Consider the following 48495-nt stretch of genomic DNA (forward strand, 5'->3'; position numbering starts at 1 on the left):
GGACGTATGCCATCGTGCTTTTCCTGGTGTCGAAGCTGGTGAACAGCCAGGCCGCGGCCCTGACGGCCGTGGCGCCGATGGGGTTGATGCTGGGCATCGATCCGAAAATGCTGATCGCCTTCTTTCCGGCGTCATACGGCTATTTTGTCCTGCCGACCTACCCCAGCGATTTAGCCTGCATCGGCTTTGACCGCTCGGGGACGACCCGCATCGGCAAGTTCATTATTAACCATAGCTTTATTCTGCCAGGGTTAATTGGTGTAAGCTGCGCCTGCGCGGCGAGCTACCTGCTGGTGCAAACCTTCTTTTAACCGCATCAACGGGCGACACGCGCGGTCGCCCGTGCGCAGGTTTAATGAGACTCGCCCTGCGGCGTGAAGCGCAGCTCTATGAGCGCGATGGCTTTCTGGATCGCGCGAAGCGTAACCGGATCGGCAGCGGCAGGATGGCTGGCAAAATCGATATTTTTTAGCTGCGTGGACATCTTCTCGCGCACTTCAACCGGCGCAATAACGTCCAGAACATCAAGAATTTGCTTGATAACCAGCTGACAGGCGACAACGTCAGATACCAGTTCCTGATCGGCGCTCAGGTTTTGTGACATGGGGCTTTCTCCTTATTCAAAGGCCGCCATAGTATCAAAACGTGGCCCCTGACATCTTCCCTTCATCGCCGCAAGACATAAAAAAACCCGCCGAAGCAGGTTTTTCTGTCAGAACATGGCGCCTGGCGGCACGTCTTTAAAGGTGCGGCAGTAGTTGGCCCACATACTTTTCAGGATTTTGCGCAGTTTCATTGTGATGCTCCATTAACGTGTTATACAACGCTGTCGTCAATGTGCCTATAATATGACCACGGTCACAAAAATCAACATTTTTGTGATGTACATCACAATTCAACTCTCAAAAAGATCGTTAACCCACGATACCGCGAACAAAATCTTCGATCGCCTTATCCTGGCAATTTTCGAAGAAGCACTGCTGGAAACGCGGGCCGGAAACAGCGGTCTTTACCAGCTCAGGATCGATGGCGCGCAGCGAGTCCAGATAGTTATCTTTCACTACGGCCGCTTTCACCTGGTTCAGAATACCGGCGTTACGCACCTGCGGCTCTTTACGCTCTGGCGGATAACCCTCCCCTTTGCGGCCGGTGAATGCTTTTTCAAAGATAAAGCGAACGTTCAGCTCCGCCCCCCAGCCAAAACCTTTGGCAAACGGCAGCGAAAGCGCATTGCCGTTGTTGATTTGCGCAAAGAGGAAAGCGTCTGCGGGATCGATGCAGTAGCCGCAAATCACGCCAGGGTGGATGTTTAACGACATCAGCGCCCCCTGCCCGGTGCCGCATCCGGTGACCACGAAATCTACCGCTTTCGCATTCAGCAAAATACTCGCCATAATGCCCAGGTGGATGTAGGTCAGGTGATGATCGTTTTCGTCGCTCATACCGACGTTATATACCGGAAACCCTTTTTCATCAGCTACCGTTTTCAGCTCTTTCAGTATCACCGCGTTTTTGGCCGCCTGGCTGTTTTCCATCATCAGTGCAATTTTCATTATCTCTCTCTCCGGGATGCGCTGCGGGCGAACCCGCTATGGATACCTTTTCATAATTTACCCTACTATCAAACAAACGCACTTTCAAAGTAAATGAAATGTGGTTTTAAAAAAACAAATGCGCGCTCACAGATCTGTGACAAAAGCGCCTCACGTCGTCCGTTGCAAAGAGAGAAGAGAGATTGTCCGGCTATTCGGGGGATTGCGGCGGGCATCTGCGGGTACGATAACGTATTTCCATCCACTCAGAGCGAACCATGAAAAGAGTCATCGTAGCCGGCGCTATCCTGCTGCTCGCAGGGTGCAGCGTTAACCGTCAGGCGGAAATCAGCAGCCTCGATGCCCCGAACGGCATTGTCCGCCTCGACTACGGCCAGGCAGTGCTGCAAAACGCCTGGTCAGACGAATATGTTAATAACGGTACCGCGGTAAAAGCCTGCCAGAACATGGGGTATGCCACCGCCTCTGCCTACGGGCAGCCCGTCAAAACCTGTACCCTGACAAGCGGCTCTTTGTGCCTGAACGAGAGCGTGACCATTCAGTATAAATGCATGGGGTATGCCGTTAACCCTAAGTCAAATAACCCCTGGTATTAATCAAAGCTGCCAGCGCGTGCTGGCGCTTTATTTAACTAAGAACAAAAATAATTCGCATTAATAAATATAAATATCGCCAATGCGTTTTATTCCCATTCGTATTTTGAACTAATAAATATTTAATTTTACTTTTTGCAAATAATTAAATAACAAATTATAGTGTCGCTCATTATGAACCCGTAATAATAATCCGGAGCGCCACCATGCTGAAAACTGAAATGATCGACAAGCTCAATGCGCAAATGAACCTTGAGCTCTATTCATCCCTTCTCTACCAGCAGATGAGCGCCTGGTGCAGCTATCACAGCTTCGAAGGTGCGGCAGCGTTTCTACGTCGTCACGCTCAGGAAGAGATGACCCACATGCAGCGCCTGTTCGATTATCTGACCGATACGGGTAGCCTGCCGCGCATCGAGAACGTGGCATCGCCTTTTGCCGAGTACAATTCTCTCGACGAACTGTTCCGCGCCACCTATGAGCACGAACAGCTGATCACTCAGAAAATTAACGAACTGGTTCATGCGGCAATGATCGGCCAGGATTATCCAACCTTTAATTTCCTGCAGTGGTACGTCGCTGAACAGCACGAAGAAGAGAAGCTGTTTAAATCGGTGCTGGATAAATTATCGCTGGTGGGTAAATCTGGCGAAGGACTTTACTTTATTGATAAAGAACTTTCGACTCTCGATACGCAGAATTAATATCAGCGCGGTGCCGGTTTCCGGCGCCGCGTTAATTTACATACACCCCGCGCAGCTGGTGCAGCGCCAGTCGTGAGGATTCACGGCCTGGTAAAAATTGCGGTAATTCGCCGTCTCCAGCGGAATACCCGCCTCGAAAAACAGGTCGGTTAGCCAGTCGACGTTCTCAATAATCCACTCATCTTCCTGTAGTCCCTGGGCGAACGCCTCATCCTCGGGATCGATAATCGAATAAATTGCCCACGTGCCCATGTCTTTTTCGCGTCGGGACTCCGGCAGCGTCAGGGGCTGATTCTGCCAGCTGATAATCCAGTGACCGTGGCATAACAGATTGCCTCCCCGGCTCCATGCCGCGGTAAATGGATTCTCCCCCGCCATAAAAACCCTCACTTTATTTTATTATTTGTACAAGGTGTTTACGTTACGCCTGAATTTCGCGCCGTAATATTGCCCTTATGAAGTAGGCATCACCCCATAAAGGATCGGAGGGTTAGCCGGGTGTAAAATAATCATTACACGACTTGTAACGGTGATTTGACGAATTACCGCTTTTCCCTTACTCTGCGCCGCAGAATTTGTCGCGATTCACCATCGTTGTAGAGGAAAGCGTGAAAAACAGAACCCTGGGAAGTATTTTTATCGTCGCCGGAACGACGATTGGCGCAGGAATGCTGGCAATGCCCCTGGCCGCAGCAGGCGTGGGATTTGGAATGACCCTGCTGCTGCTTGGCACGCTCTGGGCATTAATGTGCTACACCGCACTGCTGCTGCTTGAGGTATACCAGCATGTCCCCGCCGATACCGGACTGGGTTCGCTTGCGGCGCGCTACCTGGGACGCTACGGCCAGTGGATCACCGGCTTTAGCATGATGTTCCTGATGTATGCCCTGACCGCCGCCTATATTAGCGGTGCCGGAGAGCTCATCGCCTCCAGCGTCAATGACTGGTTTGGCTCAGACATTACCCCTGCCACGGGAGCCATCTTCTTTGCGCTCATCGGCGGCGGCGTGGTCTGCGTGGGAACCTCGCTGGTCGATCTGTTTAACCGCTTTCTCTTCAGCGCTAAAATTCTGTTTCTGGTTGTCATGCTGGTGCTGCTGGCGCCGCACGTGCACAAGGTGAACCTCCTGACGCTGCCGCTGGAAAAAGGTCTGGCGCTTTCCGCTATCCCGGTTATTTTCACCTCGTTTGGCTTCCACGGCAGCGTGCCAAGCATCGTCAGCTATATGAACGGTGATATTCGCAAACTGCGCCGCGTCTTTGTCATCGGCAGCGCCATTCCGCTGATCGCCTACATTTTCTGGCAGCTGGTGACGCTGGGCAGCATTGACTCTTCAACCTTCGTCGGGCTGATGGCGCAGCACGCTGGCCTGAACGGTTTTCTGCTGTCCCTGCGCGAGGTGGTCACCTCGCCGCACGTGGAGCTGGCGGTGCACCTGTTTGCCGACCTGGCGCTGGCAACCTCCTTCCTGGGCGTGGCGCTCGGCCTGTTTGATTACCTTGCCGACCTGTTCCAGCGCCGCAATACCGCCGTCGGGCGGTTGCAGACCGGCGCCATTACCTTCCTGCCGCCGCTGGCCTTTGCGCTGTTTTACCCGCGCGGGTTTGTGATGGCGCTGGGCTACGCGGGAGTGGCGCTCTCTGTCCTGGCCCTGCTGCTCCCTTCCCTGCTGGCGTGGAAAAGCCGTCAGCAGCATCCTCAACAAGGATACCGCGTGGCAGGCGGGAAACCGCTGTTGTGCGTTGTGTTTAGCTGCGGGGTGATGATTATTCTGGTGCAGGTGTTGATTGCAGCGGGGATGCTGCCGGAAGTGGGTTAAATATAAAAGGGGCTATCATCAGCCCCTTTTTTATCAGTGCAGGCAGCAGCTCTTAAACTTCTTCCCGCTGCCGCAAGGACATGGATCGTTACGCCCCACCTTCGTGCCGTTCACGACAGGCTTCTTCGCTTCCGGCTGCTGCGGATTCTCCACCCAGTAGTTGTATAAGCGCAGGGCCGCAGGCTGGATGCGCTCGATGCTGGCGATATACTCCTCTTCGGACAGTTCATCCAGCTTCTCGCTGTTCTCTTCCGTTCCGTGCAGGGCAATCACCTCGAGGTCGGCCTTCAGGGATTCCGGCAAGGCTGACCAGTCCGTCAGCGCCACGCCGCGCATGTAGCCATAGCACCACTCTTCGACCACGGTGTAACTCTCCCCGTCAACGTTGTTATAGCCGAACATCGGCTCAAACTGATCCGGGTACTCGCTCAGGCGCTCGGCAATGTCGTTCATATGCTTAAAGCAGAGATCGATAAAACGGTTCATCTCACGATCGTTTTTCCAGCGCGGAATGTATTTCTCCCCGCCCCACACCGCCACCAGCCAGGCATCTGGCTCAACGACAACAGGGCCGGAAAGCACTGCGGTAAGCATGCCGTCCAGCTCGGACACGTCAATCACGGACGCATCGTCATGACCGTAAGACATTAACGTCTCTTCCAGCCACGCCATTTCGCTTTCATTTAATGGACCTTCCGTCATCGCGGACACTCCTGATAAAAAGGAAAGGATCCTACCACAGATCGCACGCCTGCCCTGGCTGAAGTTTAGGTCTTTATTGCTGCAAAAGCGTGCAAATCGTGACCGTTGCACAACTTATGGGCTTTATTGTTAACGATGTGTGATCTCCGCTGTAATTTCTTCTGCTGCCCCAGGGCGGGATAACGCGGCACTCTATACTCAAAGATGTCATATCCCCGTCAAGGGGTTAACCATTCTGGCAACGTTTTTGCTTGCTGTTCTTCGCGCGACGCTGCGCATGGAAACCTCGCCGTATCACGCAGGATGCCGTTCGTTTAGTGCATTTTGTTCTTGCTCGTGTTTTTGGATTGGCTGCGCCCTGGGCGTTCAGGCTTACGCCGTGGTGCAAAAACCTCTTTGCTAAGGAACATAATAATGTCGCTGAAATTTATCAGAACTCCCCTTTCTCTTGTGTTGGCCGGTTGCCTGGTGACGGCGTTTTCCGCCCGGGCAGATATCGTGATTGGCGTGGCCGGGCCGTTCACCGGACCGAATGCCACCTATGGCGATCAGTACTGGCACGGCGCTACGCAGGCTGCAGAAGACATTAATGCTGCAGGCGGGATTAACGGTGAGAAGATCAAACTGGTTCAGGGGGATGATGCCTGCGAGCCTAAGCAGGCCGTGGCCGTCGCCAACCGCTTAGTCGACCAGGATAAGGTCAATGCCGTGGTCGGCCATTTCTGCTCCTCCTCCACCATGCCCGCTTCCGAGGTGTATAGCGACGCCGGCATCATCGCGATTACCCCCGGCTCGACCAATCCGCTGATCACCGAGCGCGGCATGAGCGACATGTTCCGCATGTGCGGCCGCGACGACCAGCAGGGCCAGGTGGCCAGCGACTTCATCATCGACAAGCTGAAAGCCAAACGCGTGGTCATCATTCACGATAAAGACACCTATGGACAGGGGCTGGCAGACGCTACCAAAGCGGCGCTGGCGAAACGCGGGGTCAAGGATGTGATGTATGAGGGGTTATCCCGCGGTGAAAAAGATTTTAACGCGCTGGTGACGAAGATCGGTGCCCAAAAACCGGACGTGGTGTTCTTCGGCGGCTGTCACCCGGAAGCCGGCCCGCTGGTTCGCCAGATGCGTGAACAGGGCGTGCAGGCGAAATTCTTCTCCGGCGACTGCATTGTCAACGAAGAGATGGTGACTGCGGCGGGCGGCCCGCAATACACCAACGGCATTTATATGACCTTCGGTAAAGATCCGCGCCTGATCCCGGACGGTAAAGCAGTTATCGAGAAATTCCGCGCCGGTAAATTCGAGCCGGAAGGTTACACCCTCTACTCCTATGCTTCCGTGCAGGCCATTGCCGCGGCCTTCAAGGCCACCGGCGGCAAGGACTCTGCCAAAGCCAGCGAGTGGCTAAAGGCCAATTCCGTCGACACGGTGATGGGCAAAAAAGCCTGGGACAACAAAGGCGATCTGAAAGTGTCTGACTACGTGGTTTACCAGTGGGACGACAAGGGAAAATATAAGGAAGTCGAGTAACGGGACGGAGTCACGCTCAACGTCGGCGGGCCTGCCCGTCGGCGCGTAATAAACATCAGGCTGTGCGTCTCGCGCAGCCTATAAAACGAGCGCGCTAAAATGAGTACATTCTTCCTGCAACAGTTAATCAATGGCTTAACGCTGGGCTCCGTCTACGGCCTGATCGCCATCGGCTACACCATGGTGTACGGCATTATCGGCATGATCAATTTCGCCCACGGCGAAGTGTATATGATTTCCGCCTATCTCTGCGCCATTGGCCTGGCGCTGCTCTCTTTCTTCGGGCTTGAGTCATTCCCCCTGCTTATTCTGGGTACGATGGTGTTCACCATCGCGGTAACCGGCGTGTACGGCTGGACTATCGAGCGTATCGCCTACAAGCCGCTGCGCAACTCCACGCGACTGGCGCCGCTTATCTCCGCCATCGGGATGTCGCTTATCCTGCAAAACTATGCCCAACTGAGCCAGGGCCCGCGCCAGCAAGGGGTGCCGACCATGCTCGACGGCGTGATTCGCCTGCATTTTGGCGACGGGTTCGTGCAGATAACCTACACCAAAGTGTTTATTCTGGTCGCCTCGTTTGCCGGCATGCTGATCCTTACCTGGATAATCAACCACACCCGGCTGGGGCGGATGTGCCGCGCGGTACAGCAGGATCGGAAGATGGCCTCCATTCTGGGCATTAACACCGACCGGATTATTTCGCTGGTTTTTGTTATCGGCGCGGCGATGGCAGGCCTGGCGGGCGTGCTCATCACCATGAATTACGGCACCTTTGATTTCTACGTCGGGTTTGTGATTGGCATTAAGGCCTTTACTGCGGCAGTGCTCGGCGGCATCGGATCCCTCCCCGGCGCCATGCTGGGTGGCCTTATCCTCGGCGTCGCGGAAGCCCAGTTCTCCGGCATGGTGAACTCGGACTATAAAGATGTCTTCTCGTTTGGCCTGCTGGTCATGATCCTGATTTTCCGTCCCCAGGGACTGCTTGGGCGCCCGATTGTGGCCAAAGTGTGAGGGAGAGAATGATGACATCGCACGGTTTTTCTCTTAAACGCTGCATTCTCGACGCGATTTTTTCCGGGCTGATTGCGCTGATTATCTTCGGCCCCATTGCGGGCGTGGTGCTGGACGGGTACAGCTTTAACTTCGCCGGACAGCGGCTGGCCTGGATAGTTGGCATTGTGATGCTGGGGCGTTTTCTGTTGAGCGCCTTTTTAGGTACCGCCGCGGGAGCCCGCTTTCAGGCTCGCTTTGAGGCCGATAGCGCGGGCGTGTATGTCCGGCCTCCGGAATACAAAAGCCGCATGCGCTGGATTATTCCTCTGGTGATTGCTTTTGCGGTTTGCTTTCCGTTTGTCGCCACTAAATATGTGCTGACCGTCGCTATTCTCGGGCTGATCTACGTGCTTCTTGGCCTGGGGCTGAACATCGTCGTGGGGCTGGCCGGCCTGCTGGACCTGGGGTACGTTGCGTTCTACGCGATCGGGGCGTACGGTCTGGCGCTGGGATACCAGTATCTCGGCTTAGGCTTCTGGAGCATGCTGCCGCTGGCGGCGATCATGGCCGCCGCCGCAGGCGCCCTGCTCGGTTTCCCTGTGCTGCGCATGCACGGTGACTATCTGGCCATCGTCACCCTCGGATTCGGGGAGATCATTCGCCTGGTACTGAACAACTGGCTGACCTTCACCGGCGGCCCCAATGGCGTCTCGGCCCCTCCTCCCACCTTTTTCGGTCTGGAGTTTGGACGACGCGCGAAAGAAGGTGGCGTGCCCTTCCACGAATTTTTCCACCTGACCTACAACCCGAACATGAAGTTCATCTTTATCTATACGGTGCTGTTTCTGGTGGTAATGCTGGTGCTCTACATCAAGCACCGCCTGACACGAATGCCGATTGGCCGCGCGTGGGAAGCCCTGCGGGAAGACGAAATTGCCTGTCGCTCAATGGGGTTAAATCATGTGCTGGTTAAGCTCTCAGCCTTTACGCTGGGCGCGTCGACCGCGGGGATTGCCGGGGTATTCTTCGCGACCTACCAGGGGTTCGTGAACCCGACCTCATTCACGTTCTTTGAATCGGCCCTGATCCTCGCCATCGTCGTGCTGGGGGGTATGGGCTCGACGCTGGGCGTGGTGCTGGCTGCCTTTGTGCTTACGGTCACGCCGGAGCTGCTGCGCAGTTTTGCCGAGTACCGCGTCCTGCTGTTTGGCATGCTGATGGTGGTGATGATGATCTGGCGTCCGCGCGGTTTGATCCGCATTAACCGCAGCGGGTTTGCCGTGCGTAAGGGCGTGGCGCCATGAACGAAACGATATTGCGCGTTGAACATCTGATGATGCACTTCGGCGGGATTAAGGCGCTAAACGACGTCAACCTGGACGTGCAGCGCGGCTCCATTACCGCCCTCATCGGGCCAAACGGGGCGGGAAAAACAACCGTGTTTAACTGCCTGACGGGCTTCTATAAGGCCTCCGGCGGCAGCATTTTATTTAATACCCGCACAAACACGACCAACGTTATTCAGGTCCTCGGACAAAAATTCCAGCCGGGCGACTGGATTAACCCGGCGCAACTCGGGCAGCGCCTGTTCTACAAAATGTTTGGCGGAACGCACCTGGTGAACCGCGCCGGGCTGGCGCGCACCTTCCAGAACATTCGTCTTTTTCGCGAGATGTCGGTCGTAGAAAACCTGCTGGTCGCGCAGCATATGCGCGTCAACCGTAATCTTCTCGCCGGGATTTTAAACACGCCGGCATACCGGCAGGCGGAGAGCGACGCCCTGGACAGGGCCTTCTACTGGCTGGAAGTGGTGGACCTGGTGGAGTTCGCCAATCGCCTGGCGGGAGAGATGTCGTACGGCCAGCAGCGGCGTCTGGAGATCGCGCGGGCAATGTGTACCGGGCCCGAGATGATCTGCCTGGATGAACCCGCCGCCGGGCTTAACCCGGTCGAAACGCATAAGCTCAGCAGCATTATTCGCTTTCTGCGGGATCGGCATGACATCACGGTATTACTGATTGAGCATGATATGGGGATGGTGATGGAGATTTCGGACGACATTATCGTGCTCGACCACGGCGATGTGATTGCCAGAGGAAAACCCGAGCAGATCCAGCATGATGAAAAGGTCATTGCCGCCTACCTGGGCACGGATGAAAGCGAGGTGAAGCTATGAGCGAACCGCTGCTGGCATTTCGCGAGGTGGACGTGTTCTACGGCGTGATTCAGGCGTTGAAACAAGTTTCGCTGGAGGTCCATAAAGGTGAAACCGTGGCGCTGATTGGCGCAAACGGCGCGGGGAAATCGACATTGCTGATGTCCATCTTTGGCCAGCCCCGTATCCGCAACGGGCAGATCCTTTTCAGTGGTGAAGATATCAGCCATAAATCCACCCACTACGTCGCCTCCGGCGGCATTGCGCAGGCGCCTGAAGGCCGGCACGTTTTCCCGGATATGACCGTTGAAGAGAATCTGCTGATGGGGACCATCCCCATCGGTAACCGGTATGCGGCTGAAGATATGCAAACCATGTTCGAGCTGTTCCCTCGCCTCAAGGAGCGGCGCAAGCAACGTGCGATGACCATGTCCGGCGGGGAACAGCAGATGCTGGCTATCGCCCGGGCGCTGATGAGCCGTCCGAAGCTGCTGCTGCTGGATGAACCGAGCCTGGGCTTAGCGCCGATCGTGGTGAAGCAGATCTTCCAGACGCTGCGCGAGCTGGCCCGCAACGGCATGACCATCTTTCTGGTGGAGCAGAATGCGCATCACGCGTTGAAGCTTTCCGATCGCGGGTATGTGATGGTTAACGGGCAGATCCGGCTGAGCGGCAGCGGCGAGGAGCTGCTGGGCAATCAGGAGGTGAGGAAGGCTTATCTGGGCGGGGTGTAACTGGCGGATTCCAGGCACAAAAAAACCACCTTTCGGTGGTTTCACGACACTGCTTATTGCTTTGATTATTCTTTGTTTCCCATGGTACCCGGAGTGGGACTTGAACCCACACAGCGCGAACGCCGAGGGATTTTAAATCCCTTGTGTCTACCGATTCCACCATCCGGGCTCGGGAAGAAAGTGGAGGCGCGTTCCGGAGTCGAACCGGACTAGACGGATTTGCAATCCGCTACATAACCGCTTTGCTAACGCGCCGTAAAACTTTTCAAACTGACACCCGCTGCTGCGCATGTCTTTAATCTGGAGCGGGAAACGAGACTCGAACTCGCGACCCCGACCTTGGCAAGGTCGTGCTCTACCAACTGAGCTATTCCCGCATGTCATCAAACTTACTGCTAACTGCTTGATTTCACTATCGTCCGGCTTGCTGTGCCGCCGTTCGATGCGTTGCATTCTACTGATATGACGTTATGAGTCAACGTTATTTTTTGCTTCCCCGGATCGTTTGCTGAAAATTACGGCGAAACGATCACTGTTCAAGCAAATCCCCGCGCGCAGCGTTCAAATATTGCAGCATTGACCACAGCGTCAGCACCGCCGCTATCCACAGAAGACCGATCCCCGCCCACTCTACCCAGGCGTTCGGGCGCCAGAGCATCCAGACCAGCGAGGCCATCTGCGCGGTTGTTTTCACTTTACCAATCCAGGACACCGCCACGCTGCTGCGTTTCCCCAGCTCAGCCATCCACTCGCGCAGCGCAGAGATGATGATCTCACGGCCGATCATGGTTGCGGCGGGCAGCGTCACCCACCAGGTATGATAGTGCTCAGCCACCAGCACCATCGCGATAGCGACCATGACTTTATCAGCTACCGGATCGAGAAACGCGCCGAAACGGGTGCTTTGATTCCAGCGGCGCGCCAGATAGCCATCAAACCAGTCAGTTACCGCTGCGATAAGGAAGATCAATGCGCAGGCAAACGGTGCCCAGACAACCGGCAGATAAAATGCCAGCACAAAGAATGGAATGAGTACAACACGAAAGAGAGTGAGCAACGTAGGGATATTATATTGCATAGTGACGGTAACTATTTGTTGTCAGTAAAATTTAGCTCTATGTTGCTACAGAGCCCTCAATGTTTCAACGAGTAGTAGATCTTTTCTGCCAGCCCTTGCGAAATACCCGGCACTTTTGCAATTTCCTCCATGCTGGCGTTGAGTAATCCTTGCAATCCGCCCATATATTTCAGCAGCATCTGGCGGCGTTTTGGCCCCACGCCCTCAATGGTCTCAAGCGTGCTTGTGTTTTTGACCTTCGCCCGTTTTTTGCGGTGCCCGCTGATGGCATGGTCGTGCGACTCATCGCGAATATGCTGGATAACGTGCAGCGCCGGGGAGTCCGGTGGCAGGCTGAAGCCCTCGCCTTCCGGTTCGAAGAACAACGTCTCCAGACCGGCCTTACGATCGGCCCCTTTTGCCACGCCTAACAAAAGCGGATGGTTTTTGTCCCACTCAACGTCAAGCGACTCGAATACCGCTTTCGCCTGACCAAGCTGCCCTTTCCCGCCGTCGATAAGAATGACGTCAGGGATCTTGCTTTCTTCAATGGCCTTACCGTAGCGACGGCGGAGCACCTGATTCATGGCCGCATAGTCGTCACCCGGCGTGATGCCGGTGATGTTATATCGGCGATACTCGGCGCGCAGCGGGCCGTTGGCGTCAAACACCACACAGGACGCCACCGTCTGCTCACCCATCGTATGGCTGATATCGAAACATTCCATTCGCTTCACTTCCGGCAACTTCAGGAGCGTCGCCAGCGCGGTTAAACGCTGGCTGACCGTGGATTGCTGGGACAGTTTCGTGCTGAGCGCCGTCGCCGCGTTGGTTCGCGCCAGCTTCAGATAGCGCGCACGATCGCCGCGCGGTTTGGTTTGAACATTGACCCGACGGCCCGCCAGTTCGGAAAGCGAATCGGCCAGCAGGGTTTTATCGTCAAGATTAAAATCAAGCAAGATCTCGGAGGGCAACGTGCGCATCTGGCTGCCCTGCAGATAGAACTGGCCGACAAACGTTTCCACCACTTCTCCCAGCTCAGTGCCGCCAGGCACTTTCGGGAAATAGCTGCGGCTGCCGAGCACTTTTCCCTGGCGAATGAACAGCACATGCACGCAGGCCATGCCGGCATCGAAGGCCACGCCGATAACGTCGAGATCGTCACCGGTATTCGAGACAAACTGTTTCTCAGTGACTCTGCGCACCGCCTGGATTTGGTCGCGGATCCGTGCAGCCTCTTCAAACTCAAGCGCGGCGCTGGCTTTTTCCATTCGCGCAATCAGCTGGGTTAAGACCTGATCGTCTTTGCCGGCTAAGAACAGGCGTACATATTCTACCTGCTGCGCATACTCGTCTTCACTGACCAGCCCGGCAACGCAGGGGCCAAGGCAGCGACCAATCTGGTACTGCAGACACGGGCGCGAGCGGTTGCGGTAGACGCTGTTTTCACACTGGCGGATCGGGAAGATTTTTTGCAGCAGCGCCAGCGTTTCCCTCACGGCATAGCCATTCGGGAAGGGGCCGAAATATTCACCCTTCGCATGTTTTGCGCCGCGGTGCATCGCGAGGCGCGGATGGGTATCGCCACTCAGAAAGATAAACGGATAGGACTTGTCGTCCCGCAGCAGCACGTTATAGCGCGGCTGGTAGAGCTTAATATAGTTGTGCTCAAGCAGCAGCGCTTCCGTCTCGGTATGCGTCACGGTGACATCAATATTCTGAATAAGTGAGACCAGCGCTTCGGTCTTACGGGAGGCAAGGTTGCTGCGGAAATAGCTGGAAAGACGTTTTTTAAGATCTTTGGCCTTCCCCACATAGATAACCGTACCGCCAGCGTCATACATCCGATAGACGCCTGGCTGGCTGGTTACGGTTTTCAGAAATGCTTTTGAATCGAATACATCACTCACTGACTTAACAACGTCTCCGCGTTACATAAACCGTGCCGGATGGCCAGATGAGTCAGTTCAACATCACCATGGATGTTCAGTTTACTGAACATTCGATAACGATAGCTGTTGACCGTTTTCGGGCTGAGATTCAGCTGTTCTGAGATCTCATTCACTTTCTGACCCTTGGTGATCATCAGCATAATCTGCAATTCACGCTCAGACAAACTGGCAAACGGCGATTCCGTTTTCTCGGGTTCGATCTGGCTCAGCGCCATCTGCTGCGCAATGTCAGAGGCAATGTAACGCTGCCCGGCAAAAACAGAACGGATAGCATTGACGACTTCCTGCGGAGCGGCACCTTTGCTCAGGTAACCAGCTGCACCCGCCTGCATCACCTTCGCGGGCAGTGGGTTTTCAGTATGCACGGTCAGCATGATGACTTTCGTATCAACAAAGGTACGCGCGATTTTGCGTGTTGCCTCAAGACCACCGATACCGGGCATGTTCATATCCATCAGCACCACATCGGCCGAGTTTGTGCGGCACCATTTTACGGCATCTTCCCCACAGCACGCCTCACCGGCAACTTTAATACCTTTAATATCTTCAAGAATGCGTCGTATCCCTGCGCGCACCAGTTCGTGGTCATCAACAAGAAGGACGTTGATCAAAGGAAATATCTCCAGAATAGGGATAACGCTACTGAGTGATAATTTGGCTTATATTAACGGTTTTCATCACAAGATTAAAACGATAAAAAATCGGCCATTCGATTTTGGTCTCGTTTTTGGAAATTAGCCTGTACAGTCCATGGAAAGAGAGCCTTGCCATCAGAGCTTTTCCGGCTTTTTTTAAGCATCTGTATTCAAAAAGTTACAAAAAGCTTGCATGTTTTTCTCGCGGAAAAACTGTCCTCAAATTTTTGTAACAATAATTAACTGCAAGTAAACCAGGCGCAAACAATTAAAAACCGTACCAGAGCATCAGTTTACCGTCTGGCTGCGTTTACGCAAATAAACACCGACGTAAAAGTACGAAAAACAACCGCTGCATTTTTTGCTGCAGCTTGTGGTATACTCCGCCGCCTTGACTTTCGTCGTCGCGCTTTAGCGCCGTTTAATAATGAGGAAAATAAATGAGCACACCTGAATTTGCCACTGCGGAGAATAACCAGGAACTGGCACAGGAAGTAAACTGCCTGAAAGCGCTGCTAACACTGATGCTGCAGGCGATGGGCCAGGCTGACGCTGGTCGTGTGATCATTAAAATGGAAAAACAAATCGCGCAGATGGAAGACCAGGCGGAATCGGCCGTATTTGCTAACACCGTTAAGCAAATCAAACAAGCGTACCGCCAGTAACAAAAAACGGCTGGATGCAGTGCATTCAGCCGTCCACTCGTCTGTCACGCAGAACGTACTCTCTAATCAGATCAATCCCGTAGCCGCCGCGTAACAGGCAATCTGCGTCTTGTTTGGCGCATTAAATTTTTTCTGCATATTCTTCTGATGGAAGTTAACCGTATTCTCTGAAATAGAGAGAATGATCGCTATTTCCGCAGACGTCTTCCCTTCCGCAGTCCATTTCAGAATTTCTCGTTCGCGTTTGCTGAATTTCATCTCAGGCGGCATAACCATCTCATCTTCAAAACGCAACAGCGCGGTTAATGCCATTTGCACCAGCATCTGAAGCCGCAGCTCTATTTCCTCGTCGGCAAATGGCCCTTCCTGCGCGCTAGTACGAGAAACAGAGAGGAAGCCGAGCGCATGATTAGGCAGCATCAGACACTGCGTTATTCCCGAACGTAAGCCGAAGTCCTGCGCGCTGCTCCATAATTCCTGAGCATCCGCGAATAATGCGTCCGTCCAGGGTAAATGCCCCTGAATGAAATTCTCCGGCTTAAGCACCGGATCGATGGTGAAATAGTTCGCAGATTGATATTGCGCCAACCACTGCTGCGGATAAGTGGCATACACAGAAATTTTAGGTCGCGTAAACGGCACGGGATGGCGCACACAGAGTGCGTAATAATCGAATTCCAGCGCCTGAGTTTGTCGCTGAAGCTCCTGATATACCTCGGCGGCACAGGTCAATTCCTGAAACCGGAGGGAGCAATCCCGTCGCCAGGTGAAAAAGTCTGAATCCTTCATACTTACTAAAAGAAGCCTCTGAAAAGATAATCATTATTATGGTGAATATAAACTAACACATAAAACTTATTTCTAACTACAAAATATCGGCAATAGTGCAACTGCGCTATAGATAAGGGCTATTCTGGCCGGGCGGAATAAAAGAACATCGTTTAAGGGGTAGAGCGAGAATAATTTGCTCCAGAGAAAGTTTCTGGAGCAAATCAGTGCAGAAATGCTACTGCATGAGGAATTTTTCCAGGAACTGACGGGTTCGCGGCTGCTGAGGATTAGCAAATAAGCTTTTCGCCGGTCCCTGCTCCACAATTCGCCCCTGGTCCATAAAGATGGCCCTGTCCGCCACATCGCGCGCAAAGCTCATCTCATGCGTCACGATGACCATGGTGCGTTTTTCCTGCGCCAGCTGGCGGATGGTGTTCAGCACCTCACCCACCAGCTCGGGATCGAGCGCGGAGGTCGGTTCATCAAAGAGGATCACATCAGGCCGCATCGCCAGCGCCCGCGCTATCGCCACGCGCTGCTGTTGCCCCCCCGACAGGCGGCGCGGATAGCTGGTTTCTTTACCTGCCAGCCCGACTTTGGCGAGCAATTCGCGCGCGCGAGCCGTCGCTTCTTCTTTTGGCTCACCTTTTACTATGACCGGTCCTTCAATAATATTCTCCAGCACCGTGCGGTGCGGGAAAAGGTTGAAGCTCTGGAACACAAAGCCAACATGCTGACGCAGGCGGCGAATCAACCCTTTCTGCTGGCTGATGGATTTACCGGTATCAATCGTTATCTCCCCAACCCGAATGGTGCCCCCTTCCGGCTGTTCAAGCAGGTTGATACTGCGCAGCAGCGTAGTTTTACCCGATCCGCTCGGGCCAATAATCGCCACTACTTCGCCCTGCTCAACTTCCAGGTCGATCCCGTGGAGCACCGTTTGCCCGTGGAATTTTTTCACCAGGTTTTTAACGTCGATAGCACTCATTTTGGATCACGCTCCTGGCGGTTAAGCTGGTTTTCAAAATAGTTTTGCAGCGCGGACAACACCGTCGCCATCACCCAGTAGATCAGCGAGGCGGCCAGATACATGGTGAAAACTTCAAGGGTGCGTGAGGTAATGAGCTGCGCCTGACGGAACAGCTCCGGCACCTGAATGGTTGCTGCGAGTGAGGTGTCTTTCACCAGGCTGATGAAGCTGTTGCTCAGCGGCGGAAGCGCTACCCGTGCAGCCTGCGGCAGAATCGCGCGACGCAGCGTCTGCCACGGCGTCATTCCAATACTGGCCGCCGCTTCCCACTGGCCTTTATCAATTGACGAGATCGCCGCGCGGAGGGTTTCGGAGGTATAGGCCGCCGTATTGAGCGACAGCCCAATCATCGCCGCCGGGATCGGATCCAGCTCGATCCCGAACTGCGGTAAACCGTAGTAGATCATAAAGAGCTGGGCGATGAGCGGCGTACCGCGAAACACGGAGATATAAAAGCGCGCCAGCCAGCGTACCGGCAGGATGGGCGACATGCGCATTAAGGCCAGAATAAAACCCAGCACCAGCCCGAAGAACATCCCGCCGATACTGAGCTGTAACGTAAATACCGCACCTTTCAGCAGGAACGGCAGCGAATCAATAACCAGTTGAATACTTTCTTGCATTATTATTTTTCGACCTGATTTTTAGACATGAGGATGATAAGCAAACAGCGCGGGCGCCCCGCCGGTGTGCACAAATAAAATCGGCCCTTCATCCTTAAAGCGTTTCTGCGCAATGCCATCGATAAGCCCGGCCATCGCTTTGCCCGTGTAGACCGGATCGAGCAGTATACCCTCAAGGCGCGCCAGCAGCTTAACTGCTTCCATCCCCTCTTCGTTAGGCGTCCCGTAACCCGGTGCAAAATAGTCATCCCAAAGCCGGATCTCGGCCCTGGCCTTCAGCTCCAGCTGCTCTGCCACCGCCTGTTGCAGAGTCACTACTTTTGGCTTCTGGTCCGCGACGCTGCGGGACACCGTCACGCCAATCAGCTCGACCTCCGGCAGCAGCTGTTCCAGCCCCACCGCCAGCCCGGCATGCGTGCCCGCGCTTCCGGACGCGACGACCACCGACGAGAGGCTAACGGCGCCCTCGCACTGCTGTGCAATTTCCAGCGCGCTTTCCACATACCCCAGCGCGCCCAGCGCATTCGAACCACCGACGGGAATAACGTAGGGACGGAAACCCTGCGCTTCCAGACGCGTGGCAAGTTCGTCAAGCTGCGAGGTCGGGCCGGTCAACGCATCCACCATCTCCACCTGCACGTTAAACAGATCCAGCAGCAGACGGTTACCGTTGGTCAGATAGTTTTCCGCCCGCGTACCTATCGGGTTTTCCAGCAGGGCCACGCAGTGAAGCCCGAGCTTTGCCGCCACGGCCGCCGTCTGACGAACGTGGTTAGACTGAATGGCCCCGGCGGTGATCAGCGTGTCCGCCCCTTCGCGCAGCGCGTCAGCCGCCAGAAACTCCAGCTTGCGCAGCTTATTGCCGCCCATCGCCATCGGCGTCACGTCATCGCGCTTAATAAAAATATCGCGTCCCAGATAATCAGAAAGTCGCGGCAGGTACTCCAGCGGCGTCGGCGCACCGATAAACTCCAGACGGGGAAAGCGCGTTAAATTCTGTAGTGACATGGAATCTCCGGTAACTCAGACAAAATGTGATATTTTTCATTATGCACGCAGACGCGTAAGAAATAAAAAAGGCGCTTTTAAAAGCGCCTTTTTTTCACGTCACCGACTTATTTGGTGACGTCTGCCCCGAACCACTTCTCAGACAGCGCCTTCAGGCTGCCGTCTTTCTGCATGTCAGCAATCGCGGAATCAATGGCTTTCACCAGATCCTCATTGCCTTTACGAACGGCCACGCCGGATTCCTGACGAGAGAACGCATCACCCGCTACCGCGAGGGTATTGTTGGTTTTCTTCACCAGATCCAAAGCGGCCAGACGGTCAACCAGAATGGCGTCGATGCGGCCTACGCGCAGGTCCTGATATTTCGTCGGGTCATCATCATAAGTGCGGATATCCACACCCTGAACGTTCTGGCGCAGCCACTCTTCGTAGTTGGTTCCCAGACCGACGCCAACTTTTTTACCTTTCAGATCGGCAGCCGTTTTGATGGAGCCTTCGTTACCTTTCTTCACCAGCGCCTGAATACCGGACACGGTGTACGGCGTGGAGAAGTCATACTTCTTCTTACGCTCGTCAGAAATGGTCACCTGGTTAATCACCACGTCAATGCGTTTGGAGTCCAGCGAAGCCAGCATACCGTCCCATTTGGTCGGTTTCAGCGAGGCCTTAACGCCGAGATGTTTCGCCAGTTCTTCTGCAAATTCCACTTCAAAACCGGTGAGTTTGCCGTCATCACCCTGGAAACTGAATGGAGGATAGGTTCCTTCCAGCCCAACCAGCAGCGTGCCGCGCTCTTTTACTTTATTCAGCAGGTTTTCTGCGGCGAACGTTTTTACGCTCATGCCCGCAACCAGCGCGACGGCCATAACTCCCATCAGCGCCTGACGACCCAGAAGTGCAAATTTCATAAATACCCCGATATAGTGGAATTTTTACGTAGTGTAGAGAAATCGCCTGCAACGTCAAAGGCGACTGCGCTACATCTTATTCTTTTTTAATATATATCAGAAGTTGTTCCGGCGAGCGCTTTCTGCTTCAAGGAACCCGGCATTTGCACCTTATATTGCGCATACTTGCGCAGCGCAATACGGTAGTTGTTGGTGCTGGTTGCAGGCAGCCACGGCTCCAGATTTTCATCCAGATAACCGGTCTTGAGCAGATCGCGAGAGATATTGTTAACGGTCAGATGCTGACCAAGGCGGCGCAGGCGAACCACATATTCGCGCACGGTGCCGTGGCTCATCTCCGTTTGTTCGAACAGAAACTGCTTGAAGCCGATGATGTCGAAGAAGTCGCTTTGCTCTTTGCAGTGAAGATCGCCACAGAAACGGCAAAGCGCCACCCACTCTTTTTGCTCTTCGAGCCACGCGGCTTCATCCATTAACGTGTCGAGGCGAGAGATTGCGATTTTATTCACGATCTCGCCGCGGCGAACCAGCGTGATACGATCGAGTAATTTGTTACAGTGGGCGCAATGCGTCTGGCTGTGTTTAAAGTCTTTCAGGTAGCGGCTTAAAGGCCGTCTTTTAGATTGCTGCACCGTCATGATAACTCCTGGTTGTCAATACGTTGTGCGGCATTTTTCGGGTGATTGAATCACCTATAACTTACCCAGCTTGGTTCGTAAGCGTTTAATGGCCTGGCTGTGCAGCTGGCTAACCCGCGACTCCCCCACCTCCAGAACCGCGCCAATCTCTTTGAGATTAAGCTCTTCCTGGTAATAAAGGGTCAACACCAGCTGTTCGCGCTCAGGCAAAGCCTCAATCGCTTCCATTACGCGCTGGCGTAAATTCCCTTCCATTAAATGGTGTAACGGGTTTTCCTGCTGGTGCTCGTCCGTCACCAGCTCGATGCTATCGCCATGCTCTTCTCGCCACTCGTCATAGGAGAAGAGTTGGCTATTATTGGTATCGAGCAACATCTGACGATACTCTTCAACAGCAATGCCAAGACGTTCCGCCACTTCGGTTTCCGTTGCGTTGCGTCCCAGTTCCTGTTCCAGCTGCCCCATCGCATGCGCCACTTCGCGCGCGTTGCGGCGAACGCTGCGCGGCACCCAGTCGCGGCTGCGCAGCTCGTCCAGCATCGCACCACGAATACGCTGAACTGCGTAAGTCGTAAATGCCGTTCCTTGCAGAGCGTCGTATCGGTCAACTGCATTCAATAACCCGATACCGCCCGCCTGTAGCAGATCGTCAAGTTCCACGCTCGCCGGCAAGCGCACCTGGAGGCGCAATGCTTCGTGACGCACCAGCGGGACATAACGCTGCCACAGCGAGTGTTTATCCATTACACCTTCAGCGGTATAGAGTGAATTCACGATAAACAGCCCTGCGTTAGTTGAGTTATCGGCATGATTATCCGATTCTGCAGGGCGTTCAATTGGATGAAAAAGGGGGATAAAGTGAGGTTATTCTGAGGTTGCCTGCATCAGGGGCAACTTTTCTGGCTAAATTAACAGTTGCAGCAATGAGATATCGTCGCCCAATTTGACGCTATCTATATGTTGATGAAAGAGCTTTCCTGCTTCCTGATTATGCTGGCTCAGGGAGTGGAAGCTGTAAATAACGTCAATAATATTGTCTTGTTCAATTTTCCCCGCCGCGATGGCCTGACCGGCAAGCAGCGATTTGAGGAAATAGAACTCCGCGACGATTAAATAGAGATTATTCAACATGCTGCGGCCGTTGCTCTGCGGAAAGCCCTGCTCCCAGAGCTTGTATTTAAAAAAGTTCTTAAACAGGTGATCGTTTTCCGTCAGATAACCGCCCGCCACATCGCGCCAGACGGACTCGATGTTTTCCATGACCTTTTCTGCCGAAACGGTGTCATCGACAGATTCAAACTGTTGATAAAGCTGGTCAAAATAACGGTTTAATACGGCGCCACCGCGGGCCGTCGCTTTCTTCGTAAAGTAACTTTGGATGAGCGAGATTAACGCGAATTTCAGGCTGTAGTTCTGATTAAACCCGCCTAACTCCGTCTTGATTTTACCGCTCACCAGCTCGTTCACCAGCGAAAAATAAACCGTTTCGAGCGTGCCGATATTCTCTTCCAGGTTTTCGAGCTTTTCAGCCACCATGAGGAATTTCACCACGGCATAAACTTGTTCTTCAACGCTCACCGCCTCAACGCTAAATAGGTTCTGGCAGAAAAGATTGATGACCTTAATCTTCAAATCCATAGCTGGCGCATTATTAACGTCCTGCTGAACGCTGATGGACTCCATCATCGACATCGACGCCCGATCGTTCAACAGCAGTCGGGTGACTTCCGGACACGAGAGATTGAGCGATTTTTCAATTTCGGTTTTATAGACGCGGTTTGTCCGTGGGAATGTCGAACAGGTTGGGCTTAACGCCTGAGCCCCCATGGCGCTATGAATAGAACAGAGCTTTTCCGTATCCATAAACGGGCAATTTTTACTTTCCGTATGGAAAATCACTTCGCCCCAGTTGCCATACTGTTTTTTTGTGACTTTTATCGCCGTTTTCGCCGTGTGACGAATGGCGGTATTTTTACTGTTCAGATAGCGGTTAACGGAGGATTTATCAAACGCGATGGTCCATCCCTGACAACAATGTTCACGACATTCCCCACCGACACAGGAAAAATCTGCGACCAGTTTAGGCTGGGTAATAACGATCTGTTTCACGGGCGGATCCTCAAAATTCAGAGACAAAAAAACCCCGCCGAAGCGGGGTTTGATGCGTAATATTAACGCAGCAGAGACAGAACGGTCTGTGGAACCTGGTTTGCCTGAGACAGAACAGAAGTACCAGCCTGCTGCAGGATCTGCGCGCGGGACATGTTGGAAACTTCAGTTGCGTAGTCAGCGTCCTGGATACGGGACTGAGCAGCAGACAGGTTGTTAGAGGTGTTGTTCAGGTTGTTGATTGCAGAAGTGAAGCGGTTCTGCACAGCACCCAGACCGGAACGAGCGGTATCAACTTTAGCGATTGCTTTGTCAATGGTGTCCAGATCGGTAGCAGTCATTGCTTTCAGGTCGATTGCGTTCACACCCAGAGTGGTGGTGTCAGCTTTAGCACCGCTCAGATCCAGATCGATGGTGTCGCCGTCGTTTACGCCAACCTGAATTTTAACCACACCAGCAGTACCAGCAGAACCATCCAGCAGTTTGATGCCGTTGAAGTCGGTTTTGCTGGCAACACGGTTGATTTCAGCCAGACGAGCGGTAACTTCATCCTGCAGAGAGGCCAGGTCAGAGGTGCTGTTGGTGCCGTTGCTTGCCTGAACAGCCAGTTCACGAACGCGCTGCAGGTTGTTGTTGATTTCGTTCAGGGAACCTTCAGCAGTCTGCGCCATGGAGATACCGTCGTTGGCGTTACGTGCTGCCTGAGTCATACCTTTGATCTGAGCGGTCATGCGGTTTGCAATCGCCTGGCCAGCGGCATCGTCTTTCGCGCTGTTGATACGCAGACCTGAAGACAGACGCTCAATAGCAGTGCCCAGAGAAGACTGAGATTTGTTCAGGTTGTTCTGAGTAGTCAGGGACAACAGGTTAGTATTGATAACTGCCATAATTTTCTTTCCTTCAAAAATTGGGTTTTAGGTCCGGTGCCTAACACTCACAGCGTCTCTCACCGTCAACAAGGTTATCGACGGGTCCCGAAAAGACTTTAGAATCAATTTCGAAAAAATTATAACTCAATGATTATTAATGATTTTATTTTTAAAAAATCAATTAAGGTTTATCATAAGGTTATTATTTAGGTCTTTTTATTACGTGGAATATGCCAAAAAAGGCACACACTTATCCGTGTTATTGACGCGCTAAAAAATCGTCCCAAAGTGCAATCGTTTCATTTACCGCGCCAGGACATGCCTATTCTTTGGATTATTTTTTTCTCACCATCGTAAACTTTTACTATTCGAGGCCGATAAGAGTCCTGAACTACTTTCGTATTTAAGGAAAATATACATGGCTACTATCAGTAACCTCGGGATAGGTTCTGCAGGACTCGGGGATTTATATAATCAGTTGGACGCAGCAGAAAGAACCAAGCTGACGACGATTACTACCCAGCAATCGACGTATAACGCACAGTTGAGCGCGTACGGCAAGCTGCAGAGTGCCATGACCTCGCTGCAGACTGCGACCGCTGCGCTGGGTAAAGCGACCACATGGAACTCAACTGCCGTAAGCAGCACCAACACGGCCTTTACGGCAACCACTACCGCTGACGCATCCGTCGGCTCTTATGTGGTTAACGTCAACCAGGTGGCAAAAGCACAGGCGCTCACGACGGGCTCCTATACCACCAACACGGAGCTGCTGGGCGATACGACCGGCACGACGCGTAAAATTACGATTACCCAGCCGGGTACAAAAACGCCTTTAGAGGTGAACCTGGCCGATGGCGATACGTCGCTGGCCGGGATCGCGAGCGCGATCAATAAAGCGAACGGCAACGTCACCGCCAGCGTAATCAAGGCGAAAGACGGCGATTATCGCCTGATGCTGTCATCGAAAACCACCGGTACGGATGGCGAGATGACCATCAGCGTAACCGGGGACGACAAGCTGCAAAGCGCCATCGGCTACGACTCAACCGCCAAAACCGGCGCGCTGACGGTAAATACCGCGGCACAGAACGCGATTGTCGTCGTGAACGACATCAAGATTGAGCGTCAATCGAATACCATCTCCGATGCGCTGCCCGGCATGACCTTCACCGTGAAGGCAGAAAGTAAAGCGGATGAAATGCTGGAAGTGACGCGCGCCACGGATGCGAACCAGAAAGCCGTAACGGACTGGGTAACCGCGTATAACTCGCTGCAGTCCACCATTAATAGCCTGACCAAATATGTGCCGGTCGACGCTGGCTCTGGCGGCCAGTCAGCCAGCAACGGCGCGCTTGTCGGGGATGCAAACGTGCGCGGGATCCAGTCTCAGCTGCGCGGTCTGCTGACCGAAGTGCAGGCCGGCTCCGTTCAGATCATGGCTCAACTCGGGATTACCCAGGATCCGGTGAAAGGCGCAGACGGTACGGTCGGTAACCTGAAGGTGGATACCGATAAGCTGAAAAAAGCGCTCACCGACAACCCGACCGCCGTACAGCAGTACTTTATCGGTGACGGAAAGAAAACCGGTCTGGCGACCCAGATGAACAACACGCTGACCACCATGCTCAGCACCAGCACCGGCAGCGCGGGTGTGATCCAGAACGCGAAAGACGGTATTAACAAAACGCTGAAAACCCTGGGCGAACGTTACGATTCTATGGAAGCCTCTATTGATGCGACCATGGCGCGTTACAAAGCGCAGTTCACCAGCCTGGACGTATTAGTCACCAAAATGACCAGTACGGCCAACTACCTGACCCAACAGTTCTCACAAAAATAGTCGTAGCCTTCAGGAGTGGATATGTATAAGACCTCTGGTGTTCAATCCTATCAGCAGATAGGAGTAGAAAGCGCTGTTATGAATGCCAGTCCACACCAGCTGATTGTCATGTTGTTCGACGGGGCGCATAGCGCCCTCGTCCGTGCGCGTTTGTTCATGGAAGCCGGACAAATTCGTGAAAAAGGCGAAGCGTTATCGAAAGCCATTAACATCATCGACAACGGTTTAAAAGCAGGACTGAACATGGAGGTTGAGAGCGATCTGTCCAGTAATCTTGCCTCCTTGTACGAATATATGGTTCGACGTTTATTACTGGCGAACGTCAGTAACGACGTAGACGCAATTGTTGAAGTCGAGGGTTTATTAAACAACATTGCGGATGCGTGGAAGCAAATCGGCCCCAATGCGTCCTCTATTTCAGGATAATTTTGATGAATAATCCCAGCGCAGCGCTTAGCCACTGGCAGGCGTTACATGCTCAGAGCATTGCTATGCTAAATCTCGCACATTCTGGTCAATGGGATGCGCTTATTGAGCAGGAAATGCATTACGTTCAACTGGTGGAAAAGATTTCGCAAACGCCCATCATGTCATGCCCCCCGGCTCAGGTTGAGCAAGCGCGTGCGCTGCTGGAGATGATCCTCGACAATGAGAATACGTTAAAGGCCCTGCTGAAAGTACGGATGGACGAACTGCGTAATCTCATCGATCAGACCGGTAAACAGCAATCCATCACCTCTACCTATGGAAAGCTGTCAGGGAATATTCTTTATCCAGAAAGTGTTACCCGCGACACACAATTATGATTTCTTCATCCATACTCCAGAAGTCTGCCAAATGGCTTCTGGAGCACGGACGATGAAAAACCCCACCCTGTTACAATGCTTTCACTGGTATTACCCCGCTGGCGGTGAATTGTGGCGAGAAGTCACGGCGTTAGCCCCCAATCTTAATGAAATCGGCATCAATATGATCTGGCTGCCGCCCGCCTATAAAGGGGCTTCCGGCGGGTATTCGGTTGGCTATGACTGTTACGATCTGTTCGACCTCGGCGAATTTGATCAGAAAGGCAGTATCGCCACAAAGTACGGTGACAAAGCGCAGCTGCTGGAGGCCATCGACGCCCTTAAAAGCAACGACATTGCCGTACTGCTGGACGTGGTGGTGAACCACAAAATGGGGGCAGATGAGAAAGAGCCTGTCCGTGTTCAGCGCGTGAACGAGCAGGATCGCACGCAAATCGACGATGAGATCGTCGAGTGCGAAGCGTGGACACGCTACACCTTCCCTGCCCGCGCCGGGCAATATTCGCAGTTTATCTGGGATTACAAATGCTTCAGCGGCGTCGACCATATTGAGAATCCCGATGAAGACGGCATCTTTAAAATCGTCAACGACTACACCGGCGAAGGCTGGAACGACCAGGTCGACGATGAGATGGGTAACTTCGATTACCTGATGGGCGAAAATATCGACTTTCGCAATCACGCCGTCACCGAGGAGATCAAATACTGGGCCCGCTGGGTCATGGAACAGACGCGCTGCGACGGTTTTCGTCTGGACGCCGTCAAGCATATTCCGGCCTGGTTTTATAAAGAGTGGATTGAGCATGTACAGGAAGTTGCCGAACAGCCGTTATTTATCGTGGCGGAATACTGGTCCCACGAGGTGGACAAACTGCAGGCCTATATTGACCAGGTCGACGGTAAAACCATGCTCTTTGATGCCCCCCTGCAGATGAAATTCCACGAAGCGTCACGTCAGGGTCGGGATTACGACATGAGCCAAATCTTCACCGGCACGCTGGTGGAGGCCGATCCGTTTCATGCGGTCACCCTCGTCGCTAACCATGACACGCAGCCTCTACAGGCGCTGGAAGCGCCGGTGGAAGCCTGGTTTAAACCGCTGGCGTATGCGCTGATCCTGCTGCGGGAAAACGGCGTGCCGAGCGTTTTCTATCCGGATCTGTTCGGCGCCAGCTATGACGATACGGGAGGCGATGGCGAGACCTATCACATCGACATGCCGGTTATTGAGCAGCTCCACGAGCTGATCCTTGCCCGCCAGCGCTTTGCCCACGGCGTGCAGACGCTGTTTTTTGACCATCCAAACTGCATCGCTTTCAGCCGCAGCGGCACCGAGGACGATCCCGGCTGCGTGGTGGTCATGTCGAACGGTGACGACGGCGAGAAGGTGATTTGCCTGGGGGAAAACTACGGCAACAAAACGTGGCGGGATTTTCTCGGCAACCGTGAAGAAACGGTCACCACCGCGGCGGATGGCGAAGGCACCTTTACCTGCAAAGGGGGAAGCGTTAGCGTGTGGGTGATTGAGGAAGTACTGTAGAAACAATGCCGGGTGGCGGCTTCGCCTTACCCGGCCTACAAATTCCCGTCCCGTAGGCCGGGTAAGCGTCAGCGCCACCCGGCAACAAACGGCTACGGCAGTTTACTCTCCAGCGGATTCTTGCTCAGATAATCAGCACATTCCACCGTTGGGCGGTCAACCTTTTGCAGCTCCATCCCGTCATACTCCAGCGTTGAGCCGTCGCGATCCAGCGGATAGATATCCAGCTTGCGGGTAACGTTGTAATAGCTGTCTGAGCGCAGCATGATCTTACCCGGCACGGCAATCACGCGCTGCCACTGGCGACAGTCCAGCGTATCGCCCTCTTCCGTGACCACCAGCGTGGCAATCGCTTCAGGGCTGACCAGGCTGCTCTGCGGCCCTTTCGACTGCCAGTATCCCGCCAGGTTCGCCGGGACGGGATGCTTGATCACATCATTATAGTTATCGACCTGAACGCACCCGGTCAGTGCCAGCAGCGCGCCAGCAATTGCTATTTTTTTCATCATCTTTCCTGCATTCGAAGAAAAAAATATTGTGGCATTAAAGCGCAGAGGCCGCCAGCGAAGATCGACGGGGCTTAAACCTGCATCCCCATCACTTCCTGATACGCCGACACCAGCTTGTTACGCACCTGGATCCCCATCTGGATAGAAACCGAGGCTTTTTGCAAATCGGTCATCACATCGTTCAGCGCCACGCCCGGCTCGCCGAGGGTAAACTTCTCCGCCTGCGTACGCGCAGCGGTCTGGGTATCGCTGATACGGTCAAGAGCGGCGTGCAGTTGCCCCGCAAAGCTGATGGTCGGCTGTTGTTCTGCCACATTCTGATTACGGGCCGTCATCGCCGTTGCCTGCAACTGACTGATTACCCCTTCAATGCCCTGTATAGCCATGACTCTCCCCTGGATGGTTTTTTACGCGGTCAAGACTAACAGCTTGTCAATAAGATAATGGCGGTAAATAGCGTGAAAAAACCAGGTTATTTGACGCATAGAAAATCCGGAATCGTCAAATAATGGCAGGGCCATCAATATGGAACTTTTGTCGTGTTTGCCGACCCGGGAGTCAGTTTTGTTTCTCTACACGAATAACGTAAACCACCAGGATTTAAGAGGTGCGCAATGAGTGCAGCAGCATCGACAGCGCCACAAAATAAATCACTCGAGTGGATGAACCGCCTTCGCGCGAATCCTAAAATCCCGTTGATCGTGGCAGGCGCTGCCGCAATTGCGATCCTTGTAGCGATGGTTTTATGGGCGAAAAGCCCTGATTACCGCACGCTCTACAGCAACCTTTCCGATCAGGATGGCGGCGCCATCGTCACCCAGCTTACCCAGATGAATATCCCTTATCGCTTTGCCGATAATGGCGGTGCGCTTGAGGTGCCGGCAGATAAGGTGCACGAGCTTCGTCTGCGTCTGGCACAGCAGGGCCTGCCAAAGGGCGGCGCGGTCGGTTTTGAGCTGCTGGATCAGGAAAAGTTTGGTATCAGCCAGTTCAGCGAGCAGGTGAACTACCAGCGTGCGCTGGAAGGCGAGCTGGCCCGCACCATTGAAACGTTAGGCCCGGTGAAGAGTGCCCGCGTGCACCTGGCAATGCCTAAACCTTCTTTATTCGTTCGTGAACAGAAATCCCCTTCGGCATCCGTTACCGTGAACCTTGAGCCTGGCCGCGCGCTGGACGAAGGGCAAATCAGCGCGGTGACGCATCTCGTCTCCAGCGCCGTCGCCGGCCTGCCGCCGGGTAACGTAACGCTGGTGGACCAAAGCGGACATCTGCTGACCCAATCCAATACCGCCGGGCGTGACCTGAACGACGCGCAGCTGAAATACGCCGCCGACGTTGAAAGCCGTCTCCAGCGCCGCATCGAAGCGATCCTCGGCCCGGTAGTGGGCAACAGTAACGTGCATGCCCAGGTGACCGCGCAGATTGACTTCTCTAATAAAGAACAAACCGAAGAGCAATACAGCCCGAACGGCGATGCGGCTCAGGCGGTGATGCGTTCACGTCAGATCAACTCCAGCGAACAGGTGGGTGGGGCTTACCCTGGCGGCGTGCCGGGCGCGCTCTCTAACCAGCCTGCTCCGGCTAACGCGGCGCCGATTTCCACGCCACCGGCCAATCAGCAGAACGGTCAGCAAAATAATCAGCAGACCACCTCAACGACCAGTAACGCAGGCCCGCGCTCCAGCAGCCGCAACGAAACCACGAACTACGAAGTGGACCGGACGATCCGCCACACTAAACTGAACGTGGGCGATATTCAGCGTCTTTCCGTTGCGGTGGTGGTGAACTACAAAACGCTGGCGGATGGCAAACCGCTGCCGCTGACCGCCGAGCAGATGAAGCAGATTGAAAACCTGACCCGTGAAGCGATGGGTTACTCCGAGAAGCGCGGCGATACTCTCAACGTGGTCAACTCACCGTTCAACTCGGTTGAAGAGACCGGCGGCGAGCTGCCGTTCTGGCAACAGCAGGCGTTTATCGACCAGCTGATGTCCGCAGGACGCTGGCTGCTGGTGCTGATTGTCGCGTGGCTGCTGTGGCGTAAGGGCGTACGCCCTCAGCTTCAGCGCCGCGCAGAAGCCGAAAAAGTGGCTCGCGAACAGATGTCTGCGCGTCAGGAAACGGAAGAAGCGGTTGAAGTTCGCCTCAGCAAAGATGAACAGATGCAGCAGCGTCGTGCTAACCAGCGCATGGGCGCCGAGGTCATGAGCCAGCGCATTCGCGAAATGTCAGATAACGATCCGCGCGTCGTGGCGCTGGTCATCCGCCAGTGGATGGGTAACGAACATGAGTAATACGCTTACGGGCACCGATAAAAGCGTCATCCTGCTGATGACCATTGGCGAAGACCGCGCGGCAGAGGTGTTTAAGCACCTCTCCCAGCGAGAAGTGCAAATTCTCAGTGCGGCGATGGCCAACGTGCGTCAGATCTCCAACAAGCAGCTGACCGAAGTGCTGTCGGAATTTGAGCAGGAAGCCGAACAGTTTGCGGCGCTCAACGTCAACGCCAACGACTACCTGCGCTCCGTGCTGGTCAAGGCGCTGGGCGAAGAGCGCGCGGCCAGCCTGCTGGAAGATATTCTGGAAACGCGCGATACCGCCAGCGGTATCGAAACGCTTAACTTTATGGAGCCGCAGAGTGCCGCCGACCTTATTCGCGACGAGCACCCGCAGATTATCGCCACCATCCTGGTTCACCTCAAACGTGGCCAGGCTGCCGATATTCTGGCCCTGTTCGAGGAGCGTCTGCGTCACGACGTGATGCTGCGTATCGCGACCTTCGGCGGCGTCCAGCCGGCCGCGCTGGCGGAGCTGACCGAAGTGCTGAACAACCTGCTCGACGGTCAGAACCTCAAGCGCAGCAAAATGGGCGGCGTGAGAACGGCAGCGGAAATCATCAACCTGATGAAAACGCAGCAGGAAGAGGCGGTCATTACGGCGGTTCGCGAATTCGACGGCGAGCTGGCGCAAAAAATCATCGACGAGATGTTCCTGTTCGAAAACCTGGTCGAAGTGGACGATCGCAGCATCCAGCGTCTGCTCCAGGAAGTGGACTCCGAGTCGCTGCTTATTGCCCTCAAAGGTGCCGAGCAGCCTCTGCGCGAGAAGTTCCTGCGCAACATGTCTCAGCGTGCGGCCGATATCCTGCGCGACGACCTTGCCAACCGTGGCCCGGTGCGTCTGTCTCAGGTGGAAAACGAGCAGAAAGCGATCCTGCTTATTGTTCGTCGTCTGGCGGAAACCGGCGAGATGGTGATTGGCAGCGGAGACGACACCTATGTCTAATGAGCTGTCGTGGAAGCGCTGGACCCCGGACGATCTGGCCCCTCCCCTTGCCGAATTCTCGCCCGCGGTGGTTTCGCCCGCAGAGGCCGACGCGGACGTCGAACAGCCTGAGCTGAGCGAAGAAGAGCAGCAAGCGCAGATGCTGGCGCAGCTGCAAATGCAGGCGCACGAGCAGGGCTACAATACTGGCCTGAACGAGGGCCGCCAGAAGGGTCACGATCTGGGGTACCAGGAAGGTCTGGCGAAAGGGCTGGAGCACGGCATCGATCAGGCGCGCCAGCAGCAGGCGCCGATCCATGCCCGCATGCAGCAGCTGGTCAGCGAGTTCCAGCACACGCTGGACGCGCTGGACAGCGTGATTGCCTCGCGTCTGATGCAGATGGCGCTGGAAGCGGCGCGTCAGGTTATCGGCCAGACGCCCGTGGTGGATAACACCGCGCTGATCAAACAAATTCAGGGTCTGCTTCAGCAGGAGCCGCTGTTCAGCGGCAAACCGCAGCTGCGCGTCCACCCGGACGATCTGCAGCGCGTTGAAGAGAGCCTGGGCGCAACGCTTAGCCTGCACGGCTGGCGTCTGCGCGGCGACCCGTCATTACACCACGGCGGATGCAAAGTCTCTGCCGATGAAGGCGACCTGGATGCCAGCGTCGCCACCCGCTGGCAGGAACTGTGCCGCCTGGCGGCACCGGGAGTCGTCTGATGACCGCGCGCCTCACCCGCTGGCTCACCACGCTCGACAACTTTGAGACGAAGATGGCACAACTGCCATCCGTTCGTCGTTATGGGCGACTGACGCGCGCCACCGGTCTGGTACTTGAGGCCACCGGCCTGCAGCTTCCGCTGGGGGCAACCTGCGTCATTGAGCGTCAGGATGGTCAGGAGACGCGTGAAGTCGAAAGCGAAGTGGTCGGATTTAACGGCCAGCGCCTGTTCCTGATGCCGCTTGAAGAGGTGGAAGGCATTCTGCCCGGCGCGCGCGTCTATGCGAAGAATATCAGCGGCGACGGGCTGCAAAGCGGGAAACAGCTGCCGCTTGGCCCTGCCCTGCTGGGCCGCGTGCTGGACGGCAGCGGGAAGCCGCTTGATGGCCTGCCCGCGCCGGACACCACCGAAACCGGCGCGCTAATCACTCAGCCGTTCAATCCCCTGCAGCGTACCCCTATTGAGCACGTGCTGGATACCGGCGTGCGTCCGATTAACGCCCTGCTCACCGTAGGTCGCGGGCAGCGCATGGGCCTGTTTGCCGGATCAGGTGTCGGGAAATCCGTCCTGCTCGGCATGATGGCGCGCTATACCCAGGCCGACGTGATCGTCGTGGGGCTGATCGGCGAGCGTGGTCGCGAAGTAAAAGATTTCATCGAAAACATTCTGGGTGCGGAAGGCCGCGCCCGCTCGGTGGTTATTGCCGCACCGGCGGACGTGTCGCCGCTGCTGCGTATGCAGGGTGCCGCCTACGCCACCCGTATCGCCGAAGATTTTCGTGACCGCGGCAAGCACGTGCTGCTGATCATGGACTCCCTCACCCGCTATGCGATGGCGCAACGTGAAATCGCGCTGGCTATCGGCGAGCCGCCGGCGACCAAAGGCTATCCGCCTTCGGTCTTTGCCAAACTTCCGGCGCTGGTCGAGCGTGCGGGGAACGGCATCAGCGGCGGCGGCTCTATCACCGCGTTCTATACGGTACTGACCGAGGGCGACGACCAGCAGGACCCGATTGCCGACTCCGCGCGCGCGATCCTGGATGGCCATATCGTGCTGTCGCGCCGCCTGGCCGAAGCCGGGCACTACCCGGCGATTGATATTGAAGCGTCTATCAGCCGTGCGATGACGGCGTTGATTACCGAGAAGCACTACGCCCGCGTGCGTAACTTTAAACAACTGCTTTCCAGCTTCCAGCGCAACCGCGATCTGGTCAGCGTGGGGGCGTATGCCAAAGGCAGCGACCCGATGCTCGACAAGGCGATTAGCCTGTGGCCGCAGCTGGAGGCATTTTTACAACAGGGCATTTTTGAACGTGCCGACTGGGAAGATTCAATCCAGGCGCTGGAGCTGATTTTCCCGCAGGTGTAACACAGGTGGAGGGCGAAGGTCATGGCGCAAAACAGCGCGTTATCAACGCTGAAAGATCTGGCTGAAAAAGAAGTTGATGATGCCGCATTGCAGCTTGGCGCAATGCGACGCGGGTGCCAGCAGGCTGAAGAACAGTTGAAGATGTTAATCGACTATCAGCATGAATATCGCACCAACCTCAATACCGATATGACGCAGGGCATTGGCAGCCAGCGCTGGATTAACTATCAGCAGTTTATCCAGACGCTGGAAAAGGCGATAGAGCAGCACCGTCAGCAGCTAAACCAGTGGACCCAAAAAGTCGATACCGCGCTGAATTTCTGGCGCGAGAAAAAACAGAGGCTGCAGGCCTGGCAAACCTTACAGGACCGGCAGATTGCAGCCTCGACCCTGGCGGAAAACCGCCTGGATCAGAAGAAAATGGATGAGTTTGCCCAGCGCGCATCAATGAGGAAACCGGAATGATCACACTGCAACAACTGCTGATGAGCGACAGCGACCTGTCAGGCGCGATGCAAACAGGGAAAGGCACCGAGGGTGCGCAAGACTTTCTCTCCCTGCTGGCGAGCGCCCTGACGGACGCAACGGGCAAAGGTAACGATGCGCCGCTCACCCTGGCGGACCTGAAAGCCGCCGGCGGCAAGCTGTCGAAAGTTGCGCTGGAAGCCAAAGGCGATACCGCTCTGCAGGCCAAAATTGCCGATCTGCTCGCGCGTCAGCCTGCGCTGAATGGCGTTGAAACGACCGAGTCCGCGCCGTTTGAAACCCTGGTTTCCGGGCTGGTGCCGCTGTCAAAGGGCGACGCGCTGAAGACGCTCACTGCGGCCAACGGCAAAGATGACGGTCAAAGCGAACTGAGCGAAGAAGAGCTGGCCGGGTTAAGCGCGCTGATGGCGATGCTGCCGCACCAGCAGACTACCGCCTCTCGTGCGGCTGGCAGCGACGGCGTTTCCGCTCCCTCAGCGCTGAATTCAGCAACGCTTTCACCAAACGGTGCGGGCCAGCCGTCCCTGAACGCGCCTGCGGGAAGCCATGATAAAGCGCAGCTTTCTGCGTCCTATCAGAGCCAGGCGAAAAACAACGGTCCGGATCTCTCAGACAACGCGCCTGCCACGCCAGTCGTGGCCGCAGAGAAGCAGGAGTTCGCCAATTCTTCCTCGTCATCTTCGCCAACCGCGACCCTGGCACCGATTATGTCCAGCCATGCTATCAGCCAGCCAGCCGCCACCGTTGCCACCGCGCCGGTACTAAGCCAGCCTCTGGGCACCCACGAATGGCAGCAGTCCCTGAGCCAGCACATCACCCTGTTCACTAAGCAGGGCCAGCAGACGGCGGAGCTGCGCCTGCACCCGGAAGATCTGGGCCAGGTGCAAATCTCGCTTAAGCTGGACGACAACCAGGCACAGCTGCAGATGGTCTCTGCGCACAGCCATGTGCGCGCAGCGCTGGAGGCCGCGCTGCCGGTCCTGCGGACCTCGCTGGCGGAGAACGGCATTCAGCTTTCTCAGAGTAGCGTCAGCAGCGAGAGTTTCGCCGGTCAGCAGCAGTCTTCATCCCAGCAGCATCAGGCCTCGCGTTCCGGCCAGCACGGCGGTTTTAATGAAGAGAGCGATGAGCTCCTGCCGGTTCCTGCCGCCCTGCAATCCGCGGCGCGCGGTAACGGTGCCGTAGACATCTTCGCCTAAACGCCAGAGGTAGCGTGATTATCCCCGTCTTTTCCACGCTTTGACGACGGCAGGACACGGGATAATCACCTTATTAAGCTGTACCGAAACAGGAAGCTCGTATCAGATGACAGACTCCGCTATCACCAAAAAAAGCAAGCGTTCCATCTGGATCCCGCTGCTGGTGTTGATCACGCTCGCCGCCTGCGCTACCGCGGGCTATAGTTACTGGCGTATGCAGCAGGAACCTTCTACCGCTGCGGCCAAAGCCGAACCTGCTCCACCGCCGGCGCCGGTCTTTTTCCCTCTGGACACCTTCACCGTTAACCTCGGTGATGCGGATCGTGTGCTGTATGTCGGTATTACGCTGCGCCTGAAGGACGAAGCGACCCGCGCGCGCCTGAACGATTATCTGCCGGAAGTGCGTAGCCGCCTTCTCCTGCTGTTTTCTCGTCAGGACGCCTCCGCGCTGGCTACCGACGTGGGTAAGCAAAAGCTGGTCGACGCCATCAAGCAGACGCTGGCCACCCCGCTGGTAAACGGTCAACCTAAGCAGGAAGTCACTGACGTTCTGTACACAGCCTTTATTCTGCGGTAACGACATGGGCGACAGTATTCTTTCTCAGGCAGAAATCGACGCGCTGCTTAACGGCGACAGCGATAAGAGTGATGATCCGCAACCGGGTCTCACCGGCGACGATAATATTCGTCCTTACGATCCCAATACCCAGCGTCGCGTAGTCCGTGAACGTCTGCAGGCGCTGGAGATCATTAACGAACGTTTTGCACGTCAGTTCCGTATGGGGCTGTTTAACCTGCTGCGTCGTAGCCCGGATATCACGGTCGGTGCGATCCGCATTCAGCCGTATCATGAGTTTGCCCGCAACCTGCCGGTGCCAACCAACCTTAACCTGATTCATCTGAAGCCGCTTCGCGGCACCGGTCTGGTGGTGTTCTCGCCAAGCCTGGTGTTCATTGCGGTGGATAACCTGTTCGGCGGCGACGGTCGTTTCCCGACCAAAGTGGAAGGCCGTGAATTTACCCACACCGAACAGCGCGTCATTAACCGCATGCTGAAGCTGGCGCTGGAGTCCTACAGCGACGCGTGGAAAGCGATTAACCCGCTGGAAGTGGAGTACGTCCGTTCTGAGATGCAGGTGAAATTTACCAATATCACCACCTCCCCGAACGATATCGTCGTCAATACGCCGTTCCACGTGGAGATCGGTAACCTGACCGGCGAATTCAACATCTGCCTGCCGTTCAGCATGATTGAACCGCTGCGCGAGCTGCTGGTTAACCCGCCGCTGGAGAACTCGCGCAACGAAGATCAGAACTGGCGTGAAAACCTGGTGCGCCAGGTGCAGCACTCCCAGCTGGAGCTGGTGGCAAACTTTGCCGACATCTCGATGCGGTTATCCCAGATCCTGAAATTACAACCCGGCGACGTTTTGCCGATAGACAAACCCGACCGCATTATTGCCCACGTGGATGGTGTCCCCGTACTCACAAGCCAGTACGGCACGATTAACGGTCAGTATGCGTTACGCGTTGAGCACTTGATCAACCCGATTTTGAATTCGCTGAATGAGGAACAGCCCAAATGAGTGACATGAACAATCCGTCCGATGAAAACAGCGGAGCACTGGACGATCTGTGGGCTGACGCGTTAAACGAGCAAAAAACGACTCCGACAAAAAGCGCGGCGGACGCGGTCTTCCAGCAGTTAGGCGGCGGTGACGTCAGCGGCACGCTGCAGGATATCGACCTGATTATGGACATCCCGGTCAAGCTGACCGTTGAGCTGGGGCGCACCCGGATGACCATTAAAGAGCTGCTGCGTCTGACGCAGGGTTCGGTCGTGGCCCTTGACGGTCTGGCCGGCGAGCCGCTGGATATTCTGATCAACGGCTATCTGATTGCTCAGGGTGAAGTGGTGGTGGTTGCCGACAAATACGGCGTGCGCATCACCGACATCATTACCCCGTCTGAACGCATGCGTCGTCTGAGCCGTTAAGTATGAAAACCCAGGCAACAATATCACCACCGTCCGCCGTTCCCGGCTCCCCGCTGCTCCAGGTGAGCGGGGCGTTGTTCGGTATTATTGCCTTTATTCTTATTGCCGCCTGGCTGGCGAAGCGTTTTGGTCTGGCGGGTAAAACTGCCAGCACCCGCGGCCTGAAGGTCAGCGCCAGCACTCCCCTTGGGCCGCGCGAACGCGTGGTCATTATCGATGTGGAAGATGCGCGTCTGGTACTGGGCGTAACCGGCTCAAACATCAACGTATTACATAAACTGCCGCCCGCCCCGGTCACGGTGGACGAGCGCGCACAAGCCCCTGCGGATTTTCAGTCCGTCATGAAGAGTTTGCTTAAGCGTTCCGGGAGATCCTGATGCGCCGTTTGTTATCCCTTACGCTTGCGGGCGTTGGCCTGTTTGCTCCTGCGGTTTATGCACAGCTGCCCGGTCTGGTCTCAACGCCGATTGCGGGTGGCGGCCAGAGCTGGTCGCTCCCGGTTCAGACGCTGGTCTTCATCACCTCGCTGACCTTTATTCCGGCCATCCTGCTGATGATGACCAGCTTCACCCGCATCATCATCGTCTTTGGTCTGCTGCGAAACGCGCTGGGCACCCCTTCGGCGCCGCCAAACCAGGTGCTTCTGGGCTTAGCTCTGTTTTTGACCTTTTTCATCATGTCGCCGGTGATCGACAAAATTTATACCGACGCCTACCAGCCGTTCAGCGAAGACAAAATCTCGATGCAGGAAGCGCTGGAAAAAGGCGCGCAGCCGCTGCGGGAATTTATGCTGCGTCAGACGCGCGAAGCGGACCTGGCTCTTTTCGCTCGACTGTCCAACACCGGCGAGCTTCAGGGGCCGGAAGCGGTGCCGATGCGGATTCTGCTGCCGGCCTATGTCACCAGCGAGCTGAAAACCGCGTTCCAGATTGGCTTTACCATCTTTATTCCGTTCCTGATTATCGACCTGGTGATCGCCAGCGTCCTGATGGCGCTCGGGATGATGATGGTGCCGCCGGCCACCATTGCCCTGCCCTTTAAGATCATGCTCTTTGTGCTGGTCGATGGCTGGCAGCTGCTGGTCAGTTCGCTGGCGCAGAGTTTTTACAGTTAAGGAACGGCAATGACACCCGAATCGGTCATGATGATGGGCACGGAAGCGATGAAAATCGCCATTGCCGTTGCCGCGCCGCTGCTGCTTGTCGCGCTGGTTACCGGCTTGATTATCAGTATTCTTCAGGCTGCCACGCAGATTAACGAAATGACGCTGTCGTTTATCCCGAAAATCATCGCCGTCTTCGTGGCGATTATCGTGGCCGGGCCGTGGATGCTGAACCTGCTGCTGGACTATATGCGCAACCTGTTTACCAATCTGCCGTACATCATCGGCTGACCTGACGATGCTGCACTTCACCAGTGACCAGTGGGTTCAGTGGCTCGGCGTCTATTTCTGGCCGATGCTGCGCATTCTGGCGCTGATCTCCACCGCCCCCATACTCAGCGAGAAATCGATCCCCAAGCGCGTCAAGGTGGGGCTGGGCATTATCATCACCATTATCGTTGCCCCTTCCCTGCCACCTGTGAATATTCCCATCTTCTCGGCTAACGCGATATGGGTCGCTTTGCAGCAGGTGATGATTGGCGTCGCCGTGGGCTTTACCATGCAGCTCGCCTTCGCCGCCGTGCGCACGGCTGGTGAGTTGATTGGCCTGCAGATGGGGCTATCATTCGCCACGTTTGTCGATCCCGGCAGCCATCTCAACATGCCGGTGCTGGCGCGCATCATCGATCTGCTCGCCATGCTGCTGTTCCTGTCGCTCAACGGCCATCTGTGGCTCATCTCCATGCTGGTAGATACCTTCCATACGCTGCCGATTGGTGATAACCCGGTCAACAGCAACGCCTTCCTCGCGCTTACCCGCGCGGCGGGGCTGATTTTCCTCAACGGTCTGATGCTGGCTCTGCCGATCATCACGCTGCTGCTTACCGTCAACCTGGCATTAGGTTTACTGAACAGAATGGCACCGCAGCTCTCGGTGTTTGTGATTGGTTTTCCGCTGACCTTGACGGTCGGAATTTTATTAATGTCATTACTGATGCCCCTTATCGCCCCCTTCTGTGAACATTTATTCGGCGAGATATTCAATCTGTTAGCGGATATTGTCAGCGAATTGCCACGTAAATAATAGTCCTCACGTTCGCTATTGTCTTTCTGAGGATATTCCTAAAATAAAACGCGAAAAACATCTTCCAGGATATATCTGACGCGGTTTAAATGTTTCTAACCATCTCACAATACTTAATATTTACTTTACTTTAAGAAGATTCCTGGCAAATTATACGTAACTTTACGGGATAGTGAGTCCGCCTGAAAGTCTTTGTCATGCTCACAGGTTTATTATTTTTTTCCATCCCGTATGGCTGTTTTGAGCTCTCAGGCAGATGGTGAATTATCGTTACGCATTGAGTGAGGGTATGCCATGTCAACGATCATTATGGATTTATGCAGCTACACCCGGCTAGGGTTAACCGGGTACCTGGCAAGCAGAGGGGTAAGAAAGAGAGACATCAACGATGCACACACCGTTGAAGAACTCGCAGCCGCTTGTGACGAACTCAAACCAGGCGTGGTGTTTATTAATGAGGACTGTTTCATTCACGATCCAGCCAACAGTCAGCACATTAAGCAAATCATTAATCAGCATCCAAAAACCCTGTTTATTGTTTTTATGGCGATCGCGAATATCCATTTCGATGAGTATTTGTTGGTCCGTAAAAATTTATTGATTAGTTCTAAGTCGATTAAACCCGAGTCGCTGGATGACATTCTGGGTGATTATTTGAATAAAGAAGTTAAAAATGTAGGAGCGGTTAACTTACCCACCCTTTCATTAAGCAGGACTGAATCAAGCATGCTGCGAATGTGGATGGCGGGACAAGGAACTATTCAGATCTCCGACCAGATGAATATTAAAGCGAAAACCGTTTCATCACACAAAGGAAATATTAAAAGGAAAATTAAAACGCATAATAAGCAAGTGATCTATCACGTGGTACGTCTGACCGATAATGTGACGAACGGGATTTTCGTCAACATGCGTTAGTGGCTTAAAACCCTTTGCACCCTACCTTTGATCTCTGGCCTGGCCAGAGATTTTTGCTTTTGCGGACGTAGTCGGGCACGCGCAATGCCACCCGACGCCGTACTACTCCGCTTTCTCAACAAAAATGCCGTCCGGATGCCCCAGCTCGTTAAAAAACCAGATGCCGAGCGGGTAATCTTCCAGTGAGACCAGGTACATTGTGCCTTCACTAAACTCTTCAATTGCCAGCACCACCCCCGGGCGGCGCGGCCCACCGTCCGTTTTAACGGTTACCCGATCGTTGACCTTCATACATTCCTCCTCTGGTTTTGAGCCAGTGTAGAACAAAACGCAAAAACACACATCGCCGCACGGCGTGAATGGCGTTTTTATACACAGTCTATACTTAGCGTTGGACACGGTTGAATGAGGAACCCCGTAATGAAGACCGATAAAGAGTACAGCGACACCATCAAGCGCGAAGTTGAGGTGGATGTCGATGCCCTGCTGGCCGCCATCAATGAGATCAGTGAGTCAGAAGTCCGCCGCACGGACGATGGTTCGGACCACGTCATTGTTAACGGGAGGGATTATCACACCTATCGCGAGCTGGCGGAGGCCTTCGAGCTAGATATTCATGACTTTAGCGTGTCTGAAGCAAATCGTTAGCACGAAAAAAATCCCGGTCATGGGGATGGCCGGGATCAAAACTTGCTTATGCAAGAAGCACTTGAAAATTCGTTACACCAGGAAATCTGATGTACAAACAACACTATCCCCAACGATTTTGCATGACAAGCATATATTCTTACAGTGAATATAATATTTTTAACATAATCGTTTTGGTTATGAGCAACAACATACGCCGAATGCGGGTTTGGCTGGATCGGTTCTCCTGAATCCGGTTTAAGCGTAGATAATTTTTTAGGAATATTCTTAGATTAAGGCTCATTCGTTTTCGGGAGTTACTATGCTTTCACTCCAGGGTCCCCTGCTGATTTTTTCCGATCTGGATGGATCGCTGTTGGATATTCATACCTATGAGTGGCAGCCCGCGATGCCGTGGCTCGATAAACTGCAGGATAACCAGGTACCGGTGATTCTTTGCAGCAGCAAAAGCGCGGCAGAGATGCTGGATATCCAGCAGGATTTAGGTCTCGAAGGCTTACCTTTTATCGCTGAGAACGGCGCGGTGGTTCAGCCTGACGTACGCTGGGAAATGGGTCAGCGTCACATCAACGGCATGACGCACCGGGAGATTCATCCGCTTATTGAGCAAATCCGCCAGCAGTCAGGCTTCAAATTCACCACCTTTGACGACGTGGACGAACGCGTCATCAGCGAATGGACGGGGCTGACCCGCTACCGGGCGGCGCTTGCCCGTAAGCACGACGCCTCCGTCACGCTCATCTGGCGTGATTCCGACGAAGCCATGGCCCGGTTTGAAGCGGCGCTGGCGCAGCGCGGACTGAAATGCCTGCAGGGAGCACGTTTCTGGCACATTCTGGATGCCGGCTGCGGTAAGGACGTTGCGGCTAACTGGCTTATCGCGCAGTACCGTGAACGGGAAAATATTGAACCCACCACTCTGGGGCTCGGCGATGGGCCAAACGACGCGCCGTTGCTGGACAGCGTGGACTTCGCGGTGGTGATTAAGGGCATAAACCGCCAGGGTATTAGGTTACGGGACGATAGCCCCAGCCGGGTTTATCACACCCGGCAGGCGGGACCGCTCGGCTGGCAGGAGGGGCTGGATCACTTTTTGTCATGATCGTGCCAGACAACCCGGTTACGTCCGCCCTGTTTTGCATTGTATAACCGGGCATCCGCCACGGACTGCAGCTGTTCGAAATCGTAGTTTTCGTTTTCCTGCGCGCTGCTGACGCCGAGTGACGCGCTGATGCGCAGGGTCATACTCTTCTTCACCAGAATCTCCTTGCTGTTGATTCGGCAACGAATACGCTCCGCGACGCCTCTCGCCTCCTCAAGACCAAGCCCCGGCAGAACGATACAAAACTCTTCCCCGCCCACGCGTCCTGCCACATCGTTCTTGCGTAACGTACTGGCAATCAACCCTGCCGTGTGGGAGAGCACCTTATCCCCGGCCTGGTGGCCAAAACGGTCGTTAATGCTTTTAAAATTGTCGAGATCGATCTGAATAACCGAGAACGGCAGCGACTGCTGGCGACAGGTTTCCGACAGCAGTTTTGCGCGATCGAACAGCGCGCCGCGATTATTCAGGCGGGTGAGCGGGTCATGCCAGGCCTGCCACTGGAGCGAGTGCTGGAGCGTATACATGTTGCTGACCATCCGACGGATAACCAGCCACGAGATCAATAGCATGGCGGTAAAGAGTGCCCACATCAGCGCCAGCACAATACTGATACTGCCGAAGTCATCTTGTACCCCTTCATGCAGGGTGTGGATCCGCAAGACGACGCCATCGAAGTGGTTGAGCCGCTCCCAGCTGACAAAACGGCTTCCAAGGCGGATCCCACCGCCGGTATCGTTCTCAATCGCCTGCGCTATTTGCGCCGTTTCGCGTTCATCAAAATGGTTAACCGGTTTTTCTGAACGGTCAGAAGTGGCAATCATATTGAGGCGAGTGTCGTACAGCTGATACTCCCCTTCCGTCCGGTCTTCCGTCGCGTCAGCCAGCAGGCGCTGCATCGTGCTCAACGCAAAATCCATCGCTACAACGCCGTACCAGTAATGGTCGAAATAGATGGGCACGCTGGCGGCGATCGTGCGTTCCTCCCCGGTCCATGAGGAAGGCGTAGAGATGAACCAGCGCACCGCGCGGGCGCGGTTGTTGCGCTCTGACTGCTGGGTAAACCAGGGCTGCGTGACCAGATGGTAATAGCGGGAGGTGATGTCGCCCGCCAGGTCCGGCGTATCCGTGGAAAGGAAAAAACCGGCGCGGGAGACGTAGGTCGCGCGTGATTCCGTTTGCGCTCGCGTGGACGCCAGCCTGAGCAGATACCCTACTTCGAGCGCGGCAGAAATTTCATGACTGATGCGGTCAGGGTCACGATTCAGAAGCGTGGTTTTTTCGACGAACGCATCCGAAACGCCGTTAATGGGCAGGGTCCGCTTTTTATCAACGGCGATTTGCCAGGTAGGCTGCTTGCGGACGGTGTTGAAGCGCGACACGGCATTCTGCAGGACATCAAACGCCAGCGGCATCTGGATCGCATCGCGTATGCCCTGCCGGAACAGCAGCATCCTGTCCACGCTGTTCTGTAACTGCCTGTCCAGCGAGCTGGCCACGGTTTCCAGATGGTTCCGCTGGCTGGAAATGTAGGCCTCTTCAAGCACCACCACCTCACGCCAGGTCAGGAGAGTGGAAAACACCAGAACGATCAGAAAACAGAGATTAACAATCAACCCCGGATTGCTACGCTTATGCAGCCATTGCAGAAAAGATTGTCTTACAACAAAGGTATCGCGCTGCACACATACTCCCTGACAACTGCCTACACCCGGTACTGGAGATAAAAAACGCCCGGCAAAGCCGGGCGTTATGTGATTAAGCCTTGTCCCGCTTGTGCTGCCCGTCACCCGGCTGAAGCTCATCTTCACGAAATGCTTCCCGCTGGACGCTAAAGCCATCGTGCCACCGACACTCCACCATTCCGCTGGAATACCCGGTGACAATCATATGTGGGCCGCCCTTCTTAGGCTTAACTTCATCACTGACCAAAAAGACCATACCTGCCTCCTGTATCAGGGTGAAACTGTTTCAATTTAGACGAGGAATGGTCTTTTTGCATCCTGCGACGGGTAACAATTAGTGCGCTGTACCGCGCATTTTTTCAACCAGTTTCACCGCTGCCACCACGATAGCGCCAACGATAAAGCCCAGCACAAGATTAAGCAGCGTCGGCAGAATAGCGGCCACCACGCTCCCCTGCGCCGAGGAGAAATGTTCGATAGCATGATGCAGCGGAGCAATGCCGTGAACCACAATACCGCCGCCCACGAGGAACATCGCCAGGGTGCCCACCACGGACAAGCTCTTCATCAGCCACGGCGCCAGCGTCAGTAAGCTCTTGCCGATGCCTTTTGCCACCGCGCTTGATTTCTCCTCCAGCCAGTAGCCGATATCATCGAGCTTCACGATCAGACCGACCAGGCCGTAGACGCCTACCGTAACCAGAATGGCGATCCCGGAAAGGATCAGCACCTGATTCAGCAGCGGTGCGTCGGAGACAATGCCCAGCGTAATGGCAACGATCTCTGCTGAAAGAATAAAGTCGGTGCGAATGGCGCCTTTGATTTTATCGCGCTCGAAGACTTTCGGATCCTGCGCGGCCAGCGCTTCAAGGCGCTGCTGACGCGCCTCCGGGGTATCCTTCTGCTTGCGAGAGCTCAAAGAGTGCAGGACCTTCTCCACGCCTTCGAAGCATAGAAATGCCCCGCCAATCATCAGCAGCGGCGTGATGGCCCAGGGAATGAATGCGCTGATCAGCAGCGCCAGCGGCACCAGGATCACTTTATTCAGAAACGAGCCTTTTGCCACGCCCCACACCACCGGCAGCTCACGGTTAGCCCGTACCCCGCTCACCTGCTGAGCGTTAAGCGAGAGATCGTCCCCCAGCACCCCTGCGGTTTTCTTCGCCGCCAGTTTCCCCATCACGGAAATATCATCCAGTAAGGTGGCAATATCATCCAGCAATGTTAATAAGCTACTTCCTGCCAAAATGGTGATCCTTCTTTTTTTGGTAATTAAGTGAATAGTATGGAGCAAAAGCGCAATCGCGGAAACAGGCACCTTGCGTCAACAAAAATTTCACATCAACTACACAATTAAAGGGCTCGCCAGCGCGATAGTTTTCGCGTTTACTATCAGCGACCTTTTTATTTCGTCGTGAGGGATTATGCGTTTCCGGCAACTGCTTCCGCTTATTGGGGCACTTTTTTCGCTGTATATCATCTGGGGTTCCACCTACTTTGTCATTCGCATCGGCGTAGAAAGCTGGCCGCCGCTGATGATGGCAGGCATTCGCTTCCTCTCGGCGGGCGTGCTGCTGCTGGCCTTCCTGCTGCTGCGCGGGCATAAGCTTCCTCCGCTTCGCCCAATGCTGAACGCCGCTCTGATCGGCCTGCTGCTGCTGGCGGTCGGTAATGGCTTTGTGACCATTGCCGAGCACCAGAACGTACCGTCTGGGATCGCCGCCGTGGTCGTTGCCACCGTACCGCTGTTTACCCTCTGCTTCAGCCGCCTTTTCGGCATCCGCACCCGCAAGCTGGAGTGGCTGGGGATTGGCATCGGCCTTGCCGGCATTATTCTGCTCAACAGCGGCGGTAACCTGAGCGGGAATCCGTGGGGCGCAGTGATTATCCTTATTGGCTCGATGAGCTGGGCGTTCGGTTCCGTATACGGTTCTCGTATCGAGCTGCCGACCGGCATGATGGCGGGGGCAATTGAGATGCTTGCGGCTGGGATTGTGCTGCTGCTGGCCTCAGCCCTGACGGGCGAGGAGCTGACTACCCTGCCGCCGTTGTCGGGCTTCCTGGCGGTAGGTTACCTGGCGCTGTTCGGCTCCATCATCGCCATCAACGCCTATATGTTCCTGATCCGTAACGTCTCTCCGGCGGTCGCCACCAGCTATGCCTACGTCAACCCGGTCGTGGCCGTGCTGCTTGGCACCGGGCTTGGCGGTGAAACGCTCTCTCCGGTTGAGTGGTTAGCTTTAGGGGTGATTGTTTTTGCCGTCGTGCTGGTGACCTTAGGCAAATATTTGCTGCCGGCAAAGCCCGTGGTTACGCCTTGCGAGGTGGAGAAACCGTAAGCGCGTGGATCCCCTGCGTGTCGATCTGCGCGGCCTCGCCGCCGCCGCAGATCCACTCTTCCAGCCGTTCGCTCAGATCGGCATCGTTCAGCTTCAGCCGCCCTTTCAGCGCACATTCCCAGACGATCAGCACCCTCCAGCCCTGCGCGACAAGCGTGGCAAGATCCCGCGCGTCTCGTTCAACGTTCTTGCCAATCTTCTCCAGCCAGAAATCGGTGCGCGTCGCAGGAACTTTAAACAGGTAGCAGTCGTGATGATGCCAGAAACAGCCGTGGGTAAAGATGATGCACCGATACGCGTCAATGACGAAATCCGGGCGACCCGCAAGTGCGGGATCCTGCACGCGAAAGTCGAAGCCCGCCTGTGTCAGCAGACCGGCCAGACGCTTTTCTATCGCGGTGTCACGCGTGCCGATGGCACGCATGTTTTTGCTCCGCGTGGCCTTATCGTGAACGTCCGTCATTGACGGCCTCACCCTGGCGGAGCGCCACCGCCTGTCTGATGCGCGGGGCCAGCAGTTTTGCCACCGCCGCGAACGCGGGCACCACCACCGAGTTACCAAACTGACGGTAAGCCTGAGTGTCCGAAACCGGAATGCGGAAACGGTAGCCCTGTGGCGTTTCAAAGCCCATCAGCCGGGCGCACTCCCGCGGCGTGAGGCGCCGCGGACGGTGACGCTGGTTTTGCGGATCGTCGAAATCTTTCTCGCCCAGCGCTTTATCCCAGCCTCTGTCGATCAGTATTTCCGCGCCGTCTTTGTAGTAGCGAGCGGACAGCGTGCGGGTCACGCTGTGCGGATCGTTTGGGTTCACCATGCCAAACCCAAATCCGTTGCCTTTGGCCTGATGCTTTTTGGCATAGCGGTAGAGGTATTTCCACAGGATCGGCGTCAGGATAAATTTTGCGTCGACCACAGGCTCCAGCAGGTCGGCAATGGTTGGACGACGCTCGGGATATAAGGAGGGAATATCCCGCAGGGTGAAATCCCCCTTCAGATTGAGATCGCGGCGGAAACCGACGAGCACAATGCGTTCGCGATGCTGGGGCAGGAAGTGTTTCCCGTCGATAATTTTCGGGTCATCCGCGCCCATGTCCTCGGAATCGGCCACGTCATAGCCCAGCTCATCCAGCGTTTGCATGATAATGCGGAAGGTCTTTCCACCGTCGTGGCTCTTTAAGTTTTTGACGTTTTCCAGCACGAATATGGCCGGGCGACAGGCGTCAATGATTCGGGCCACATCAAAAAACAGCGTCCCCTGGGTATCGCAGGCGAAGCCGTGGGCACGTCCGAGGGCATTCTTTTTGGATACGCCGGCCAGCGAAAAAGGCTGGCACGGGAAGCCCGCCAGCAGCACGTCATGCGCCGGAATCGTCTGACGAATATGCTCGGCGGCCTGTTCATCCGTGACGCCGCTTTTATGGCTCAGGGTGACATCGCGGATATCGGCGTTGAAATGATGTTCCTGCGGATCGCAGTACCAGTTCGCTTTATAGGTGCGTACCGCATGTTTGTTCCACTCGCTGGTAAACACGCACTGACCGCCGATAGCTTCAAAGCCGTGCCGGATACCGCCGATGCCGGCAAACAGATCGATAAAGCGGAAGGCATAGTTCGGGTGCGCAGCAGGTGGCCGCGGAAGCAGATTTTGCAGATAACGAAACTCGCCTTCACTCAGGCGGCGCCCTGCCCGATCGCTGGTCACTAGCCGCTTAAGGATAGCCGGGCTCCAGTGGCTCTCGCCGTGCGCCACAAGCTGGTTTGCCAGCGTTTTAGCGTCATAAATATCCAGCAGCTGACGCAGTAATGCCTGCACCGTAGCCGTTGACTTCTCTGCCTGCTCAGACGCGGGCTCTGTCACTGATCGATTTTCCTGCATTCTTTTAACCGGGCAATAAAGACTGGGAACAGATTACCACAGTTCACTTTCGCAAACTGCGACGGAAGCGGTGTTGAATCTGGCTATCCAGCCCGATGCAGTCGCCCTGTAATTCGGCACTGAGTTTCGCCATAAACTGAATCAGAAAATCGGCGTTGTGCTGCGCGAGCTCGCGCCCGACCTCGGTTTGCATTGTATCAGGCAAGCGCAGCAGCTTGGTCTGAAAATGATCGAGCGCAAACGCCCGGTCATCAAGTGGCCGCGCGTCGGCAAACGGATCGTCCGCGTTAAAAAGCGGTACGCCCAGCGCGCCTGACACGGCAAACACGCGCGCCAGACCGATCGCTCCCAGCGCCTCCAGACGATCTGCATCCTGGACAATTTTGGCTTCAATCGTGTGCGGCGTCAGTCCGGCGCTGAAACTGTGCGCCTCGATGGCGTGCTCCACGGCGGCGTAGCGATCCGACGGGAAGTCAGGGAAATCGCGGTGCAGAATCTCTCGCGCCCTGCGCGCCGCCAGACGCGACGACTGGCTGCGTTCAGGATGGTTTTTCGGCAGGCTGACGATGTCATGAAAATAACAGGCGGTCAGGATCGTCAGCGGGTCGACGGGGTGATGTACCATGATTTTCTGCGCCGTCATCCAGACGCGACGGAAGTGTGAAATATCGTGCGCGGTGTCGTCGGTCACGTGATGTTCATTAAGCCAGGATTCAAAGCGCTGCTGCCACTGTATAAGTTCCATCATCCTTTCCTGTTACGAAAATGGGCGCTTAATTATAACATAGCCAAATGAAATAAATTAAAAAATAGAAATGCGGAATACTTAATAATAATTACACACAATATATACAACCGATCAATTCATTAAAAAAATAAAGAGCCCAACTGAAATATTATGAAATATTTTTACCCATTTAATTACATTTAATTTTGAACCAAATTAAC

At 54.9% G+C, this 48495-nt stretch carries 56 protein-coding genes, 3 tRNA genes and 1 pseudogene; 31 read left to right on the top strand and 29 right to left on the bottom strand.

Annotated features, from left to right (window positions below):
* Positions 1-311, top strand: a 311-nt coding sequence (locus URZ40_RS19585) for an anaerobic C4-dicarboxylate transporter family protein (protein ID WP_320721013.1), incomplete at its 5' end; no start/stop codon positions are given.
* A gap of 41 nt (positions 312-352) precedes the next feature.
* Here the strand turns inward: URZ40_RS19585 and URZ40_RS19590 are convergent.
* The 3 genes from URZ40_RS19590 to URZ40_RS19600 all read right to left on the bottom strand — a co-directional run bounded on the left by URZ40_RS19590 (position 353) and on the right by URZ40_RS19600 (position 1553).
* Positions 353-604, bottom strand: coding sequence for a DUF2766 family protein (locus URZ40_RS19590; RefSeq protein ID WP_008500405.1), 252 nt, complete (start codon positions 602-604; stop codon positions 353-355).
* A 108-nt stretch (positions 605-712) separates the two neighbouring features.
* Positions 713-796 (bottom strand): stress response protein AzuC, encoded by an 84-nt coding sequence (azuC, locus tag URZ40_RS19595; RefSeq protein WP_014884364.1) that lies wholly within the window; start codon positions 794-796, stop codon positions 713-715.
* Between the two features lie 118 nt (positions 797-914).
* Positions 915-1553, bottom strand: a complete 639-nt coding sequence (locus URZ40_RS19600; protein ID WP_116339027.1) for an RpiB/LacA/LacB family sugar-phosphate isomerase — start codon at positions 1551-1553, stop codon at positions 915-917.
* Between the two features lie 257 nt (positions 1554-1810).
* On the opposite strand from URZ40_RS19600, the gene yecR reads away from it, so the two are divergent.
* Positions 1811-2149: a YecR family lipoprotein gene (yecR, locus tag URZ40_RS19605; RefSeq protein WP_116339025.1), complete on the top strand. Its 339-nt coding sequence runs from the start codon at positions 1811-1813 to the stop codon at positions 2147-2149.
* Positions 2150-2352: 203 nt separating this feature from the next.
* The gene (gene ftnA / locus URZ40_RS19610; RefSeq protein ID WP_028013664.1) at positions 2353-2850 is read left to right on the top strand and encodes a non-heme ferritin; all 498 of its coding nucleotides are present in this window, start codon (positions 2353-2355) and stop codon (positions 2848-2850) included.
* A 36-nt stretch (positions 2851-2886) separates the two neighbouring features.
* Here ftnA and URZ40_RS19615 read toward each other — a convergent pair whose 3' ends face one another.
* Positions 2887-3228 (bottom strand): hypothetical protein, encoded by a 342-nt coding sequence (locus tag URZ40_RS19615; protein ID WP_116339023.1) that lies wholly within the window; start codon positions 3226-3228, stop codon positions 2887-2889.
* Positions 3229-3458: 230 nt separating this feature from the next.
* On the opposite strand from URZ40_RS19615, the gene tyrP reads away from it, so the two are divergent.
* Positions 3459-4670 (top strand): tyrosine transporter TyrP, encoded by a 1212-nt coding sequence (gene tyrP, locus URZ40_RS19620; RefSeq protein WP_116339021.1) that lies wholly within the window; start codon positions 3459-3461, stop codon positions 4668-4670.
* Between the two features lie 33 nt (positions 4671-4703).
* Here tyrP and URZ40_RS19625 read toward each other — a convergent pair whose 3' ends face one another.
* Positions 4704-5372, bottom strand: a complete 669-nt coding sequence (locus URZ40_RS19625; protein WP_320721014.1) for a YecA family protein — start codon at positions 5370-5372, stop codon at positions 4704-4706.
* Positions 5373-5786: 414 nt separating this feature from the next.
* On the opposite strand from URZ40_RS19625, the gene URZ40_RS19630 reads away from it, so the two are divergent.
* The 5 genes from URZ40_RS19630 (at position 5787) to URZ40_RS19650 (ending at position 10793) form a co-directional block, all read left to right on the top strand.
* Positions 5787-6908 (top strand): branched-chain amino acid ABC transporter substrate-binding protein, encoded by a 1122-nt coding sequence (locus URZ40_RS19630; RefSeq protein WP_116339017.1) that lies wholly within the window; start codon positions 5787-5789, stop codon positions 6906-6908.
* Positions 6909-7007: 99 nt separating this feature from the next.
* Positions 7008-7922, top strand: a complete 915-nt coding sequence (locus URZ40_RS19635; RefSeq protein ID WP_320721015.1) for an ABC transporter permease subunit — start codon at positions 7008-7010, stop codon at positions 7920-7922.
* A gap of 11 nt (positions 7923-7933) precedes the next feature.
* Positions 7934-9208: a high-affinity branched-chain amino acid ABC transporter permease LivM gene (livM, locus tag URZ40_RS19640; RefSeq protein WP_320721028.1), complete on the top strand. Its 1275-nt coding sequence runs from the start codon at positions 7934-7936 to the stop codon at positions 9206-9208.
* Positions 9205-10080, top strand: a complete 876-nt coding sequence (locus URZ40_RS19645) for an ATP-binding cassette domain-containing protein (protein ID WP_316379482.1) — start codon at positions 9205-9207, stop codon at positions 10078-10080. The genes livM and URZ40_RS19645 overlap by 4 nt, the downstream gene beginning before the upstream one ends.
* Positions 10077-10793, top strand: coding sequence for an ABC transporter ATP-binding protein (locus URZ40_RS19650; RefSeq protein WP_316379481.1), 717 nt, complete (start codon positions 10077-10079; stop codon positions 10791-10793). Before URZ40_RS19645 ends, URZ40_RS19650 begins: the two co-directional genes overlap by 4 nt.
* Positions 10794-10875: 82 nt before the next feature.
* Here URZ40_RS19650 and URZ40_RS19655 read toward each other — a convergent pair.
* From URZ40_RS19655 to uvrY, 6 genes are all read right to left on the bottom strand, one after another.
* Positions 10876-10962, bottom strand: a tRNA-Leu gene (locus URZ40_RS19655).
* Positions 10963-10974: 12 nt separating this feature from the next.
* A tRNA-Cys gene (locus URZ40_RS19660) sits at positions 10975-11048 on the bottom strand.
* Between the two features lie 46 nt (positions 11049-11094).
* A tRNA-Gly gene (locus URZ40_RS19665) sits at positions 11095-11170 on the bottom strand.
* A 152-nt stretch (positions 11171-11322) separates the two neighbouring features.
* On the bottom strand, positions 11323-11871 hold the full coding sequence (pgsA, locus tag URZ40_RS19670; RefSeq protein WP_316379480.1) for a CDP-diacylglycerol--glycerol-3-phosphate 3-phosphatidyltransferase: 549 nt from the start codon (positions 11869-11871) through the stop codon (positions 11323-11325).
* A gap of 56 nt (positions 11872-11927) precedes the next feature.
* On the bottom strand, positions 11928-13760 hold the full coding sequence (gene uvrC, locus URZ40_RS19675; protein ID WP_320721016.1) for an excinuclease ABC subunit UvrC: 1833 nt from the start codon (positions 13758-13760) through the stop codon (positions 11928-11930).
* Entirely contained in the window at positions 13757-14413 is a 657-nt protein-coding gene (gene uvrY / locus URZ40_RS19680; RefSeq protein ID WP_013096026.1) for a UvrY/SirA/GacA family response regulator transcription factor, read from the bottom strand. Before uvrY ends, uvrC begins: the two co-directional genes overlap by 4 nt.
* A gap of 464 nt (positions 14414-14877) precedes the next feature.
* Between uvrY and URZ40_RS19685 the strand changes: the two genes are divergently transcribed.
* Complete coding sequence (locus URZ40_RS19685) at positions 14878-15102, top strand: DUF2594 family protein (protein ID WP_014832453.1); 225 nt, start codon at positions 14878-14880, stop codon at positions 15100-15102.
* Between the two features lie 66 nt (positions 15103-15168).
* Here the strand turns inward: URZ40_RS19685 and sdiA are convergent, their stop codons facing one another.
* From sdiA to URZ40_RS19730, 9 genes are all read right to left on the bottom strand, one after another.
* Positions 15169-15891, bottom strand: coding sequence for a transcriptional regulator SdiA (gene sdiA / locus URZ40_RS19690; protein WP_320721017.1), 723 nt, complete (start codon positions 15889-15891; stop codon positions 15169-15171).
* Positions 15892-16108: 217 nt separating this feature from the next.
* On the bottom strand, positions 16109-16861 hold the full coding sequence (tcyN, locus tag URZ40_RS19695; RefSeq protein WP_041909387.1) for an L-cystine ABC transporter ATP-binding protein TcyN: 753 nt from the start codon (positions 16859-16861) through the stop codon (positions 16109-16111).
* A complete protein-coding gene (tcyL, locus tag URZ40_RS19700; protein ID WP_163329837.1) occupies positions 16858-17526 on the bottom strand; it encodes a cystine ABC transporter permease in 669 nt (222 codons plus the stop codon). The genes tcyN and tcyL overlap by 4 nt, the downstream gene beginning before the upstream one ends.
* Positions 17527-17547: 21 nt before the next feature.
* Positions 17548-18534 carry a D-cysteine desulfhydrase gene (dcyD, locus tag URZ40_RS19705; protein ID WP_320721018.1) on the bottom strand — a complete coding sequence of 329 codons (987 nt, stop codon included), beginning with the start codon at positions 18532-18534 and terminating at the stop codon, positions 17548-17550.
* Between the two features lie 107 nt (positions 18535-18641).
* Positions 18642-19442, bottom strand: a complete 801-nt coding sequence (tcyJ, locus tag URZ40_RS19710) for a cystine ABC transporter substrate-binding protein (RefSeq protein WP_047652374.1) — start codon at positions 19440-19442, stop codon at positions 18642-18644.
* A gap of 86 nt (positions 19443-19528) precedes the next feature.
* Positions 19529-20080, bottom strand: a complete 552-nt coding sequence (gene fliZ, locus URZ40_RS19715; RefSeq protein ID WP_116338989.1) for a flagella biosynthesis regulatory protein FliZ — start codon at positions 20078-20080, stop codon at positions 19529-19531.
* Positions 20081-20134: 54 nt separating this feature from the next.
* Positions 20135-20854 (bottom strand): RNA polymerase sigma factor FliA, encoded by a 720-nt coding sequence (locus tag URZ40_RS19720; RefSeq protein ID WP_014170714.1) that lies wholly within the window; start codon positions 20852-20854, stop codon positions 20135-20137.
* A gap of 129 nt (positions 20855-20983) precedes the next feature.
* On the bottom strand, positions 20984-22189 hold the full coding sequence (gene fliB / locus URZ40_RS19725) for a flagellin lysine-N-methylase (RefSeq protein WP_320721019.1): 1206 nt from the start codon (positions 22187-22189) through the stop codon (positions 20984-20986).
* A 62-nt stretch (positions 22190-22251) separates the two neighbouring features.
* Entirely contained in the window at positions 22252-23076 is an 825-nt protein-coding gene (locus tag URZ40_RS19730) for a flagellin (RefSeq protein WP_047362882.1), read from the bottom strand.
* Positions 23077-23476: 400 nt separating this feature from the next.
* On the opposite strand from URZ40_RS19730, the gene fliD reads away from it, so the two are divergent.
* From fliD to amyA, 4 genes are read left to right on the top strand one after another with little or no spacing between them, the layout of a single operon-like run.
* Positions 23477-24901 (top strand): flagellar filament capping protein FliD, encoded by a 1425-nt coding sequence (gene fliD / locus URZ40_RS19735; protein ID WP_320721020.1) that lies wholly within the window; start codon positions 23477-23479, stop codon positions 24899-24901.
* A 21-nt stretch (positions 24902-24922) separates the two neighbouring features.
* On the top strand, positions 24923-25327 hold the full coding sequence (gene fliS, locus URZ40_RS19740) for a flagellar export chaperone FliS (protein WP_320721021.1): 405 nt from the start codon (positions 24923-24925) through the stop codon (positions 25325-25327).
* Positions 25328-25332: 5 nt separating this feature from the next.
* The gene (gene fliT, locus URZ40_RS19745; protein ID WP_116338981.1) at positions 25333-25707 is read left to right on the top strand and encodes a flagella biosynthesis regulatory protein FliT; all 375 of its coding nucleotides are present in this window, start codon (positions 25333-25335) and stop codon (positions 25705-25707) included.
* A gap of 52 nt (positions 25708-25759) precedes the next feature.
* Positions 25760-27247, top strand: a complete 1488-nt coding sequence (gene amyA / locus URZ40_RS19750) for an alpha-amylase (protein ID WP_320721022.1) — start codon at positions 25760-25762, stop codon at positions 27245-27247.
* A gap of 92 nt (positions 27248-27339) precedes the next feature.
* Here amyA and yedD read toward each other — a convergent pair whose 3' ends face one another.
* Positions 27340-27753, bottom strand: coding sequence for a lipoprotein YedD (gene yedD / locus URZ40_RS19755; protein ID WP_163329832.1), 414 nt, complete (start codon positions 27751-27753; stop codon positions 27340-27342).
* Between the two features lie 74 nt (positions 27754-27827).
* Positions 27828-28142 carry a flagellar hook-basal body complex protein FliE gene (gene fliE, locus URZ40_RS19760; protein WP_028013699.1) on the bottom strand — a complete coding sequence of 105 codons (315 nt, stop codon included), beginning with the start codon at positions 28140-28142 and terminating at the stop codon, positions 27828-27830.
* A 228-nt stretch (positions 28143-28370) separates the two neighbouring features.
* Here fliE and fliF point away from each other — a divergent pair, with 228 nt between their 5' ends.
* The 14 genes and pseudogenes from fliF (at position 28371) to rcsA (ending at position 39896) form a co-directional block, all read left to right on the top strand.
* On the top strand, positions 28371-30050 hold the full coding sequence (gene fliF / locus URZ40_RS19765) for a flagellar basal-body MS-ring/collar protein FliF (protein ID WP_116338975.1): 1680 nt from the start codon (positions 28371-28373) through the stop codon (positions 30048-30050).
* The gene (gene fliG / locus URZ40_RS19770; protein WP_008500327.1) at positions 30043-31041 is read left to right on the top strand and encodes a flagellar motor switch protein FliG; all 999 of its coding nucleotides are present in this window, start codon (positions 30043-30045) and stop codon (positions 31039-31041) included. Before fliF ends, fliG begins: the two co-directional genes overlap by 8 nt.
* On the top strand, positions 31034-31741 hold the full coding sequence (gene fliH / locus URZ40_RS19775) for a flagellar assembly protein FliH (RefSeq protein ID WP_320721023.1): 708 nt from the start codon (positions 31034-31036) through the stop codon (positions 31739-31741). Before fliG ends, fliH begins: the two co-directional genes overlap by 8 nt.
* A complete protein-coding gene (gene fliI / locus URZ40_RS19780) occupies positions 31741-33111 on the top strand; it encodes a flagellar protein export ATPase FliI (RefSeq protein ID WP_023330814.1) in 1371 nt (456 codons plus the stop codon). Before fliH ends, fliI begins: the two co-directional genes overlap by 1 nt.
* Positions 33112-33132: 21 nt before the next feature.
* A complete protein-coding gene (gene fliJ / locus URZ40_RS19785) occupies positions 33133-33576 on the top strand; it encodes a flagellar export protein FliJ (RefSeq protein WP_006811155.1) in 444 nt (147 codons plus the stop codon).
* Positions 33573-34796: a flagellar hook length control protein FliK gene (gene fliK, locus URZ40_RS19790; RefSeq protein ID WP_320721024.1), complete on the top strand. Its 1224-nt coding sequence runs from the start codon at positions 33573-33575 to the stop codon at positions 34794-34796. Before fliJ ends, fliK begins: the two co-directional genes overlap by 4 nt.
* Positions 34797-34902: 106 nt before the next feature.
* The gene (gene fliL / locus URZ40_RS19795; RefSeq protein WP_021241388.1) at positions 34903-35373 is read left to right on the top strand and encodes a flagellar basal body-associated protein FliL; all 471 of its coding nucleotides are present in this window, start codon (positions 34903-34905) and stop codon (positions 35371-35373) included.
* Between the two features lie 4 nt (positions 35374-35377).
* Positions 35378-36382 carry a flagellar motor switch protein FliM gene (gene fliM, locus URZ40_RS19800; protein WP_028013703.1) on the top strand — a complete coding sequence of 335 codons (1005 nt, stop codon included), beginning with the start codon at positions 35378-35380 and terminating at the stop codon, positions 36380-36382.
* Complete coding sequence (gene fliN, locus URZ40_RS19805; RefSeq protein WP_003859592.1) at positions 36379-36792, top strand: flagellar motor switch protein FliN; 414 nt, start codon at positions 36379-36381, stop codon at positions 36790-36792. The genes fliM and fliN overlap by 4 nt, the downstream gene beginning before the upstream one ends.
* A gap of 2 nt (positions 36793-36794) precedes the next feature.
* The gene (gene fliO / locus URZ40_RS19810) at positions 36795-37169 is read left to right on the top strand and encodes a flagellar biosynthetic protein FliO (protein WP_316379473.1); all 375 of its coding nucleotides are present in this window, start codon (positions 36795-36797) and stop codon (positions 37167-37169) included.
* Positions 37169-37906, top strand: a complete 738-nt coding sequence (gene fliP / locus URZ40_RS19815) for a flagellar type III secretion system pore protein FliP (protein ID WP_028013705.1) — start codon at positions 37169-37171, stop codon at positions 37904-37906. The genes fliO and fliP overlap by 1 nt, the downstream gene beginning before the upstream one ends.
* 9 nt (positions 37907-37915) lie before the next feature.
* A complete protein-coding gene (gene fliQ / locus URZ40_RS19820; protein WP_008500315.1) occupies positions 37916-38185 on the top strand; it encodes a flagellar biosynthesis protein FliQ in 270 nt (89 codons plus the stop codon).
* A 7-nt stretch (positions 38186-38192) separates the two neighbouring features.
* A pseudogene (fliR, locus tag URZ40_RS19825) lies at positions 38193-38985 on the top strand (flagellar biosynthetic protein FliR); the annotation flags it as partial.
* Between the two features lie 287 nt (positions 38986-39272).
* Positions 39273-39896, top strand: a complete 624-nt coding sequence (rcsA, locus tag URZ40_RS19830) for a transcriptional regulator RcsA (RefSeq protein WP_013097740.1) — start codon at positions 39273-39275, stop codon at positions 39894-39896.
* Positions 39897-39998: 102 nt separating this feature from the next.
* Here the strand turns inward: rcsA and dsrB are convergent, their stop codons facing one another.
* Positions 39999-40187, bottom strand: coding sequence for a protein DsrB (gene dsrB, locus URZ40_RS19835; RefSeq protein WP_013097741.1), 189 nt, complete (start codon positions 40185-40187; stop codon positions 39999-40001).
* A gap of 129 nt (positions 40188-40316) precedes the next feature.
* Between dsrB and yodD the strand changes: the two genes are divergently transcribed.
* Together yodD and URZ40_RS19845 are read left to right on the top strand one after the other, a co-directional pair.
* Positions 40317-40544 carry a YodD family peroxide/acid resistance protein gene (gene yodD / locus URZ40_RS19840; protein ID WP_048959254.1) on the top strand — a complete coding sequence of 76 codons (228 nt, stop codon included), beginning with the start codon at positions 40317-40319 and terminating at the stop codon, positions 40542-40544.
* Positions 40545-40845: 301 nt separating this feature from the next.
* Complete coding sequence (locus URZ40_RS19845) at positions 40846-41646, top strand: mannosyl-3-phosphoglycerate phosphatase-related protein (RefSeq protein ID WP_163329829.1); 801 nt, start codon at positions 40846-40848, stop codon at positions 41644-41646.
* Here the strand turns inward: URZ40_RS19845 and dgcQ are convergent.
* The 3 genes from dgcQ to URZ40_RS19860 form a co-directional block, all read right to left on the bottom strand.
* On the bottom strand, positions 41631-43331 hold the full coding sequence (gene dgcQ, locus URZ40_RS19850) for a cellulose biosynthesis regulator diguanylate cyclase DgcQ (protein WP_320721025.1): 1701 nt from the start codon (positions 43329-43331) through the stop codon (positions 41631-41633). The two genes, URZ40_RS19845 and dgcQ, sit on opposite strands and share 16 nt — an antisense overlap.
* A 73-nt stretch (positions 43332-43404) precedes the next feature.
* Complete coding sequence (locus tag URZ40_RS19855; protein ID WP_320721026.1) at positions 43405-43587, bottom strand: DUF2158 domain-containing protein; 183 nt, start codon at positions 43585-43587, stop codon at positions 43405-43407.
* Positions 43588-43665: 78 nt separating this feature from the next.
* On the bottom strand, positions 43666-44580 hold the full coding sequence (locus tag URZ40_RS19860) for a DUF808 domain-containing protein (protein ID WP_192984988.1): 915 nt from the start codon (positions 44578-44580) through the stop codon (positions 43666-43668).
* Positions 44581-44755: 175 nt separating this feature from the next.
* On the opposite strand from URZ40_RS19860, the gene yedA reads away from it, so the two are divergent.
* Positions 44756-45670 carry a drug/metabolite exporter YedA gene (gene yedA, locus URZ40_RS19865; protein ID WP_028013712.1) on the top strand — a complete coding sequence of 305 codons (915 nt, stop codon included), beginning with the start codon at positions 44756-44758 and terminating at the stop codon, positions 45668-45670.
* Here yedA and URZ40_RS19870 read toward each other — a convergent pair.
* The 3 genes from URZ40_RS19870 to URZ40_RS19880 all read right to left on the bottom strand — a co-directional run bounded on the left by URZ40_RS19870 (position 45642) and on the right by URZ40_RS19880 (position 48292).
* Positions 45642-46133, bottom strand: coding sequence for a very short patch repair endonuclease (locus URZ40_RS19870; RefSeq protein WP_316379470.1), 492 nt, complete (start codon positions 46131-46133; stop codon positions 45642-45644). The genes yedA and URZ40_RS19870 overlap by 29 nt on opposite strands.
* Complete coding sequence (locus tag URZ40_RS19875; protein ID WP_320721027.1) at positions 46114-47529, bottom strand: DNA cytosine methyltransferase; 1416 nt, start codon at positions 47527-47529, stop codon at positions 46114-46116. The genes URZ40_RS19870 and URZ40_RS19875 overlap by 20 nt, the downstream gene beginning before the upstream one ends.
* 61 nt (positions 47530-47590) lie before the next feature.
* Positions 47591-48292, bottom strand: coding sequence for a phosphohydrolase (locus tag URZ40_RS19880; RefSeq protein WP_320721029.1), 702 nt, complete (start codon positions 48290-48292; stop codon positions 47591-47593).
* Positions 48293-48495 lie beyond the last annotated feature (203 nt).

Source organism: Enterobacter sp. 296B2, assembly GCF_034106185.1.
GTDB lineage: Bacteria > Pseudomonadota > Gammaproteobacteria > Enterobacterales > Enterobacteriaceae > Enterobacter > Enterobacter cloacae_N.

Bases quoted from the DNA above. Each gene is read 5' to 3' on its own strand.
- fliT (WP_116338981.1), top strand. From the start codon at position 25,333: ATGAATAATCCCAGCGCAGCGCTTAGCCACTGGCAGGCGTTACATGCT.
- livM (WP_320721028.1), top strand. From the start codon at position 7,934: ATGACATCGCACGGTTTTTCTCTTAAACGCTGCATTCTCGACGCGATT.
- yodD (WP_048959254.1), top strand. From the start codon at position 40,317: ATGAAGACCGATAAAGAGTACAGCGACACCATCAAGCGCGAAGTTGAG.
- fliF (WP_116338975.1), top strand. From the start codon at position 28,371: ATGAGTGCAGCAGCATCGACAGCGCCACAAAATAAATCACTCGAGTGG.
- fliJ (WP_006811155.1), top strand. From the start codon at position 33,133: ATGGCGCAAAACAGCGCGTTATCAACGCTGAAAGATCTGGCTGAAAAA.
- fliH (WP_320721023.1), top strand. From the start codon at position 31,034: ATGTCTAATGAGCTGTCGTGGAAGCGCTGGACCCCGGACGATCTGGCC.
- dsrB (WP_013097741.1), bottom strand. From the start codon at position 40,187: ATGAAGGTCAACGATCGGGTAACCGTTAAAACGGACGGTGGGCCGCGC.
- URZ40_RS19615 (WP_116339023.1), bottom strand. From the start codon at position 3,228: ATGGCGGGGGAGAATCCATTTACCGCGGCATGGAGCCGGGGAGGCAAT.
- fliG (WP_008500327.1), top strand. From the start codon at position 30,043: ATGAGTAATACGCTTACGGGCACCGATAAAAGCGTCATCCTGCTGATG.
- fliL (WP_021241388.1), top strand. From the start codon at position 34,903: ATGACAGACTCCGCTATCACCAAAAAAAGCAAGCGTTCCATCTGGATC.
- URZ40_RS19730 (WP_047362882.1), bottom strand. From the start codon at position 23,076: ATGGCAGTTATCAATACTAACCTGTTGTCCCTGACTACTCAGAACAAC.
- sdiA (WP_320721017.1), bottom strand. From the start codon at position 15,891: ATGAAGGATTCAGACTTTTTCACCTGGCGACGGGATTGCTCCCTCCGG.
- fliI (WP_023330814.1), top strand. From the start codon at position 31,741: ATGACCGCGCGCCTCACCCGCTGGCTCACCACGCTCGACAACTTTGAG.
- URZ40_RS19855 (WP_320721026.1), bottom strand. From the start codon at position 43,587: ATGGTCTTTTTGGTCAGTGATGAAGTTAAGCCTAAGAAGGGCGGCCCA.
- fliK (WP_320721024.1), top strand. From the start codon at position 33,573: ATGATCACACTGCAACAACTGCTGATGAGCGACAGCGACCTGTCAGGC.
- URZ40_RS19590 (WP_008500405.1), bottom strand. From the start codon at position 604: ATGTCACAAAACCTGAGCGCCGATCAGGAACTGGTATCTGACGTTGTC.
- yedA (WP_028013712.1), top strand. From the start codon at position 44,756: ATGCGTTTCCGGCAACTGCTTCCGCTTATTGGGGCACTTTTTTCGCTG.
- URZ40_RS19870 (WP_316379470.1), bottom strand. From the start codon at position 46,133: ATGACGGACGTTCACGATAAGGCCACGCGGAGCAAAAACATGCGTGCC.
- URZ40_RS19880 (WP_320721029.1), bottom strand. From the start codon at position 48,292: ATGGAACTTATACAGTGGCAGCAGCGCTTTGAATCCTGGCTTAATGAA.
- URZ40_RS19600 (WP_116339027.1), bottom strand. From the start codon at position 1,553: ATGAAAATTGCACTGATGATGGAAAACAGCCAGGCGGCCAAAAACGCG.
- yecR (WP_116339025.1), top strand. From the start codon at position 1,811: ATGAAAAGAGTCATCGTAGCCGGCGCTATCCTGCTGCTCGCAGGGTGC.
- amyA (WP_320721022.1), top strand. From the start codon at position 25,760: ATGAAAAACCCCACCCTGTTACAATGCTTTCACTGGTATTACCCCGCT.
- URZ40_RS19625 (WP_320721014.1), bottom strand. From the start codon at position 5,372: ATGACGGAAGGTCCATTAAATGAAAGCGAAATGGCGTGGCTGGAAGAG.
- fliP (WP_028013705.1), top strand. From the start codon at position 37,169: ATGCGCCGTTTGTTATCCCTTACGCTTGCGGGCGTTGGCCTGTTTGCT.
- URZ40_RS19845 (WP_163329829.1), top strand. From the start codon at position 40,846: ATGCTTTCACTCCAGGGTCCCCTGCTGATTTTTTCCGATCTGGATGGA.
- fliZ (WP_116338989.1), bottom strand. From the start codon at position 20,080: ATGACGGTGCAGCAATCTAAAAGACGGCCTTTAAGCCGCTACCTGAAA.
- fliN (WP_003859592.1), top strand. From the start codon at position 36,379: ATGAGTGACATGAACAATCCGTCCGATGAAAACAGCGGAGCACTGGAC.
- fliQ (WP_008500315.1), top strand. From the start codon at position 37,916: ATGACACCCGAATCGGTCATGATGATGGGCACGGAAGCGATGAAAATC.
- URZ40_RS19630 (WP_116339017.1), top strand. From the start codon at position 5,787: ATGTCGCTGAAATTTATCAGAACTCCCCTTTCTCTTGTGTTGGCCGGT.
- fliS (WP_320721021.1), top strand. From the start codon at position 24,923: ATGTATAAGACCTCTGGTGTTCAATCCTATCAGCAGATAGGAGTAGAA.
- dcyD (WP_320721018.1), bottom strand. From the start codon at position 18,534: ATGTCACTACAGAATTTAACGCGCTTTCCCCGTCTGGAGTTTATCGGT.
- tcyL (WP_163329837.1), bottom strand. From the start codon at position 17,526: ATGCAAGAAAGTATTCAACTGGTTATTGATTCGCTGCCGTTCCTGCTG.
- fliM (WP_028013703.1), top strand. From the start codon at position 35,378: ATGGGCGACAGTATTCTTTCTCAGGCAGAAATCGACGCGCTGCTTAAC.
- tcyJ (WP_047652374.1), bottom strand. From the start codon at position 19,442: ATGAAATTTGCACTTCTGGGTCGTCAGGCGCTGATGGGAGTTATGGCC.
- fliE (WP_028013699.1), bottom strand. From the start codon at position 28,142: ATGGCTATACAGGGCATTGAAGGGGTAATCAGTCAGTTGCAGGCAACG.
- rcsA (WP_013097740.1), top strand. From the start codon at position 39,273: ATGTCAACGATCATTATGGATTTATGCAGCTACACCCGGCTAGGGTTA.
- URZ40_RS19645 (WP_316379482.1), top strand. From the start codon at position 9,205: ATGAACGAAACGATATTGCGCGTTGAACATCTGATGATGCACTTCGGC.
- URZ40_RS19685 (WP_014832453.1), top strand. From the start codon at position 14,878: ATGAGCACACCTGAATTTGCCACTGCGGAGAATAACCAGGAACTGGCA.
- tcyN (WP_041909387.1), bottom strand. From the start codon at position 16,861: ATGAGTGCTATCGACGTTAAAAACCTGGTGAAAAAATTCCACGGGCAA.
- URZ40_RS19635 (WP_320721015.1), top strand. From the start codon at position 7,008: ATGAGTACATTCTTCCTGCAACAGTTAATCAATGGCTTAACGCTGGGC.
- yedD (WP_163329832.1), bottom strand. From the start codon at position 27,753: ATGAAAAAAATAGCAATTGCTGGCGCGCTGCTGGCACTGACCGGGTGC.
- ftnA (WP_028013664.1), top strand. From the start codon at position 2,353: ATGCTGAAAACTGAAATGATCGACAAGCTCAATGCGCAAATGAACCTT.
- fliO (WP_316379473.1), top strand. From the start codon at position 36,795: ATGAAAACCCAGGCAACAATATCACCACCGTCCGCCGTTCCCGGCTCC.
- pgsA (WP_316379480.1), bottom strand. From the start codon at position 11,871: ATGCAATATAATATCCCTACGTTGCTCACTCTCTTTCGTGTTGTACTC.
- fliD (WP_320721020.1), top strand. From the start codon at position 23,477: ATGGCTACTATCAGTAACCTCGGGATAGGTTCTGCAGGACTCGGGGAT.
- URZ40_RS19650 (WP_316379481.1), top strand. From the start codon at position 10,077: ATGAGCGAACCGCTGCTGGCATTTCGCGAGGTGGACGTGTTCTACGGC.
- azuC (WP_014884364.1), bottom strand. From the start codon at position 796: ATGAAACTGCGCAAAATCCTGAAAAGTATGTGGGCCAACTACTGCCGC.